The sequence below is a fragment of the Acinetobacter sp. UBA3461 genome (assembly GCF_002381195.1).
In the GTDB taxonomy this organism is placed as follows: domain Bacteria; phylum Pseudomonadota; class Gammaproteobacteria; order Pseudomonadales; family Moraxellaceae; genus Acinetobacter; species Acinetobacter schindleri.
In genome coordinates, this window is sequence record NZ_DFRO01000048.1 from 1 (window position 1) to 57,671 (window position 57,671).

49 protein-coding genes (1 of these 49 running past the window's edge) are annotated in these 57,671 nt (G+C 44.0%); 35 read left to right on the forward strand and 14 right to left on the reverse strand.

Annotation, left to right across the window (positions count from 1 at the left end; translation table 11 throughout):
* Both B3D47_RS13980 and B3D47_RS13985 read right to left on the reverse strand, forming a co-directional pair.
* A partial coding sequence (locus B3D47_RS13980) for an NAD(P)/FAD-dependent oxidoreductase (protein WP_286862595.1) occupies positions 1–282 on the reverse strand: 282 nt, incomplete at its 3' end.
* Positions 283–508: 226 nt separating this feature from the next.
* Positions 509–1,345 carry an IclR family transcriptional regulator gene (locus tag B3D47_RS13985; RefSeq protein WP_005222202.1) on the reverse strand — a complete coding sequence of 279 codons (837 nt, stop codon included), beginning with the start codon at positions 1,343–1,345 and terminating at the stop codon, positions 509–511.
* A 585-nt stretch (positions 1,346–1,930) separates the two neighbouring features.
* On the opposite strand from B3D47_RS13985, the gene B3D47_RS13990 reads away from it, so the two are divergent.
* The 5 genes from B3D47_RS13990 to B3D47_RS14010 all read left to right on the forward strand — a co-directional run bounded on the left by B3D47_RS13990 (position 1,931) and on the right by B3D47_RS14010 (position 7,247).
* Positions 1,931–3,085, forward strand: coding sequence for an acyl-CoA dehydrogenase family protein (locus B3D47_RS13990; RefSeq protein ID WP_076754902.1), 1,155 nt, complete (start codon positions 1,931–1,933; stop codon positions 3,083–3,085).
* 32 nt (positions 3,086–3,117) lie between these two features.
* On the forward strand, positions 3,118–4,317 hold the full coding sequence (locus B3D47_RS13995; RefSeq protein WP_286862598.1) for an acyl-CoA dehydrogenase: 1,200 nt from the start codon (positions 3,118–3,120) through the stop codon (positions 4,315–4,317).
* Positions 4,318–4,572: 255 nt separating this feature from the next.
* Positions 4,573–5,853 carry an MFS transporter gene (locus tag B3D47_RS14000; protein ID WP_286862600.1) on the forward strand — a complete coding sequence of 427 codons (1,281 nt, stop codon included), beginning with the start codon at positions 4,573–4,575 and terminating at the stop codon, positions 5,851–5,853.
* A gap of 51 nt (positions 5,854–5,904) precedes the next feature.
* The gene (locus tag B3D47_RS14005) at positions 5,905–6,573 is read left to right on the forward strand and encodes a 3-oxoacid CoA-transferase subunit A (RefSeq protein ID WP_005222181.1); all 669 of its coding nucleotides are present in this window, start codon (positions 5,905–5,907) and stop codon (positions 6,571–6,573) included.
* Positions 6,573–7,247 carry a 3-oxoacid CoA-transferase subunit B gene (locus B3D47_RS14010; protein ID WP_286862603.1) on the forward strand — a complete coding sequence of 225 codons (675 nt, stop codon included), beginning with the start codon at positions 6,573–6,575 and terminating at the stop codon, positions 7,245–7,247. Before B3D47_RS14005 ends, B3D47_RS14010 begins: the two co-directional genes overlap by 1 nt.
* Before the next feature lie 527 nt (positions 7,248–7,774).
* Here B3D47_RS14010 and B3D47_RS14015 read toward each other — a convergent pair.
* The 3 genes from B3D47_RS14015 to B3D47_RS14025 form a co-directional block, all read right to left on the reverse strand.
* Positions 7,775–8,971, reverse strand: coding sequence for an MFS transporter (locus tag B3D47_RS14015; RefSeq protein WP_286862605.1), 1,197 nt, complete (start codon positions 8,969–8,971; stop codon positions 7,775–7,777).
* 17 nt (positions 8,972–8,988) lie between these two features.
* Complete coding sequence (locus B3D47_RS14020; protein ID WP_278364729.1) at positions 8,989–10,254, reverse strand: DcaP family trimeric outer membrane transporter; 1,266 nt, start codon at positions 10,252–10,254, stop codon at positions 8,989–8,991.
* Positions 10,255–10,476: 222 nt separating this feature from the next.
* Entirely contained in the window at positions 10,477–11,775 is a 1,299-nt protein-coding gene (locus B3D47_RS14025) for an MFS transporter (RefSeq protein ID WP_005222173.1), read from the reverse strand.
* Between the two features lie 452 nt (positions 11,776–12,227).
* Between B3D47_RS14025 and B3D47_RS14030 the strand changes: the two genes are divergently transcribed.
* Genes B3D47_RS14030 through B3D47_RS14040 form a run of 3 tightly spaced genes read left to right on the forward strand, consistent with a single transcriptional unit; the run spans position 12,228 to position 15,761 of the window.
* Positions 12,228–13,001 (forward strand): enoyl-CoA hydratase, encoded by a 774-nt coding sequence (locus B3D47_RS14030; RefSeq protein ID WP_005222169.1) that lies wholly within the window; start codon positions 12,228–12,230, stop codon positions 12,999–13,001.
* Between the two features lie 2 nt (positions 13,002–13,003).
* Positions 13,004–14,524 carry a 3-hydroxyacyl-CoA dehydrogenase gene (locus tag B3D47_RS14035; protein WP_286862609.1) on the forward strand — a complete coding sequence of 507 codons (1,521 nt, stop codon included), beginning with the start codon at positions 13,004–13,006 and terminating at the stop codon, positions 14,522–14,524.
* A 25-nt stretch (positions 14,525–14,549) separates the two neighbouring features.
* Entirely contained in the window at positions 14,550–15,761 is a 1,212-nt protein-coding gene (locus tag B3D47_RS14040) for a 3-oxoadipyl-CoA thiolase (RefSeq protein ID WP_286862611.1), read from the forward strand.
* Between the two features lie 120 nt (positions 15,762–15,881).
* Here B3D47_RS14040 and B3D47_RS14045 read toward each other — a convergent pair whose 3' ends face one another.
* Positions 15,882–16,319, reverse strand: coding sequence for a PaaI family thioesterase (locus tag B3D47_RS14045; protein WP_180002010.1), 438 nt, complete (start codon positions 16,317–16,319; stop codon positions 15,882–15,884).
* A 110-nt stretch (positions 16,320–16,429) separates the two neighbouring features.
* Between B3D47_RS14045 and B3D47_RS14050 the strand changes: the two genes are divergently transcribed.
* From B3D47_RS14050 to B3D47_RS14085, 8 genes are all read left to right on the forward strand, one after another.
* A complete protein-coding gene (locus B3D47_RS14050) occupies positions 16,430–17,185 on the forward strand; it encodes a class II aldolase/adducin family protein (protein ID WP_286862615.1) in 756 nt (251 codons plus the stop codon).
* Positions 17,182–18,105: a 2-hydroxyacid dehydrogenase gene (locus B3D47_RS14055; RefSeq protein ID WP_286862617.1), complete on the forward strand. Its 924-nt coding sequence runs from the start codon at positions 17,182–17,184 to the stop codon at positions 18,103–18,105. Before B3D47_RS14050 ends, B3D47_RS14055 begins: the two co-directional genes overlap by 4 nt.
* A gap of 37 nt (positions 18,106–18,142) precedes the next feature.
* Positions 18,143–18,931 carry an enoyl-CoA hydratase-related protein gene (locus B3D47_RS14060; protein ID WP_286862705.1) on the forward strand — a complete coding sequence of 263 codons (789 nt, stop codon included), beginning with the start codon at positions 18,143–18,145 and terminating at the stop codon, positions 18,929–18,931.
* Between the two features lie 11 nt (positions 18,932–18,942).
* Entirely contained in the window at positions 18,943–19,932 is a 990-nt protein-coding gene (locus tag B3D47_RS14065) for an NAD(P)H-dependent flavin oxidoreductase (RefSeq protein ID WP_286862619.1), read from the forward strand.
* 200 nt (positions 19,933–20,132) lie between these two features.
* On the forward strand, positions 20,133–21,935 hold the full coding sequence (locus B3D47_RS14070) for an acyl-CoA dehydrogenase C-terminal domain-containing protein (RefSeq protein WP_286862621.1): 1,803 nt from the start codon (positions 20,133–20,135) through the stop codon (positions 21,933–21,935).
* Positions 21,936–22,063: 128 nt separating this feature from the next.
* Positions 22,064–22,903: an alpha/beta fold hydrolase gene (locus B3D47_RS14075; protein WP_286862623.1), complete on the forward strand. Its 840-nt coding sequence runs from the start codon at positions 22,064–22,066 to the stop codon at positions 22,901–22,903.
* A 15-nt stretch (positions 22,904–22,918) separates the two neighbouring features.
* Positions 22,919–24,415, forward strand: coding sequence for a flavin-containing monooxygenase (locus B3D47_RS14080; protein ID WP_286862625.1), 1,497 nt, complete (start codon positions 22,919–22,921; stop codon positions 24,413–24,415).
* 76 nt (positions 24,416–24,491) lie between these two features.
* Positions 24,492–26,153 (forward strand): AMP-binding protein, encoded by a 1,662-nt coding sequence (locus tag B3D47_RS14085; RefSeq protein ID WP_286862627.1) that lies wholly within the window; start codon positions 24,492–24,494, stop codon positions 26,151–26,153.
* Positions 26,154–26,251: 98 nt separating this feature from the next.
* Here the strand turns inward: B3D47_RS14085 and B3D47_RS14090 are convergent, their stop codons facing one another.
* Positions 26,252–27,475 carry a CaiB/BaiF CoA transferase family protein gene (locus B3D47_RS14090; RefSeq protein WP_286862629.1) on the reverse strand — a complete coding sequence of 408 codons (1,224 nt, stop codon included), beginning with the start codon at positions 27,473–27,475 and terminating at the stop codon, positions 26,252–26,254.
* A 356-nt stretch (positions 27,476–27,831) separates the two neighbouring features.
* Here B3D47_RS14090 and B3D47_RS14095 point away from each other — a divergent pair, with 356 nt between their 5' ends.
* The 5 genes from B3D47_RS14095 (at position 27,832) to B3D47_RS14110 (ending at position 33,582) form a co-directional block, all read left to right on the forward strand.
* On the forward strand, positions 27,832–29,103 hold the full coding sequence (locus B3D47_RS14095) for an MFS transporter (RefSeq protein ID WP_286862632.1): 1,272 nt from the start codon (positions 27,832–27,834) through the stop codon (positions 29,101–29,103).
* A 1,081-nt stretch (positions 29,104–30,184) separates the two neighbouring features.
* On the forward strand, positions 30,185–30,298 hold the full coding sequence (locus B3D47_RS14810) for a hypothetical protein (RefSeq protein ID WP_005222148.1): 114 nt from the start codon (positions 30,185–30,187) through the stop codon (positions 30,296–30,298).
* Between the two features lie 4 nt (positions 30,299–30,302).
* Positions 30,303–30,752 carry a CopG family ribbon-helix-helix protein gene (locus tag B3D47_RS14100; RefSeq protein WP_180185231.1) on the forward strand — a complete coding sequence of 150 codons (450 nt, stop codon included), beginning with the start codon at positions 30,303–30,305 and terminating at the stop codon, positions 30,750–30,752.
* A gap of 2 nt (positions 30,753–30,754) precedes the next feature.
* Positions 30,755–32,563, forward strand: a complete 1,809-nt coding sequence (gene atzF, locus B3D47_RS14105) for an allophanate hydrolase (protein WP_286862635.1) — start codon at positions 30,755–30,757, stop codon at positions 32,561–32,563.
* Positions 32,560–33,582, forward strand: coding sequence for an ABC transporter substrate-binding protein (locus B3D47_RS14110; RefSeq protein WP_286862638.1), 1,023 nt, complete (start codon positions 32,560–32,562; stop codon positions 33,580–33,582). Before atzF ends, B3D47_RS14110 begins: the two co-directional genes overlap by 4 nt.
* A 67-nt stretch (positions 33,583–33,649) precedes the next feature.
* Here the strand turns inward: B3D47_RS14110 and B3D47_RS14115 are convergent, their stop codons facing one another.
* From B3D47_RS14115 to B3D47_RS14135, 5 genes are all read right to left on the reverse strand, one after another.
* Positions 33,650–33,979: a DMT family transporter gene (locus B3D47_RS14115; protein ID WP_004280373.1), complete on the reverse strand. Its 330-nt coding sequence runs from the start codon at positions 33,977–33,979 to the stop codon at positions 33,650–33,652.
* 8 nt (positions 33,980–33,987) lie between these two features.
* Positions 33,988–34,869: a hypothetical protein gene (locus B3D47_RS14120; protein ID WP_286862639.1), complete on the reverse strand. Its 882-nt coding sequence runs from the start codon at positions 34,867–34,869 to the stop codon at positions 33,988–33,990.
* Positions 34,866–35,873 carry an isopenicillin N synthase family dioxygenase gene (locus B3D47_RS14125; protein WP_286862643.1) on the reverse strand — a complete coding sequence of 336 codons (1,008 nt, stop codon included), beginning with the start codon at positions 35,871–35,873 and terminating at the stop codon, positions 34,866–34,868. The genes B3D47_RS14120 and B3D47_RS14125 overlap by 4 nt, the downstream gene beginning before the upstream one ends.
* A 77-nt stretch (positions 35,874–35,950) precedes the next feature.
* Positions 35,951–36,832, reverse strand: coding sequence for an ABC transporter ATP-binding protein (locus tag B3D47_RS14130; RefSeq protein WP_034683069.1), 882 nt, complete (start codon positions 36,830–36,832; stop codon positions 35,951–35,953).
* The gene (locus B3D47_RS14135; protein ID WP_286862647.1) at positions 36,832–37,776 is read right to left on the reverse strand and encodes an ABC transporter permease; all 945 of its coding nucleotides are present in this window, start codon (positions 37,774–37,776) and stop codon (positions 36,832–36,834) included. Before B3D47_RS14135 ends, B3D47_RS14130 begins: the two co-directional genes overlap by 1 nt.
* A gap of 311 nt (positions 37,777–38,087) precedes the next feature.
* Here B3D47_RS14135 and mtlD point away from each other — a divergent pair, with 311 nt between their 5' ends.
* Complete coding sequence (gene mtlD, locus B3D47_RS14140) at positions 38,088–40,214, forward strand: bifunctional mannitol-1-phosphate dehydrogenase/phosphatase (RefSeq protein WP_286862649.1); 2,127 nt, start codon at positions 38,088–38,090, stop codon at positions 40,212–40,214.
* A 66-nt stretch (positions 40,215–40,280) separates the two neighbouring features.
* Here mtlD and B3D47_RS14145 read toward each other — a convergent pair whose 3' ends face one another.
* Positions 40,281–41,285 carry an ABC transporter substrate-binding protein gene (locus tag B3D47_RS14145; protein ID WP_286862651.1) on the reverse strand — a complete coding sequence of 335 codons (1,005 nt, stop codon included), beginning with the start codon at positions 41,283–41,285 and terminating at the stop codon, positions 40,281–40,283.
* A 10-nt stretch (positions 41,286–41,295) separates the two neighbouring features.
* On the reverse strand, positions 41,296–41,874 hold the full coding sequence (locus B3D47_RS14150; protein WP_071320262.1) for an ANTAR domain-containing response regulator: 579 nt from the start codon (positions 41,872–41,874) through the stop codon (positions 41,296–41,298).
* A 423-nt stretch (positions 41,875–42,297) separates the two neighbouring features.
* On the opposite strand from B3D47_RS14150, the gene B3D47_RS14155 reads away from it, so the two are divergent.
* The 13 genes from B3D47_RS14155 to B3D47_RS14215 all read left to right on the forward strand — a co-directional run.
* Positions 42,298–43,647: an MFS transporter gene (locus B3D47_RS14155; RefSeq protein ID WP_071320263.1), complete on the forward strand. Its 1,350-nt coding sequence runs from the start codon at positions 42,298–42,300 to the stop codon at positions 43,645–43,647.
* Positions 43,648–43,682: 35 nt separating this feature from the next.
* Positions 43,683–46,229, forward strand: coding sequence for a nitrite reductase large subunit NirB (nirB, locus tag B3D47_RS14160; protein WP_286862653.1), 2,547 nt, complete (start codon positions 43,683–43,685; stop codon positions 46,227–46,229).
* 24 nt (positions 46,230–46,253) lie between these two features.
* Positions 46,254–47,864, forward strand: a complete 1,611-nt coding sequence (gene nirD / locus B3D47_RS14165; RefSeq protein ID WP_286862655.1) for a nitrite reductase small subunit NirD — start codon at positions 46,254–46,256, stop codon at positions 47,862–47,864.
* A gap of 280 nt (positions 47,865–48,144) precedes the next feature.
* Positions 48,145–50,922 carry a nitrate reductase gene (locus tag B3D47_RS14170; protein ID WP_286862657.1) on the forward strand — a complete coding sequence of 926 codons (2,778 nt, stop codon included), beginning with the start codon at positions 48,145–48,147 and terminating at the stop codon, positions 50,920–50,922.
* Positions 50,922–51,545 (forward strand): NTP transferase domain-containing protein, encoded by a 624-nt coding sequence (locus tag B3D47_RS14175; protein ID WP_004894861.1) that lies wholly within the window; start codon positions 50,922–50,924, stop codon positions 51,543–51,545. Before B3D47_RS14170 ends, B3D47_RS14175 begins: the two co-directional genes overlap by 1 nt.
* A gap of 226 nt (positions 51,546–51,771) precedes the next feature.
* Entirely contained in the window at positions 51,772–52,833 is a 1,062-nt protein-coding gene (moaA, locus tag B3D47_RS14180) for a GTP 3',8-cyclase MoaA (RefSeq protein WP_286862659.1), read from the forward strand.
* 1 nt (position 52,834) lies between these two features.
* Positions 52,835–53,101 carry a MoaD/ThiS family protein gene (locus tag B3D47_RS14185; protein WP_004809395.1) on the forward strand — a complete coding sequence of 89 codons (267 nt, stop codon included), beginning with the start codon at positions 52,835–52,837 and terminating at the stop codon, positions 53,099–53,101.
* A 1-nt stretch (position 53,102) separates the two neighbouring features.
* Positions 53,103–53,669, forward strand: a complete 567-nt coding sequence (locus B3D47_RS14190) for a molybdenum cofactor biosynthesis protein MoaE (protein WP_286862661.1) — start codon at positions 53,103–53,105, stop codon at positions 53,667–53,669.
* Positions 53,670–53,714: 45 nt separating this feature from the next.
* Positions 53,715–54,638: a bifunctional molybdenum cofactor biosynthesis protein MoaC/MoaB gene (gene moaCB / locus B3D47_RS14195; RefSeq protein ID WP_286862663.1), complete on the forward strand. Its 924-nt coding sequence runs from the start codon at positions 53,715–53,717 to the stop codon at positions 54,636–54,638.
* Entirely contained in the window at positions 54,635–55,882 is a 1,248-nt protein-coding gene (locus tag B3D47_RS14200) for a molybdopterin molybdotransferase MoeA (RefSeq protein WP_286862665.1), read from the forward strand. The genes moaCB and B3D47_RS14200 overlap by 4 nt, the downstream gene beginning before the upstream one ends.
* Positions 55,883–55,896: 14 nt before the next feature.
* The gene (gene modA / locus B3D47_RS14205; RefSeq protein WP_286862667.1) at positions 55,897–56,652 is read left to right on the forward strand and encodes a molybdate ABC transporter substrate-binding protein; all 756 of its coding nucleotides are present in this window, start codon (positions 55,897–55,899) and stop codon (positions 56,650–56,652) included.
* 12 nt (positions 56,653–56,664) lie between these two features.
* On the forward strand, positions 56,665–57,351 hold the full coding sequence (gene modB, locus B3D47_RS14210) for a molybdate ABC transporter permease subunit (RefSeq protein WP_108675985.1): 687 nt from the start codon (positions 56,665–56,667) through the stop codon (positions 57,349–57,351).
* Positions 57,351–57,671, forward strand: partial view of an ATP-binding cassette domain-containing protein gene (locus B3D47_RS14215; protein ID WP_286862669.1) — the 5' end (the start) only. Its footprint extends 327 nt past the window's final position; only the first 321 of its 648 coding nucleotides appear in the window; the start codon lies at positions 57,351–57,353; its stop codon lies off the right edge, out of view. The genes modB and B3D47_RS14215 overlap by 1 nt, the downstream gene beginning before the upstream one ends.

Consider the following 57,671-nt stretch of genomic DNA (forward strand, 5'->3'; position numbering starts at 1 on the left):
GAGCAGGAAGAAGGTTTTGTCCTCGGTCACTGGTACATTTAAAGGTGCACCTTCTTCTTTCCAGTTAGGGAACAGCTCGTTCATGGCACGCGGTTCAAGTACAGCACCAGACAGAATATGAGCACCGACTTCGGAGCCTTTTTCCACGACACAAACGGACAGATCATTCAGGTTGTTTTCAATTGCAAGCTGACGGATTTTGATCGCAGCAGAAAGACCCGCAGGGCCTGCGCCTACGATAACTACGTCAAACTCCATCGATTCTCTTGTAATATCTTCCATAATATAAAATCCAATTTCGCTATGCGATATTTATAGCATTATATAAATCGGTTATGAAGCTTATTTTTGATCTTTTTATTTGAAATAGGACTTTATCTATTTTTTAAATCTTATCTATTTCATAGCATTAAAAAGGTTTGCTGCAAATTCTAGTTAAAGTAGGAAGATGTGTAGATTGAGTATTCAATAATAAGAGCGACTTAATGTCGCTCTAATAATCATTTTTTTATATGTTATTGAGATTCAGCGCAATATTATTCACCATGTGAATCAGACGCGGTCCAATTTCATTTTCCAGTTTTTCCTGATTGAGCAGATAACTTGGTGCACCGCAGTTAAATGTTAAAATTCCATGTTTGGGATGAATCAGTGGAACTGCCACGGAATTCACATCTTTTGCCCAGTCTCCCAAAGACAGACAGTAGCCATAATCCTGATAATCACGGATTGCACGTTCCAGATTACGCTTGATGGTTGGCCATTGATCTTCATTTCTTTTCTTGATCGCATCAAATAAATATTCACGTTCTTTAACTTCCATTGCAGCCAGGCAGGCACGACCCATGGCACTACTATGCAGTGGCAAGGTTGAACCAACTGGACGGCGCATAGTCAGCGTTGATTCTGTATGTACCACTTCCAGATAAATCATGCTTAAGCGGTCACGTGTTGCCATGGCTACAGGCGCTTGTGAATAACGTGACATTTCCTCCATGAAAGGATAGGCTTGGGTACGTGCAGAAATATTGCTTAAAGCAGCATATCCTAAGGCTAAAACACCAACGTCTAACAGATATTTAGTGGTATTCGGAAGCTGTTTTAAATATCCTAACGAAACCAATGTGCTGGTGATCCGGGCTACGGTTGGTTTTGGTAAATTGGTCAGTTGTGCAATTTCCTGGTTGCCCAGTAATTGATTGGTTGCTGAAAAACATCTCAGGATTTCCAATCCACGCGCAATAGATGCGATAAATTGAGGATTGTTTTCTCTATGAATATGAGAAATCGGATCTAAACGGATCTCATCAAAATTAGGAATTTCGCCAGTTTTATTTTTTGTCATGATCAGAGCAATTAAAGGTAAATTAATAAATATGATAGCAATTAAATTTCACGATACAAAATAAAACACTTCTATTAAAGATAAAAATAAATAAAAAATATCAGCTTTATCTGTATTTAGTTCAATTAGTGCTATTCAGCTAAAAAACGATACAACATTCTTCATCATTCTAAGTAAATAAGATTCTTAAGTATCTCTAGAAAATTTAAATTACTCTCTGAAAGAAAACAACACCTCAAATTTTCGAAATAAATATAAATACTGGCCTGTATTTATATTTATTTTATTTATTGAAGGAGAATTTTCTGAAATAGCTTTCTGCCTTATAAAGATCAGAATAATCTTTCCTAAGTGCAGTTTTAACTCTTATTTGATACAAAAACAACAAATAAATTTCGTATTGTGAAATAAAACATTAAATCCATTCTCATCTTAAAACTTGAAAAAGTTTATTTTTTAGAAAGAAACAAAATTTTTTGACGATTTTTCTTGCTCATTTTGTTTTTTTATGGTTATTTATTTCGCTATACGAAACTAAAAATTACGGTAAAGGAATTTACCGATATTAAATAAATGGAGATCCATATGATCCGTGACCCGGAAATGCTTGAACAGCTACTATCTACAATTCGTAATTTCGTAAAAAATGAACTAGTTCCTCTAGAACATGAAGTTGAAGAAAAAAATGCGATTCCTGAACATATTGTGGATCAGATGAAAGAATTAGGCTTGTTTGGCCTGACGATTCCAGAAGAATATGGTGGTTTAGGTATTACCATGGAAGAAGAAATTCTGGTCGCGATGGAACTAGGTCGTACATCTGCTGCGTTTCGTTCTTTGATTGGAACCAATAATGGAATTGGCTCAAGTGGTATCGTCATTGACGGTACAGAAGAACAAAAACAGAAATATTTACCGCGTTATGCGACTGGTGAAATCATAGGTTCTTTCTGCTTAACTGAGCCAGATTCAGGTTCGGATGCAGCATCTTTAAAAACCAATGCAGTCAAAGACGGCGATTACTATATTTTAAATGGCACCAAGCGTTTTATTACCAATGCACCTCGTGCAACAACATTCACCGTCATGGCACGTACCAATCCGGAGATTAAAGGTGCGAGTGGCATTTCAGCATTTTTAGTTGAAGCAGGCACACCAGGTTTAAGCTTGGGCAAAATTGATAAGAAAATGGGGCAGCATGGCTCTTATACTTGCGATGTGATTTTTGACAACTGCAAAGTGCATAAAGATCAGCTCATTGGCGGTGTTGAAGGGATTGGTTTTAAAACCGCGATGCGTGTACTTGATAAAGGTCGTTTACACATTGCCGGTTATAGCGTTGGCATGGCAGAGCGTATGCTGGAAGATGCTTTAAATTATGCAGTTGAGCGTAAACAGTTTGGCCAACCAATTGCAAATTTCCAGTTAATTCAAGGCATGCTAGCAGATTCCAAAGCTGAAATTTATGCAGCCAAATGTATGGTGCTAGATGCGGCTCGACTTCGTGATGCTGGCAAAAATGTGACGACTGAATCTTCATGCGCAAAAATGTTTGCCACTGAAATGTGTGGTCGTGTCGCGGATCGCTGTCTGCAAATTCATGGTGGAGCTGGCTATATCAGCGAATATTCCATTGAACGTTTTTACCGTGATGTGCGCTTGTTCCGTCTGTATGAAGGTACAACTCAAATTCAGCAAATCATTATTGCACGTGAAATGATTAAACAAGCTACAGCTTGATCGGCAGATTTTAGAAGATTGGAACTATTAAAATGAGTACAAAAATTAGATTTGATTGGCAAGACCCGTTTTTAATCGAACAGCAACTGACGTCAGAAGAGCGTATGATCCGCGATGCAGCGGCAGCGTACTGTCAAGACAAACTGATGCCACGTGTACTGGAACAATTCCGTCATGAACAGACTGATCCGACTATTTTCCGTGAGATGGGTGAGCTCGGCTTGCTAGGACCGACGATTCCTGAACAGTATGGTGGTGCCGGGTTGAACTATGTCAGCTATGGCCTGATTGCACGTGAAGTTGAACGTGTCGATTCAGGTTACCGTTCGATGGCCAGCGTACAAAGTTCACTGGTGATGGTACCGATTAATGAATTTGGTTCTGAAGAGCAAAAACAGAAGTATTTACCAAAATTAGCTACTGGTGAATATATTGGCTGTTTCGGTCTGACTGAGCCAGATCATGGTTCTGATCCGGGCAGCATGATTACCCGTGCTAAAAAGGTTGATGGTGGTTACCACTTAACTGGCGCAAAAATGTGGATTACCAACAGTCCCATCGCCGATGTATTTGTGGTCTGGGCGAAAGAAGTCTCTGCTGAAGGCAATGTCGGTGACATTCGTGGCTTTATTTTGGAAAAAGGCTGGGAAGGGCTATCTGCACCTGCGATTCACGGCAAAGTGGGTCTACGTGCCTCAATCACTGGTGAGATCGTAATGGATAACGTCTTTGTTCCTGAAGAAAATGCCTTCCCGGAAATTCGTGGCTTACGTGGTCCATTTACCTGTCTGAACAGTGCGCGTTACGGGATTGCCTGGGGCGCGATGGGTGCAGCAGAATTCTGCTGGCATACCGCACATCAATACACCATGGACCGTAAACAGTTTGGCCGTCCTTTGGCTGCGAATCAGTTAATTCAGAAAAAACTGGCGGACATGCAAACTGAAATTGCGCTTGGCTTACAGGTCGCATTACGTTTTGGCCGTATGAAAGACGAAGGCATTGCATCAGTTGAAGGAACATCCCTGATCAAGCGCAATAACTGTGGCAAGGCCCTGGATATTGCCCGTCTGGCCCGTGACATGATGGGTGGTAACGGGATTTCTGATGAGTTTGGCGTAGCCCGTCATCTGGTTAATCTGGAAGTAGTGAATACCTATGAAGGTACTCATGATGTGCATGCCTTGATTTTAGGACGTGCACAAACCGGAATTGCAGCCTTTTGCAACTAAACCTGAGATTTACCTCTAGCCAGCATTGCTGGCTAGATTGTTTTACGGGTTTAAGACTTGTACTTAATCGCATCTTTCAATGTATTGCTAGGTGATTTTTACAGAGAAAATTTATCAAGAACATTGAGAATCATCTTTATACCACCGTATTCAAGCGTGGTAATCATCAGTAAATATTCTATATTTCACCTAAATAATTAAGTGAAATATGCGTTTTGAAAAGGCACAGGAGTGCCGAAAAGTAGAAAGAGTATTATGGATACGATCAGTTCACAACAACACCCAGTGGAAGGTGGAAACGAACCCAAGCAGAAAGTCTGGATTCTGGCCTTTATTTTTTCGTTTTTGGCATTACTGGTTGATGGTGCTGATATTGCATTATTGGCCTACAGTCTGACCAGCCTGAAACAGGAATTTTCATTAAGTAATATGCAGGCCGGTGCCTTAGGAAGCTGGACACTTGCAGGTATGGCTATCGGTGGTTTTTTTGGCGGTTGGGCTTGTGACCGTTTTGGTCGGGTTCGTGTGATTGTCATTGCCATTGCCTTATTTTCATCATTAACTTTCTGGTTAGGATTTGCTGAAAGTTACGATCAATTTAAATGGCTGCGTTTTACCTCTGCGATTGGATTAGGGGCCTTATATATTGCCTGTAATACCCTGATGGCAGAGTATGTACCCACTAAATATCGTTCCACAGTATTGGCAACCCTGATGACTGGCTGGACCTTAGGCTCGGTGGTCGCCACTGTTCTAGCAGGCTGGTTATTGCCTGAATATGGCTGGCGCTATCTGTATTACATTGCCATTATTCCTATTGTTCTTGCAGTCGCAATGTACTTCTTGGTGCCTGAACCGAAAGCCTGGTTAGATGCGCGTCAAGCACGTCTGGATGCAAAGGCCAGTGGTATTGTCCAAGAAAAGCCAAAAAATACGTTTAAAATAATTTTTGAAGATGCACTCAGCCGTCGCATGTTTATCCTGTGGTCATTCAGTACCGCATTTTTACAGTTTGGTTATTACGGGGTCAGCAACTGGTTACCGGCTTATTTAGAGTCAGATCTTGGCATTAAATTTAAAGAAATGACCATGTATATGATCGGGACCTTCCTGATCATGATGTGTACCAAAGTCATTGCTGGTTTTATTGCTGACCGGATTGGCCGTCGTGCGGTATTTGCTTTCGGTACCATGGGTACTGCGATTTTCATCCCAGTGATTGTCTTTGGTAATACACCAGATAACATTCTTTGGTTGATGTTGTTCTTCGGTTTCCTGTATGGCATCCCATACGGTATTAATGCCACTTATATGACAGAAAGTTTCTCGACCAAAATCCGCGGAACAGCCGTGGGTGGTGCATATAACGTTGGCCGTTTAGGTGCTGTATTTGCTCCATTGACCATTGGTTACTTTGCTCAAGGTGGCTCCATTGGTACGGGCTTACTGATTATGGGAATTGCCTATTTTCTTTGTGGCCTGATTCCCGCGTTCTTTATTAAAGACCGTTTATTTGACCCACAAAAAGCCGATTAATTAATAGATCCAACATTTTATAAAGATAGGAAGATGCTAGGAAGCAATTGCATGAATAAAATCACACAGGACATCGAAACTATACTCAAGCAGATTCCAGACGGCGCACATATTATGACCAGCGGCTTCGGTCTGGCAGGACAGCCAATCGAGCTGATTGAAGCGCTGATTGATATTGGTCCGAAAGACTTAACCATCATTAATAATAATGCTGCTTCTGGTGACAGAGGCCTAACCAATCTGTTGTTATCTGGGCTGGTCAAGAAAATGATCTGTTCATTCCCGCGTGCCAATAATTCCAAAGTATTTGAAGAGCTGTATAAAGCTGGAAAAGTAGAGCTAGAACTGGTTCCACAAGGGAATTTAGCTTGTCGAATTCAGGCAGCGGGTGCAGGTCTGGGCGCTATTTTTACGCCTACAGGTTTTGGAACCAAGATTGCTGAAGGCAAAGAGACCCGTCATATTAATGGCAAGGACTATGTGCTGGAATATCCAATTTATGCGGATTATGCCTTGATTTATGGCAATCAGGCGGACCAATGGGGCAACTTGACCTACCGTAAAGCAGCGCGAAACTTTGGTCCTTTAATGGCAAAAGCAGCTAAAACCACCATTGCCCAAGTACACGAAATTGTTGAACTTGGCGATCTAGATCCTGAGATTATCGTGACACCGGGTATTTTTGTGCAGCATGTGGTGAAGGTAGGAGATATTAAATAATGGCTATTCAAAAACGTACACGTGAGCAGATTGTAGAAAAAGTTGCACAGGATATTCCGACCGGTTCTTTTGTCAATCTGGGTATTGGTTTGCCGACACGCGTTGCCGGTTATTTAAAGCCTGAACAAAATATTATTCTGCATTCTGAAAATGGTGTTCTGGGTTTTACCGCTTTAACAGATCCTGAGCTGGCAGATGATGATCTGATTAATGCCGGTAAAGAACTGGTGAGTATGCTAGATGGCGGCAGTTTTATGAACTCTGCGGATTCTTTCGATATTATGCGTGGTGGCCATTTGGATTTCTGTATTATGGGTGCATTTCAGGTCGCAGTGAATGGTGATCTGGCTAACTGGCACACCGGGTCACTAGATGCAGTACCTGCGGTTGGCGGGGCGATGGATCTAGCAGTGGGCGCACGTTGTGTCTATGTCTGTATGGAACATGTCACTAAAAATGGTGAGCCTAGAATTGTAGAAGAACTGACTTATCCAATTACTGGTAAAAACTGTGTAGACCGAATTTATACTGACTTATGTATCATTGAGCTAAAAGATAATCAGGCTTGGGTAGTGGAAATGGTCGATGGCCTAAGTTTTGAAGAGCTACAGCAAAACACCGGTTGTAAGTTACTTGATGGTCGCGCTACAGAGAGCTTAAAAGTATCAGTTTAATAATTTAAAGAAATGAAACCATTTTTACAAATCGCAGCTTAGGCTGCGATTTTTATTAGATATTTTTTATGCTAATAGTTAAAGAAATTAAAAAATAAGTAGTTTGTTATTCAACTGAGGGATTTAAAACTCTTAATTAAAAGAAAGTTTAAAAGGATTTATATAAATATTAAGATTTTAAATCAGGTTAAATTTTTAAATATCAAAAGATTAAATAAAATAATCGAAAAGGATTCTGGTAGAAGATAGTTCTTCTTATGCTGGATAATCCTGTCCTTTATTTCCCAGCATATAATTCTAAATAGAAACACAGGGCTAATATGTCAAATACTTTAAATATCTTTCATAAACCAAAAAATGATCGTAATCTTCATATTTAATGAATTTTGAAAGTTCCTTCTCCCTCTGGGAGAAGGTTAGGATGAGGGAATTTCTTTTTAATGATAAAAAAATGATTTATGAAAGCAGCCTTTGTAAACTCAAACTAATATTCTATGAGTTCACAGTATTAAATTTTAGATTATTTATTATTGGGACTGGATATTGACCAGACTGCGTTCACGGCTTAAGTCATAGCGGTTAATACCAAATATGAGCAGGGCAAAGATAAATCCCAATGCGACACAAGCTGACCAACCATACATTTTCCATAAATGTAGTGACAAAAACGCGCCCAGACCGGCCCCTGAAAAATAACAGGTCATATAGATGGCATTAATTCGCGAACGGGCCCGTATTGAAATTCGATAGACCAGATTCTGGTTCAAGACATGCAAACAGGAAATGCCAAAATAGGCTAGAATTAAGCCTAGGATATAAATCCATAAATAGTGCTGGGCAAAGAACAAGGGAATCCACGCCAAAATCAGTCCGCATGTGGCCAGGTGCGCAATCCATTTTTCCCGATGCCTACCAATCATTTTACCGGTCCATTGAGAAGACCAGATTCCGACTACACCGACAATGCCCATGAGTCCAATCTGAAAATCATTAAAATGATAGGGTGCTTCTGCCAGTATAAAGGTCATGGTCGTAAAAATAATACTCAGCATGCCGAAGCCCAGACCGCCAATCATACTACGTCGGATCAACATAGGTTCTGTCTTGGCAAAGGTAAATAATGAGCCATAAATTTGTAAAATACTCATCTGCAATTGGGTTTTAGCCTTTGGTAGCTGGAACCACATTGCGAGGCTGAGTAAAAGAATAGAACAGCCACTAAACAAGTACACTGCATGCCAGGACCATAAAGTTGAAATCAGTCCGGCCACGGTACGGGCAAACAGAATACCGACCAGGACACCGCTCATCAGCAGGCCAACGACTTCGGCACTTTTATCACGTTGCGACAGACTGGCGGCAAAAGGAATCAGAATCTGGGTGGTAATCGAACAAAAAGAGGCGAGCAGGGTAAAGCCATACAACATATGCAGATTGGTGCTGGCGGAAAGCCCAATAAGCGCCAATCCAGTACAGAACATCAAACTACAGATATACAGCCGTTTTTCGAACAAATCGCCTAGCGGTACAAAGAAAAACAACCCAGTGGCATAACCAATCTGGGTTAAAACGACAGTCCAGCCAGACTGGGCTACACTGATATGCAGATCTTTTGCAATGGAATAAATTAATGGCTGGTTAAAATAGTTACAACCTGCGCAAAGTGCACAGGTCATCGCCATCATAAACATAAATTTTCGTGAAATTTGCCCTTGGGCTGACATCCTTGTCTCCTGAGGCTTTAAAAACTATAGTTGGCAGAGAGGTTGATACGCGAAATATCTGCTTCCTTGTTGTCAAAGGTTTCACGCTTGCCATGATGATATTCTGCACCCAGATTAATCTTTGGAACTGGAGAATAAATCAGGTTAGCGACATAGTCAGTTAAACGTTTATTGGCTTCAGGATTCGCTCGTGCATAGTCACTTGAATCGTCAAAATCAACCACACTGGCATTAATACTACTACGTAGTTTTGGTGTAAATTTATGTGTGAAGCCTATATTTAAGCTATTGAACTCGTTGAGCAAAAGTTCATTATTGGCTGTATCAACTGAATAATCTCCACCCCAAGCAGCCCCATCGGATGTTGAGCCTTGAGTTAAAAAGGCTGCAATGCGCTGGTCACCGACCATATGGAAATAGTTGCCTTGGATCGAGTTTTGATCATCAAAGCGATAACGTCCACCAAGACCTACACCCCAACCGACTTTTTCAATATCACCTGTATCTGTCTGAGCTTGTTTTTGATTTACAAAACCTTGAGCTAATAGATGTACTGGGCCAGACTGATGAACATATTTAGTGGTTAAAGCAGGCAAGGCAGAAGAACGATCACCGCCGGCCATATATTCCACGCCGACATTCCAGGTATTTTCTGGGTCAAGTTTAAAAGCATAGCTCACTTGAGGGGTTCGTAATATTGAACCGCCCAAGAACAGACTATAATCTACAGCTTCGGTACTGATTTCCGGTGTGGACATCAATGACCATGCTTGACCAAAAGTCCAGTTATAATATTTCAAATGTGCATGACGAATACGTAATCCACCATCACCTTTGCCGTTATTGGTCCAGAAGTCGGCTTCTAAACGAGCGGAAACGTTTGGATTGCCACCGAGGTCTTTCGCTAGGAAACCAATTCGGCTGGCTGCCGCAGTAAAATCTGAACGGGTTGAATCAGGTTCAGTAAAAGGTACTTTATTGATCTGGTTAATGGTTCGGCCACGAGCTTCTGGCGTACTTTTGAAATCGATCGCACCATCCAGACGGATCATTCCATACACATCAACATTGTCCAGTACGCTACTTAAACTTTTGGAGTCCGCTGTTTTAGACTGTTCTTGCTGGTTCTTTAACGCAAGTTGTGCTGCTTTTTGTTGTTCAAGTTCAGCCTGAATTTGCTTTAATTGCGATTCTAGAAACTGCATCCGGTCTTCAGACGCTTCTGCCGAAAATGCCTGTACTGAAGCAAGACCATATAATGTCGCTAAAACTAATTTTTTCATTTCTTAATCCCTAAAGAAATTTTCTGATATCTAAGAAGGAAAGCTCTTTCCTTGTTGTCGATCTAATTTTTAAATGCAGAGATGCTAACTTTGGAAGAATAAGTATGAGACCAGTTCAACAGGAACCATCCAGTTCAGGTTAAATCCCATAGGTTCGATATCTAAAGTCATAAAAATTTGGATTGAGGAGGGCTGTTAATTACAGCCCTTACACAGGTTAAGTTATTCTGCTTTTTGCGGATCGTATAAACGGTCTTTAATGAACAGCGCAGGAATCAAACCACACAGGAAGTAAGCTGCACCCATCACCATCAAGCCTGTGCCGATCGAACCATGCATCGCCAGATAACCAATAGTAATTGGGGCGAAGATTGCACCGATACGACCAATGTTGAATGCACCACCGACTGCTGTTCCACGCACGGCGGTCGGGAAGCTTTCAGTTAAGTAGGTTGCATTAATGGCATATGGAATACCGTACAGGAAACCGAAGATCAGCATCAGTACACCAATATTGTCTGCGGTATGCATATAAACCACGACAGGAATAAACAGAGCCGTTCCCATGGTGCCGAAAGCAAAGACGATACGGCGGCCAATTTTGTCAGCAACATAGCCTGCGATAATTTTTGCAAAAATCATGGTGATGAATGTGCCCACCATATACAACGCCATTTCTTTAAACTTGATGCCTAATTCAGCTTCCAGATAGCTTGGTAACCAGTTACTTACACCGAAATAGCCAAATAACAGGAAACCAGAGCTGAAAGACCACAAGATAAACATTTTGCCATGGGTCTTGTCCTTAAGAATAGTGATATATGGATTGCCTTTTTTCGCGTTATTATCCACGATCTGGCCGGTTCTTTTCATTTCACGTACACGCTTCCATGATTCCGGCTCTGGCACCATAAAATGCATCAGAATACCCAAGGCTAATGGCGCAATCGTGATCCAGTACAGCATACGCCAGCCGAATTCAGGAATGATCCAGCCTGAAAGCATGGTGATGACCAAAGAACCCAAGGTAAAACCGGTCATTAATGTTGCTAATACCGTAGTACGATATTTGGTCGGTACGTATTCCGACATGAGGGTATTACAGGCAATATATAAACAGCCTAAACCCAAGCAGGACAGGGTACGTAAAATTGCGAACTCAGTATAAGACTGGGCAAAGCCTGAATAGGCAGACAAGATCGAGAAGGCAATGGTTGCTAATACGATGACTCGCACGCGACCAAACTTGTCACAGGCCCATCCACCGACAAAGCCACCAATTCCCATACCTAGAAGGGAATAACTTCCTAAAGCACCGGCCTGTACAGAAGTCAGTCCCCATTCAGCTTTCAGACTGGTCAGACTGAAAGCCAAAATGCCAATATCTGCACCGTCACAGAGTAAAATTAGAAAAGCAAAGACAAAGGCTGTCATCCACAGGCGTTTTGGTGCCTGTTTAATGGTGTCCTCGGAGGAGACAGGTGTTTTATTGTCTCCAGTTACGATGGTATCGCTTGTCATTCTTATATCCTCTATAAATTAAAAGTAGCATTTCCTCTGCTACCGCTAAATCCATTTTCCTTCCTCTCGGAAAAGTGTTTTTCCTGATTAAAGTGTCTGCTCCTGTTTTGGTTTAGCCACGTCAACAATCAGGTTAAATCTGATTTTTCAGCCCTATACTGGGTTAAAAATCACTGAACGACGAAGTATCTTTATTACGTAAATTAATTTTTAGTTTCGTTATAAGGCTAATAATTACTTAAATGAATAGCCAAAATTTACTTTAAATAATTAATTCCGTATTGCGAAATCAATTAATCATAAAATAACCAACTGAACAAGAGTTTTTACTCTATTTTTAGTAAAAAATAACTTTTTTGAATTTTTGAGTTAAAAATTCTTGATTTATAGACTTAGAAACCGTAGTTTTATATAAAATAAAATTTCGCTATACAAAATAAATGGAGATTTTAATGGAACAGGTGGTTCAAGTAGAGCAAATCTCAGCACATGTGGCGATGGTCAAGATCCATCGACCAGAAGCAAAAAATGCTTTGAATACAGAAGTGCGCCAGAAACTGGCTGCAGCTTTTCTACAACTCAATGATGACGAAAATATTCGGGCCATTATTCTTACGGGCGGTGAAACAGATTTTGCAGCAGGGGCCGATCTAAAGGAATTAGCTACCGCTGAAACCATCCAGATGATGCAACGTCGTACTGAACGTTACTGGCAAGCGATTGCGCAGTGTTCAAAACCGGTGATTGCAGCTGTAAATGGATATGCACTGGGGGGTGGATGTGAACTGGCGATGCATGCAGACATTATCATTGCTGGAAAAAGTGCCCAGTTCGGTCAACCTGAAGTGAAAGTTGGCGTGATGCCGGGTGCAGGTGGGACTCAACGTTTATTCCGTGCAGTAGGCAAATTCCATGCCATGCGTATCATCATGACCGGTTGTCTGGTACCTGCACCGGAAGCTTATCAAATTGGTCTGGTGTCCCAGGTGACTGAAGACAGTGAAACCCTTGCTACAGCAATCAAGATGGCAGAAGGGTTGGCAAAAATGCCGCCAATTGCCTTGGAGCAAATAAAGGAAGTGGCTTTATTGGCCGAAGATGTGCCGCTCAATGCCGGACTTACTCTGGAACGTAAGTCTTTCCAGATGCTGTTTTCTTCAGAAGATCAAAAAGAAGGTATGCAGGCCTTTATCGAAAAACGTAAACCGAATTATCAGGGACGATAGGCATGAGCATTCAAATTCAGAAAATCGGAATTATTGGCGTAGGCACGATGGGTGCAGGTATTGCCCAGATTGCGATTCAGTCTGGTCATGACGTGATACTGTTTGATGCCAAAGAAGGGGCAGCTGAAGAGGCACAGGACAAACTGGCCAAAACATTAAATACCTTGGCAGATAAAGGTAAATTCAGCCACGAAAAAGCAGCTGAAGATATTGCCCATTTATCAATCGCACAGCAATTAGAAGATTTGAAAGATTGTGATCTGATTGTTGAGGCGATTATTGAGAATCTGGAAATCAAACAAAAGCTGATGCAGCAACTAGAAGACATTGTTAAACCGGAAGCCATTTTGGCATCGAATACCTCTTCATTATCGATCAGTGCCATTGCTGCCAATTGTAGTCAGCCGGAACGTGTGGCCGGCTATCATTTCTTTAATCCGGTACCACTGATGAAAGTGGTCGAAGTAATTGAAGGCTTTAATACCCGCGCTGATATTGTGCAAGCCTTGACTCAATTATCTACCAAGATGGGTCATCGCCCGGTCAAAGCCAAAGATACCCCAGGATTTATTATTAACCATGCCGGCCGTGCCTTTGGTAGCGAAGCCTATGCCATTCTGAATGAAAATGTCACGCCATTTTATGAGATTGACCGGATTTACCGCGATGGGATCGGTTTTAAAATGGGACCTTTTGAGCTAGGTGATCTGACCGGTATGGATGTATCGCATCCGGTGAGTGAATCGATTTATCACCAGTATTATGAAGAAGCACGTTACCGTCCAAGTGTGATTACCCGCCAGCGTTTTATCGCTAAACAGTTAGGTCGTAAAACCGGTAAAGGTTTTTATGATTATACCTCGGGAACTAAAGAGGGTGATGTTGCTCCCACATTGGTTGAAAAACTGGCGCAATATCCAGCAGTTTGGCTAGGCACCGAATATGAGCAAGACCATCAGGCGCTTGAGCAGTATCTGCAACAGTTCAATATTCAGATCGAGCAAACTGAAACACCTTCGGCAGATGCCTTAATCTTAATTGCCACTTATGGTGAAGATGCAACTTCAGCCGCTGTTCGTTATCAGGTGGCACCTCAGCAAGTGGTGTGTATCGACCTACTGTATGGGCTGAATAAACACCGCACCTTAATGCCAACTTTTGTGACCAAGCCTGAACTGACCCAAGCGGCTCAATCGATTTTCAATCTGGATGGTGTGACTGCGAGTGTAATTCAGGAAAGCGTTGGCTTTGTGGCTCAACGTGCTTTGGCAATGATTGTGAATCTCGGCTGTGATATTGCCCAGCAAGGCGTCGCGACAGTTGAAGACATCAATGTTGCGGTAAAACTAGGCCTCGGTTATCCGCATGGCCCAATTGAATGGGGCGATGTGCTGGGTGCTGAAAAAATTCTGAAAATTCTGGATCGCATGACTGCGATTACCCGTGACCAGCGTTATCGTCCAAGTCCTTGGTTGCGTCGCCGCGTTCAGCTTGGTCTACCTCTTGTTCATACAACACATTAATTAGAAAGTTAAAGGAATAACACTCATGTTAAATGCCTATATTTATGATGGTTTACGTTCACCAATCGGTCGCCATGCAGGAAGTCTGGCAAGCGTACGTCCAGATGATCTGGCAGCTACAGTCATTAAAAACCTGCTGGAAAAAACCGGTATTCCGGCAGCAGATGTAGAAGATGTAATCTTTGGTAGCACCAACCAGGCCGGTGAAGACAGCCGTAATTTGGCACGTTTTGCAGCATTGTTAGCAGGTATGCCGGTAACAGTTCCGGGTCAGACGGTAAACCGCTTATGTGCTTCAGGTCTCGGTGCTGTGATTGATTCGGCACGTGCCATTACTGCAGGTGAAGGCGAGTTGTACATTGCTGGTGGCGTAGAAAGTATGACCCGCGCACCTTTTGTGATGGGTAAAGCAGAAAGCGCTTATTCACGTGATGCCAAAATTTATGACACCACGATTGGTACACGTTTCCCGAACCGTAAATTCACGGATCAGTTTGGCGCGCACAGCATGCCTGAAACAGGTGATAACGTGGCTGAAGAATTTGGCATTAGCCGTGAACAAGCTGATACATTTGCAGCTGCATCACAAGCCAAATATCAGGCTGCAAAAGAAGCGGGATTCTTTGAAGGTGAAATTACCCCAATTGAAGTATCACAAGGGCGTAAATTACCGCCTAAACAGGTGACTGAAGATGAACATCCACGTGCATCTTCAACATTTGAAGCATTATCCAAGCTAAAACCGCTTTTCGAAGGTGGTGTAGTGACTGCGGGTAATGCATCAGGTATCAATGACGGCGCTGCAGCACTGATTATCGGCAGTGAAAAAGTTCAGGAACAGTATGGCTTAAAACCTTTGGCTCGTATCCTGTCTTCTGCAGCCGCTGGCATTGAGCCACGCATCATGGGTGCAGGCCCAATTGAAGCGATTAAAAAGGCAGTACAACGTGCTGGTTTGACGCTGGACGATATGGATATCATCGAGATTAATGAAGCCTTTGCCAGTCAGGTATTATCTTGCCTGAAAGGTCTGGATGTGGCTTTTGATGATCCGCGTGTCAACCCAAATGGTGGTGGCATTGCGATTGGCCATCCACTAGGCTGTTCAGGTGCGCGTTTGGCTTTAACTGTTGCGCGTCAATTACAGCGTACTGGTAAAAAATATGCCGTGATCAGCCTGTGTATCGGTCTGGGTCAAGGCCTGGCGATGGTGATTGAAAACCCTGAAGCTGCATAACAGCTTTAGTTATCGTATTAATGCCATGTATAGATGATATGCATGGCATTTTTTATTGGGCTATTTATATAGAAATACAAATCCCTGCAAATGCAGGGAATGTTTAAATCAGCGTAAGGATTATTTACGGCCAGTAACCAATAAAGTTGCTGAACCGAAAGCATAAAGTTTACCGTCTTTATCTACAATTCGGCCTTCTGAAGTCAACACATTGCGTCCAATCCGGATCACTTCGCCAATCGCAGTATAAGTTTCGCTATTTTTCATGGCTTTGAGCATTTTGACATTCAGGTCAATAGTGGAAAAACTCACGCCCGCATCAACTGTAGTATGAACTGCTGCACCGGTTACGCTGTCTAGAACCGTGGCGCAGAATCCACCATGAATGCCGCCTTGCAGGTTGAAATGACGTTCATCTGGATAAACTTCATATTCCACATAGTTTTCACGGACTACACTGAGTTTCATGGGAATGAGTTGTCCCATCGCTGAGCCAGGTAATTCGCCATTTTTAATTGCAGTTAGATATTCAAGTCCATTCATTTGAGCTGTAGTCATATAGCTTCCCTTTAATAAAATATTTCGCCTTATGAAATAATATTCTGTTTTTCTAAAATTATGATATAACAGATAGTGATCGAAATGCTATATTTTTCCAGGATGGAACGATGACAATAAAAAATCTCGTCACAGATGCTGAATGGCAGGCACGTTGTGAACTCGCAGCGCTTTATCGCATTATTGCGCATTACCGGATGACAGATCTGATCGATACTCACATCAGTTTAAGAGTTCCCGATCAGCCTGACTGCTTTCTGATTAATCAGTATGGTGTCGCTTTTGAAAAAATGTGTGCCTCAACGCTGGTCAAGATTAATCATGAAGGGCATGTGGTAGAAAGCTATGAACAGGACAAGCCGGTGAATATGGCGGGCTTCGTCATCCACTCTGCAATTCATGAAGCACATGCTCATCTGAACTGCGTCATTCATACGCATACCGCGGATGGCATAGCAGTTTCTGCACAGAAACACGGACTTCTGCCAATTTCCCAGCATGCGCTGAAATTTTATCAGCAGGTGGCCTATCACGAATATGAAGGCGTGGCACTGTCAACAGATGAGCAGGAGCGCTTGATTGAGGATTTAGCTGGTCACCGTGCCATGATTTTACGTAATCATGGCCTATTAACGGCTGGCGAAACCATTGCACGAGCCTTTCATGAAATTTATTTCCTGGAGCGTGCCTGTCAGGCACAGATCAAGGCTTTAAGTGGCGGTGCTGAATTGCACTATCCAAGTGAAGACGTGCGGATTAAAACCGCCAAACAGTTCGCCAGTCCGTTGGTAGAACCGATTTTACAGCGTGCCTGGCAGGCTGCTTTATCCCTGATTGAGCATCAATATACGGAGTATGCATCATGATTGTGATTTCCAGCACTGTGCCGAACATTGAAGCCATTCTGGTCAAGTCTTTTCAGAAATATGCCCCTGAGGGCAGTTTTTGTACAGTGGACAGTCCGGAAGCAGAGCAGGCGACCACGGCCGCATGCTGGTTTCCAGATCTGGAGAAATTGCAGCAGCTCCCAAAACTTGGCCTGATTCATTCGATTGCGGCAGGAGTCGAGCATTTAAACTTGAATGAGATAAGACCTGATCAAGCCGTGTGCCGGGTACTCGATCCGCATCATCAAAAAGGCATGTTTGATTACCTGCTTTGGGGTGTGCTGTATTTTCAGCGTTATTTTGACCGCATGATTCAGCAACAAAAGCAGCAGCTATGGAAGCAGTATCGTCAGAGTTATAGCCATCATATCCAGATTGGGATTATGGGCCTTGGCCATATGGGTGGTTATGTGGCAAAACGTTTTGCCGACATGGGTTATCAAGTGTCTGGATGGTCCAATTCCCCAAAAGAGATTGATCAGGTTAAAAGCTATGTCGGTACAGAACAGCTTTCCGAGTTTTTGGCCCATAGCCAGATTTTGATTAATTTAATGCCTTTAACTATAGACAATACTGGCATCTTATCTGAACAGCTATTTAAAAAATTACCCGATCAGGCTGCTCTCATTCAGGTGGGTCGTGGGCAGCATTTAATCGAGCAGGATCTACTCAATGCACTGGATTCCGGCCAACTACGTGGCGCAATTGTCGACGTATTTGAACAGGAGCCATTAGCTGCTGAACATCCATTCTGGCAGCATGAAAAGATCGTTGTTACACCACATGTCGCCTCACATGCGCCCATGTCTGTGGTGGTGGAACAGATTCTGGAAAATGACCGCCGTTTTAATCAGGGCCTGGATTTGTGCCATCAGGTAGATGTTAATAAGGGCTATTAATTGTAGGGATACAGGCAAAAAAATAAGGAAATTGATGATGTGGGAAACGATTCAAACTCAGGTTCAGCAAGGCGTCGCAACTTTAAGTTTTAACCGCCCGGATTCACTCAACAGTTTTAACCGGCAAATGCATGAGGAAGTGCAGCAAGTGCTGAAAAACTGGAATACAGATCCGGATATTCGAGTGATTGTGATTCGCGGCAAAGGCCGGGCGTTTTCAGCGGGACAGGATTTAAAAGAACGTGCTGGACAGCTCGGCAATGTGCCTTTGCCACCGCAAGGCTCGCTGGCCAAATACTATAATCCCTTGATTAATCTGATCCGCCAGAGTCCCAAACCGGTAATCGCAGCAGTGAATGGTGTGGCTGCTGGTGCAGGTGCCAATATCGCGCTGGCCTGTGATCTGGTCATTGCCAAGGAAAGTGCCCGATTTATTCAGGCCTTTTCTAAAATTGGCTTGATTCCTGATGCCGGTGGCACCTGGATGTTGCCACGTTTAATCGGTTATGCACGTGCCATGGCACTTACTTTTCTGGGGGAACCGGTGCATGCCAAAGAGGCCGCTGAAATGGGCATGATCTGGAAAATGCTTCCAGATACAGAATTTGATGCTTATATCGATGAGCTTGCACAGCGACTGGCACGACAGCCGACTTATGCGCTGGCTTTAACCAAACAGGCCTTGCAACGCAGTGCTGAAAATAACATAGACCAGCAACTGGAGCTGGAACAAAACCTGCAATATCTGGCGCTGAACAGTCAGGACTATAAAGAAGGTGTCCAGGCTTTTGTCGAAAAACGCCCTGCACAATTTACCGGATGCTAAGGAGAGCATTTATGAAAATTCAGACCCGTATTACCGAGCTTTTAGGCATTCGCTATCCAATTATTCAGGGCGGCATGATGTGGGTCGGTACCGCAGAAATGGCCAGTGCTGTATCTAATGCTGGTGGCTTGGGAACATTAACGGCATTGACTCAACCGACGCCTGAAGCCTTGGTCAAGGAAATTGCACGCTGCCGAGAAATGACCGATCAGCCTTTTGCGGTCAATCTGACTTTATTGCCCGCTGTGAATCCGCCGCCATATGCAGAATACCGACAGGCAATCATTGAAAGCGGTATCAAGATCGTAGAAACAGCAGGCAACAAGCCTCATGAACATATTGAGGCGTTTAAGCAACACGGCATTATTGTCATTCATAAATGTACTTCCGTTCGTCATGCGCTTTCAGCACAAAGAATTGGCGCGGATGTTATTTCGATTGATGGTTTTGAATGTGCGGGCCATCCGGGTGAAGACGATATTCCTGGCCTGATTTTAATTCCTGCGGCAGCAGATCAGCTCACTGTGCCGATTGTGGCCAGTGGCGGTTTTGCTGATGGCCGTGGTCTGGTCGCAGCTTTGGCTTTGGGGGCTGAAGGCATCAATATGGGTACACGGTTTTGTGCCACTCAGGAAGCGCCGATCCATTCAAACATCAAACAGTTCTATGTCGATAATGATGAAAGGGCGACACATCTGCTGTATCGACAGTTCCGAAATACCGCCCGTGTTGCCAAAAATGCGATATCTCAGCTGGTGGTGAAGATGAGTGAAGACCCAAATCTGCAATTTGAACAAATTCGGCCTTATGTTAGTGGTTTAAAAGGCAAGCTCGCTTTAGAAAATGGAGATATTGATGCGGGAGTTCTAACTGCAGGCCAAGTGATGGGATTGATTCATGACATTCCGACTTGTCAGACGCTGATCGATAATATCATGCAGGAGGCAGAGCAAATTGTTCATCAACGTTTAGCTCAATTTTTCCACGTTAATCAACTTTAGGGCAGTCGCTGTATAGAAAAGCCATTCCACCATGAATGGCTTTTTTCATCCTGTATATTTTTTATTTTTAAACGGGAAATTTCATCGAATGACTAGATTTTATTCTTCAAATTATATTATAGTGGATTTAAAACATAATTTCGTATTATGAAATTAATTGTCATAAATATACAAATTAGAACTCATACAAGGGAATTACGATGAGAAATTATATTGCACCATTAAAAGACATGAAGTTTGTTCTGAAAGACCTGTTAGACGTTGAACAGAAATATCAGGGCTATGCAAAATTCGCTGACAAGGTCTCTATGGATATTATGGAGCAATATCTGGAAGTCGCTGCGGACTTTTGCCAAAACGAACTTCTACCGATTAATGCGACAGGCGACCAGCAGGGTTGCCGTTTGCAGGATGGTGTCGTAATTACTCCAGATGGGTTTAAAGCAGCTTATGACAAATATGTGGAACTCGGCTTTACCTCATTAACCGGTGATGAACAATATGGCGGTCAGGGTTTTCCGACTTTATACCGTATTGCCATTTCTGAAATTATTACTGCAACCAACTGGTCTTGGGGCATGTATCCAGGCCTGTCACATGGCGCCATGCGTACTTTAGAGCACCACGGAAGCGATGAGCAAAAACAGAAATTCCTGGTGCCTTTAATTGCAGGTCGCTGGACGGGTACTATGTGCTTGACTGAATCTCATGCCGGTTCTGACCTAGGTTTAATCCGTACCAAAGCAGTGCCAAATGAAGATGGCAGCTACAGCATCAGTGGTGAAAAAATCTTTATTTCTGCCGGTGAGCATGATCTGGCTGAAAATATTGTGCATATCGTACTGGCGCGTTTACCCGGTGCACCTGCGGGAACCAAAGGTATTTCGCTATTTATTGTGCCTAAATTTAATTTAGATGAAGCGGGCAATGTGGCTTCGCGTAATGGCGTGGTCTGCAGCGCGATTGAACACAAAATGGGGATTCACGGGAATGCGACCTGTGTACTGAATTTTGACAATGCCAAAGGTTTTCTGATCGGGCCTGAAAACCGCGGCCTGAACTGCATGTTTACCTTTATGAACTCGGCGCGTATTGGCACAGCTATTCAGGGTCTGGCAGCAGCAGAATCTTCTTATCAGGGGGCATTGGCGTATGCCAAAGACCGTCTGGCCATGCGTTCTTTGGAAGGTGCGAAAGCACCCAACCAGCCAGCAGATCCAATTATTGTGCATCCAGCAGTGCGTAACATGCTGCTGACTCAAAAGGTGTTTGCAGAAGGTTCACGTGCGCTGGCCTATTATCTGGCGACCTATGCCGATATTGCTGAAGCAACGGATAATCCCGATGAGAAGAAAGCAGCTGAAGACCGTCTGGCATTATTAACGCCAATTGCCAAAGCATTAATGACTGAAACCGGCATAGAAGCGGCGAAGCATGGTATGCAGATTTTCGGTGGTCACGGTTATATTGCTGAACATGGCATGGAACAGATTGCCCGTGATGCACGTATTGCCAGCCTCTATGAAGGAACCACTGAAATTCAGTCCATTGACTTGCTGGCGCGTAAAGTACTGGGTTCAAAACTGGATCTGCTGACCGCATTAACCGATGAAATTCAGGGCTTTGTAAAAGAACACCAGCAACATGCCCAGTTAAGCCAGCAAGTTGCACAAGTCAGCCAGCTAACTGAACAATGGCTGGAACTCACCAAAACCATTCAGACTCAAGCACAACAGTCTGCCAATGAAATTGGGGCAGCATCAGTTGACTACCTATATTTCTCTGGTTATGTGGTGTCGGCTTATTTGTGGCTGAAAATGGCAATTACTGCACAACAGAAAATTGAAGAAGGCCATACCGATCCGTTCTATGCAGCCAAGATCAAAACTGCACAATTCTTCTTTGCTCGGATTTTACCAAGAACCGCGACACATACTGCCAATATTCTAGTTGGTGGTGAAAGCCTGTTTTTACTTGAACCTGAAGAGTTCAAATTCGATTAAAGTTTTTGACCCACGATACTCGTGTCGTGGGTCTTTTTTAATAATTTTTGCATCCTAATCCCATTCAAATATTGAAAGTTATTCTTTGGTATTGAATAAACCATAAAACAACAAGATCAGGAGTCTATATGGATTTAGACATGATTACTCGACAGTTTCCTTATACTGATCGGGAGCTTACTTTTCATGAAGTCGGACAGCGCTCTGCATTTCCCACTATTATTCTGATTCATGGCACCGGTGGAAATACCGACAAGCATTTCAGCTATATTTTTCCGATGCTGAGTATTCATCAGCGGGTTTTATCCATTGATTTACATACCCCCGATAAAGCTGATCTGGCGGTGACCGATTTTAGCCAGCAGGTTGAAGCACTGATTCAGCATGCAGTTGCAGAAGATGAAATCATTACAGTGGTAGGCTATTCACTCGGTGCCGTGATTGCTGCACAAGTAGCAGCCAGTTTAAAACAGCGTGTGGCACGTTTGATTCTGTTGGCTGGTTGGACCAAAACCAGCTCGGTACAGCAACTACGGACGACTATCTGGCAACAGTTATTTAATGAACAATCCGCGGCCTTGCCTCATTTTGTCAATTATTGCCTGTATAGCGATGATTATCTGTCTGCACGAAGTGAACAGCAGGTGTTGGATCTGGCACGCTTTGTTAAGCCATCCCAAGATGCAGCCAAACAGCGCGAACTGAATTATCACATTGATATTACATCAGCTTTGTCTGACATCTGTGCAGAAACTCTAGTCGTTGCCTGTCGTGAAGACCGCATGGTGCCTGTAGCCCAAGCAAAACTGCTGTTTGCTTCAATTTCGAACAGTCGCTATATCGAAATTTCTTCAGGACATGCGCTCTATATCGAAGCACCGGCAGAAGTGGTGCAACTGGTGAATCAGTTTAGCCAGCATCCACAGCAATATCCGGTGAATCAAAAAATCCAGCCGTCGATGCCTTAAAACAGGAGAAAAATAATGCAAGCTCAAGGACAGCGCAGCAAGATTCTAATTGTAGGCAGTGGTTTTGGTGGATTAGGCATGGCAATCCGCCTTAAGCAGCAGGGCATCCACGATTTCAAAATCATTGAACGTGCAGCAGAAGTGGGCGGCACCTGGCGTGACAATACCTATCCCGGGGTCGCCTGTGATGTACCTTCCCATTTATATTCTTTCTCTTTTATTAAAAATCCCGACTGGTCACGCGTCTTTCCGCAAGGAGCAGAAATTCAGCGTTATTTAATTCAATGCTGTGATCAGGAAAATATCCGGCCCCATATTGATTTTCATACCCAACTGGAAAAAGCCAGCTGGAATGCACGAGAACGCATCTGGGAAATTCACACCTCTACAGGTCTGTATCAGGCTGAGATCTTAATTACTGCAACCGGGCATCTGGCAGATGAGCATCTCCCGCAAATTCCGGGGCTGGAAGAATTTGAAGGCCAAGTGATGCATTCTGCGCGCTGGAATCATCAGATAAATTTGGAGAATCAGCGTGTTGTTGTGGTCGGTTCTGGTGCTTCTGCCGTTCAGCTTGTACCGGAAATTGCAAAAACGGTCAAAAGCCTGACCGTATTGCAACGTAGTGCGCCCTATATTTTGCCCCGACCAGACCGACCTTATTCTGAATCAGAAAAACAGCTTTTCCGCAAAGATCCGGACAGTATATCAGCCCTCAGACATTCCTTGTTCTGGGGCAATGAATACAATTTTGCCCAGCGCCGTAATCTGCAAAGCCAGATTGAGCGGGTCAAGAAAAACTGCCTGAAATTCTTAAAACATCAGATTTCAGATCCTGAATTACAGCAGAAACTCACACCGAATTATGAACCTGGTTGTAAGCGTTTATTGCTGTCTAATGATTATTATCCAACCTTTTTAAAAGCGCATGTCACGCTTGAAGATTCAGCCTTGGCAGAAGTTACGAAAGACAGTGTATTAAGCCAGGCTGAAAATAAATTTTCTGCAGATATCATTGTATTTGCCACCGGATTTGAAGCAGCACGTCCACCCTATGCCGCAAAAGTGGTGGGTAAACAGGGTTTAAGCCTGGAACAGCAATGGTCCAGCGGTATGCAGGGTTATCAGTCAACGACCGTACACAACTTTCCAAACCTGTTCATCCTGAATGGTCCCAACACCGGAAGCGGGCATAATTCAGCGCTTTATTTTCTGGAAACCCAGTTTGATCTGGTGCTGGATGCCTTGCAATTTTTTGAGCAGGAACAGATTCAGGTTTTCGAAGCGGATCAGAGCGCTGAAAATAGCTATATGCAGGAGTTACAGCAGCTTTCGCAAGGTAGTGTCTGGTTATCGGAAAGCTGTAAAAGCTGGTATCTGGACCCGGTCAGTCGCAAGCTGACTTTGGTCTGGCCGGATTATGCTCATTCATTTAGAGATAAAAATCAGCATTTTATTCGTAGCGGTTATCACTATGAGTATGTTGAAACGAGGCAACAGAAAGTGGTTTAAAAATATGTAATTAAAATCAAAATCTTATAGTTTAAATAATACAAAATAAATGTAAATCCAGGACAGGAGTATAGTCATGAGCAGTCAGCCATGGATGGAAGAATATAAAAAATGGAATATCAATCCGGAGTTTAGCCGGCCAGATCCTGAGAAAACCCTGAGCACGACAATTGCTGAGAATTTGGTGAAATTTCAGGATAAAACTGCATTTATCTATCTGGATCGCAAATTCAGCTATCACGATATCGATGTGTATAGTCAGAAACTGGCAAGCTATTTACAGAGTCTTGGGCTGACTACTGGCAGCCGTATTGCCGTGATGTTACCCAATATTATTCAGTATCCAATTGCAACATTTGCCATTATTCGTGCTGGCTATGTGCTGGTCAATGTCAATCCGATGTACACCCAGCGTGAGCTGTATCATCAGCTACAGGATTCAGGTGCAGAAGCCTTGATTATCCTGGGACAGACTTTGGAGCAATTAACAGCACTAGATGAATGTCCTGAACTTAAATATGTCATTTCGACGCATCCACTGGATTTTATTCAAGAGCAGCCAAGTGCTATTTATAGTCAGGCAGCACAATATCCGGATAAACAGTTTTCTGACTTTAGGCAGGCAGTAAATCAGGTAGAGATGATTGATTTTAAAACACCTATACAACATCAGGAGGATACGGTCATTCTGCAATACACGGGAGGTACCACAGGTGTTTCTAAAGGCGCAGAACTGAGCCATCGCAATATTCTATTTAATATCGCCCAGAACAGTACCGTATTTATCAGCCATTTCGGTGACCGCTATGCCGCTGAAAATGAATATGTATTCTGTGCCTTGCCGCTGTATCACATTTATGGATTTACCATCTGCCTGTTCAGTTACGGTTTAAGTCGTGGTTTTGCCAATGTCCTGATTCCAAATCCGAGAGATCTGGATGCGTTGGTGGATCAATACCAGAAACATCCACCGACCGTTTTCCCCGGTGTGAATACCATGTTTAATGCCTTGGCGCATCATTCACGTTTTCGTGAACTGGATCATTCAAGCCTGAAAACTACAACAGGTGGTGGTGCATCTATTCTGAAAAATACGGCAGAGTTATGGCATGAGGTCACAGGCTGCCAGATTTATGAAGGCTACGGACTTTCTGAAACCTCACCGACTGCAACTTTTAACCCGCCTTTGAGCCGGCGATTTAGTGGCACGATTGGCTTGCCATTGGCAGGGACTGAAATTCTGATTCTGAATGATGAAGGAAAACCTGTAAAGCTTAATCAGGCTGGAGAAATCGCCATACGTGGTCCACAGGTGATGAAAGGGTACTGGCAGCAACCCGAAGCAACAGCACAGGTATTTACCGAAGATGGTTACTTCCTGACAGGTGATATCGGTTGTATGGACGAACAGGGCTATATCACCATTCTGGACCGCAAAAAAGACATGATTTTAGTGTCCGGATTTAATGTCTATCCAAATGAGCTGGAAGGCGTTTTATCCAAACATCCCAAAATACTGGAATGTGCAGTGATTGGCATTGATGATAAAAAATCCGGGCAGGTACCTAAGGGATTTATTGTGAAACAGGATGAAACTCTGACCCAAGATGAAGTAATGACTTATCTGAAGCAGCAACTGACCAGTTATAAACTGCCCAAATACATTGAGTTTGTGTCTGGATTGCCCAAGTCCGCAGTAGGCAAAATTCTACGTCGTGAACTGCCTCGTACTGTTTAGTCGAGTGCCAAAGCCTGCTAAGGAATAATAGAAAATCTGACTGATCACAGTCAAAATAAAAAAGGAATCGCAAGATTCCTTTTTTACTGCTTGCAGGCTTATCGCTGCTGGATGACTTTTTTGCTTTTCAGTTCTTCCATTTCAGCAGAACTTAAATATTGACTCAAAATGGCATCGGTATCTTCACCCAGACAAGGTGGGGCCTTTTTATATTCTACCGGTGTTTTGGAGAGTTTAATCGGTGAACCGATTGAGGTGTAATCTTCACGTAAGGTATGCGGCATCTGAATCACCATATCGCGTGCCAATACCTGTTCTTCTTGCAAAGTCTGTTTCAGGTCATTGATCATTCCTACTGGTACTTTAACCGCATGAATCAGATCCACCCAGGTTCTTGCCGGTCGAGTATAGAAATGAGCCTGTAGAACTGTGGTCAGTTCTTCACGATGTGTAACACGTCCTGAATTTTTCAAGAAGCGAGGATCTTCTGCCACCTTGGCCAGACCAACGGCCTGACACAAAGCTTGAAATTGCAGATCGTTGCCACAGGCAATAATAAATTCACCTTCCTGGGCTTTGAACACCTGATAGGGCACAATATTGGCATGCGCATTTCCGAAGCGACCGGGTACTTTGCCTGAGGTGAGATAATTCATGGCCAGAACAGAGAGGGAAGCCACCTGGGTGTCCAGCAGTGCCATATCGATATGCTGGCCTTCACCGGTTTTTTCCCGCGACAATAATGCCGCCTGAATGGCAATTGCGGCATATAAGCCGGTGGTCAAATCGGCAAAGGCCAGACCTGCTTTTTGCGGGCCACCACCGGGCAGATCGTCACGTTCGCCAGTGACACTCATCATGCCACCCATTCCCTGAACAATAAAATCATAGCCCGGCTCTTGCGCACGCGGACCATTCTGGCCAAAACCGGTAATAGAACAATATACCAGTCGCGGATTTAGCTGACTCAGACTTTCATAATCCAGCCCGTATCGTTTCAACGAACCGGCTTTATAGTTTTCAATGACTACATCACTCTGTTCAGCAAGTTTTTTGATAATACTTTGACCTTCAGGTGTAGATAAATCGATTGCAACCGAATGCTTGCCACGGTTGGCTGACAGGTAATAAGCCGATTCATGGGTATCTTGCTGGTGATTGTTTTTAAGCCAAGGTGGTCCCCAGATACGGGTATCATCCCCATGATCCGGTTTTTCAATCTTGATCACTTCTGCACCCAGATCAGCCAGAATCTGGCTACACCAGGGCCCAGCCAAAATCCGGCTTAAATCCAGTACACGAAATCCTGTTAAGGCACCCATTATTACGCTCCCTGTTCGATCATATTCAAATGACATATCGTTCTTATCCCTCTTTTTAAAGCTATATGAAAATGAAAGAACAATCAACTTTATGATAATAAATTTCGTATAACAAAATAAAACATCTAAAATGATGAATATTCATCTTATTTTCTTTAGCCTGATGCAAATATAAGTATGAACGAAGAACAAGAGGTCACTGATAAAAAGGAAAAAGCGATCTCCCAGACAGGATTACAAAAGGAGTCAATCAAGTGAATTAAAAACGGATTAGCCTTAAAGCATATTCATTAGCGGAATAGCTTTAAATATAAAAGATCATGAAAACCTAAGGATAGGAAAACAGAGATTTAAATATGACGGATTTAGCGAGAGAATTAGAAAAGATTAAACCTACGACCAAACGAACGCAGCAAATTGCTTTTATTTTCGCCTTTCTGGCTTTACTGGTAGATGGCGCGGACATGTTGCTGCTGTCTTTCAGTTTAAATAGCCTGAAAGCAGAGTTTGGTCTCAGTAATCTGCAGGCTGGTGCACTGGGCAGTTTTACCCTTGCGGGTATGGCGATTGGTGGTTTTATGGGCGGCTGGGCCTGTGACCGTCTGGGGCGCGTACGTACCGTAGTCATTTCGATTCTGGTATTTTCCATATTGACCGCAGCCTTAGGCTTTGCACAAAACTTTGAACAGTTCGCTATTTTACGCTTCCTTTCTGCCTTTGGCATAGGCTCTTTATATATTGCCGCCAATACGCTCATGGCTGAATATGTTTCAACTGAATATCGCACCACGGTTTTAGGTACCTTACAGGCAGGATGGACTGTCGGTTATATTGTGGCCACTGTACTGGCAGGCTGGATCATTCCAGAATATGGCTGGCGAACCCTGTTTTTTATTGCCATTATTCCCTCGGTTATGGCGATTTTTATCCAGAAAATGGTTCCTGAGCCAGAATCCTGGCAGCGTGCACGTTTGCAGCGTCTATATGCCCCAGCTGAAATCACAGCACAGCAGCCCGCTAAAAAAAGCACAGTCAAAGAAATTTTCGCGGATCCTGCAAATCGTAGAATGTTTATTTTGTGGATCTTTACGGCCGGTTTTCTGCAATTTGGCTACTATGGCGTAAACAACTGGATGCCGGCATATCTGGAATCTGAATTGCACATGAATTTTAAATCTATGGCCGGCTATATGATTGGTACTTATGTGGCGATGATTTTCGGGAAAATTCTGGCGGGCTTTGCCGCAGACCGTCTGGGTAGACGCGCTGTCTTTTCGTTTGGAGCAATTGGAACGGCGATTTTCCTGCCCGTGATTGTGCTATTCAATACGCTAGATAACATTGCCTATCTGCTGATTTTCTTTGGATTCCTGTATGGTATTCCATATGCGATTAATGCCACTTATATGACAGAAAGCTTCGCCACCTCGATTCGCGGTACTGCGGTAGGCGGTGCTTATAATGCAGGCCGTATTGGCGCCATGTTTGCACCTGCGATTATTGGTGCGGCAGCCAGCGGTGGTTCAATTGGCCTAGGCTTCCTGATTATGGGCGGTGCCTATTTCTTGTGTGGGGCAGTGTCCGGGATTTTCATTAAAGACCGTCAATACGATCCACAAAAAGCATAACCGGTGGCTTGATGAACTAGTAACAAAAAAGACCGTCGGTAAGGGCGGTTTTTTATGATTTTAAAACTTTTCCCCTATGAATTGTGTGTATAAAATTATTTAGAATCAATTTTTAATATAATTTATGATCTATTTAATAATAATTTTGGGTTGGGCTTTATGACAGCCCACAAGAAACTGACGAACAAATCCACCTCGAATAGGGTGTTGCAAAAACAATATACTGATTTAAAGATAGCTTTACATTCGAAAAATAAGGAAATTTCTCAATTAAATTTGCTTTATCATTATTGCAAGAAAGCATTCTTGGAGTTTGATGTAAAACGCCGTAAAAACAAAATTTTAATTCTTTTTAAATTTATGAAAAAATCAGGAGTGTAGCACCATTGCAGAAATTTCCTTAAATTCTAAAAAAGAAAAATATTGAGCTAAACATGGTGGAATTATTTTATTAAGATATAACGCCGTTTCTACAAAAAAACAATTACAAGAAGATTTTATGCATTTTAAGGTGACTTAGATACCCCATCTAAAAAGGTTAATTTTTTATATTTTAGAGTTAATCCTGTTTTTCACCTAACTAACTTAATCTGCTTTGCCTTAAACAACTCAGCCACCCTTTGATGCACTAATGAACCTGAATGGTGCAAAATGGTACATTTCTTAGGCATATTTAAGGTTAGTAAATCATCTTCATTTTTGCTACCTGTGCTTATGTAGCTCATTTCTCTTTTATTCTGACCTAATCAACTTAATTTTATCTTTTGGCACGCTTTCTGCTTTTATTTAGATACAACATAAATAGAGGAGAGCAATACACTTGATCACTCAATCACAAACATCGGTTAACCATGCATGTATAAAAACAATAGCAAGGACATGAGCAAGAAAAATGGAATAAACCGGTGAAATAATCAACTAACTCTGCTTTCAAACAAGCCCCATCTCAATGTTATGGGGCTTTTTTTTGCCATTGAATTCAAGTTTATTCGCCAAGTCGCAATAGCTAAAAATTGGCACGCATTCTGCATTTGTTTAAGTAATACAAAACATAATTTTCGTAATACTTAAGGAGATGCACATGAATACGGTTCAAGCTAAAAAAAACCTGCATCCGTTTAAAAAATTCCTGATCGAATTATTCAGCGTACGCGCTGGCTTATACATCAAACAAGACCTGACTTTTAAAGGATAAAACCGTGCCTAAACAAAAATTGGCACGGATCAGCGTGACTGTGCCGGAATCCACCCTAGCTGCTTTAGATCAGCGCATTGTTGAAGAACACTATGAAAACCGGTCTCAAGCGATTGTCGACATGATCAACAAACACCTGATTGAAGACCTGGAACAGCGCAATGAAGTGATGGTGGGGACTTTAACTTTATTATATGACATGAGTTTAAAAGCGCTTCGGACACAATTAATTGATTTACAACAACAGTTTTTAAGTCAGGTGATCAGTTCACTGCACATTCAACTTGATGATAACAAGGTGATGGAAGTCATGCTGATACAGGGCTTGAGTGCAGATCTCAAACACATTGGCCAGCAATTTACCGCATTAAAAGGGGTGATCAAAGGCCATCTGGAATTAATGGATGCCGTCATGCCTCCCATTCCACAAAATGAAAATAAAGCAGGAGTTTAGCCATGCAGAGCTTATGGACAATTCAAGATTGGCAGCAGGCTTATCAGCAGCAACAGATTCAAATTCAAGACTTGCTGAACTATGTGGCAGCTTTTGAAAATGAAGACCATGCCTGGATATCAATTGCGACAGCAGCACAATTACAGGCACAAATTGATGCATTGACTGGTGCAGATATTGAAAGCTTGCCACTTTATGGGGTGCCATTTGCGGTCAAGGACAATATTGATGTTGCGGGGTTCTATACCACAGCGGCTTGTAAAGAAGCAGCTTATCTGGCGACTTCCGATGCAACCGCAGTAGCCAAATTAAAAGCTGCTGGAGCGATTGTCGTGGGTAAAACCAATCTGGATCAGTTTGCGACAGGTCTGGTCGGTGTTCGCTCCCCATACGGCGCTGTGAAGAACAGTTTTAATCCTGAATATATCAGTGGCGGTTCGAGCTCAGGTTCCAGCGCGGTGGTAGCCAATGGATTAGTACCATTTTCACTGGGTACAGATACTGCAGGTTCAGGACGTGTACCAGCAGGGCACAATAATATTGTCGGACTCAAACCGACCAAAGGCTGGTTTTCAACTACAGGCCTGATTCCGGCTTGCCGCACCATCGATGTGATTTCGATTTTTGCCTTAACGGTGGATGATGCCTGGCAGGTGGCGCAAGTCATGCAGGGCTATGATGCCAGTGATGATTATTCCCGAGTACATCCTCAAAATGTACCGAGCCAATTTTCAAAAGGCAAAATTGCCATTCCGGATACACTGGAATTTTATGGAGATGCTGAAACTGAAAAAGCGTTTAATCTGGCGATCGCACGTGCACAAAGCTTGGGTTATACGGTTGAGCCGATTGATTTTGCTCCATTTCAGCAACTGGCAGCGGCCTTGTATAACCGCTCTTGGGTGGCTGAACGTACCAGTGCCGTAGAAAAAATGGTGCAACGCGAGCAGACCCATCCGGTAATTGGCCAGATTATTGCGCAGGCAGACCGGTTCAATGCGGTCGATGCCATGCAAGATGAATATGAACGCGCCCGCCTGAGCCGTATTATTCAAAATACACTGGCAGATTATGATGCCTTGATGGTGCCTACTGCACCCACTATTTATCGCATTGCAGAAGTAGAAGCCGATCCTCTGGTCAAAAACAGCCACATGGGCGCTTATACCAATTTTGTCAATTTTGCCGATCTGTCAGCTTTGGCGCTACCAAATAGCATTCGTGCTGATGATTTGCCAACGGGCGTGACCTTTATTGCGTCAGCCTGGATGGATGAAGCACTGGCCAAATTCGGGCAAAAATGGCAGCAGGCGAGCCAGGTAAAACTGGGCACCTCTGAACTTAGCTATGAAAAAACAACTGAAATCTCATCGGGTCACAGCGTCAAACTGGCTGTCGTCGGAGCACATCTGACCGGAATGCCGCTGAATTTTCAGCTGACCACACGTGGTGGCACCCTGATCAAGCAGACCCGGACTGCTTCGCATTACAAACTCTATGCTTTAAAAAATACCACACCGCCAAAACCCGGCCTGCAATACAGCGTGAAAGGTTGTTCAATTGAAGTCGAAGTCTGGGACATTCCGCGTGCACTGTTCGGGGACATTGTTGCAGAAGTGCCAGCACCTTTGGGGATCGGTAATGTTCAGCTGATCGATGGTACTTGGGTCAAAGGCTTTATCTGTGAAGGCTATGCACTTGAAGATGCAACAGATATCAGTCATTTCGGTGGCTGGCGCGAATTTATGAAATCTAAACAACTTTCAAATACCAAATTTAAATGTGAATGCATAGGGGAAGTCGCAAAATGATCAAAAAAGCACTGATGTCCGTTTCCGTACTGTCTGCAATCCTTTTTAGTGGCTGTGACAATACCGCTAAAGTACCTGAACCAAGTGCCAAGGCAGAAGGACGTGTGACTACTCAGCCCATCCGGATTGGTTATAGTGACTGGCCGGGCTTTGTGGCCTGGCAGGTGGCGATTGAAAAAGGCTGGCTGGAAGAAGCAGGGGTCAAAGCTGATTTTAAATGGTTCGACTATTCGGGTTCGTTGTCTGCCTTTGCTGCCAACCAGCTGGACGCCGTACTGGTCACCAATGGTGACAATCTGGTCACTGGCTCTGGCGGTACCAAGGGTGTGATGATCATGGCGACTGATTATTCAGCTGGAAATGACGTGATTATTGCCAAGAATGGCATTAATTCGATTCAGGATCTGCGCGGTAAAACAATCGCGACTGAAAAAGGCCTCGTTGATCACTTGTTACTGTCCACTGCACTGGATGATGCCAAGGTTAAACTGAATGAAGTTAAACTGGTCAATACCATGACCAATGAATTGCCACAGGTGTTTGCCACTCCCGATATTGATGCGATTGCGGTATGGCAGCCAGTGGCGAATCAGGCTTTATCCGCGGTGGCCGGTTCCAAGATTATTTTCACCTCTAAAGACAAGCCGGGATTAATTTACGATACCTTGACCGTGAATCCAGCCCATCTGGAAGCCAATAAAGAGCAATGGAAAAAGGTGATTCAGGTTTGGGATAAAACCGTCAAATACATCAATGACCCGGCGACTCGTAAAGATGCTGCACAGATCATGTCCAAGCGGGTTGGTGTCGATGCGAAAACCTATATGCAGTTCATTGATGGTACGCATTTACTGGATTTGGCCGCCAATAAGAAAGTCTTTACCAAGGGTGATGGCTTCGATTCGATCTATGGATCCAGCTACCATGTCAATAAATTCAATGTGGCCAACGGTATTTATACGACTGAAATGAATGTGGATGGCGTGATTGTTCCAACGCTGGTACAAGAGCTGCAATAAAGCCTGATCTCGTGCATAAAAAATCCCCAGATTGGGGATTTTTTATTATCAGATAAATATCAAAAAATTAAAGCTGCGTACTTTTGGAAAAGACATTGATAAAAATAATGCCAATGATCATAAACGCCAGACCGATCAGCGCGGGAAGATCCAGTTGCTGTTTAAACACCAAGAGGCCAACCGTTGAAATCAGGATAATGCCGGCACCAGACCAGATTGCATAGGCAATGCCCATCGGAATAGTTTTCATGGTCAGTGACAGGAAAAACAGGGCAACGGCATAACCGGCAATGGTGGCAAGTGAAGGCCAGAGCACGCTAAAACCATTGGAGGCTTTCAATGCAGAAGTTGCAATGACTTCTGCAATAATGGCAATCGATAGATATAAAAAAGACATATTTCTCCCTATAACACCCGTTCTGCATGCTGCATCAGGTGATCCTGTTCTGACTTCAGCCAGCTTTCAGCTTGTATAGTCGTGGGGGTTGCATATTGAAATTGGTAATCCGGCTGGTATATATCCAGCTCAAAAATCAGGTCAATGTCGCGACCATCTAAAATGACATGCTGAACCAGACTGCTTCCATTGAGAACTTCAAAATTTTCCAGGTTAAAAGCTTTACCTGTCTCACTGCTGCAGGTGCTGTAAGTTTTAGCTTGACCATCAGTCCCGATAGAAACCTCAAAACTTTCCAACAAGGCAAACACGGTCGGATCAACAGCTTTCAAGTCCATTTGAGCGACTGTACTTTGCACTTCAGGCAAACGCGTCAGGGCATAAGCAATATGATCAGCGCAAATAATCAGGCCGCCATCCATTTCCAGTGTCTGACCAGATTGAACATCAAGCGCAGACTGAAGACGTAGGCCTAAAAATAAACCGTGCTGTACCTGCTGGCGCCAGTCTTCGACATAGACATTACTTGGAGAAAATTCCAGAATGCAGTTGCCAATCGCATGCAACTTGGCTGGTTCCGGCCACTGCACATGATTCTGGTAATTGGCGTAGTCTTTCACTTCCCAGGACAATAGCTGGCTAGCGCTATCCCAAAGCGTATTGCCAATCCAGCCTTGGCGTTCCTGGACAGCAGTTCCCGTCTGGCTTTTTAGACGAAGATCAATGGTAAAACTGCGCGACTGAAACCAGTACACAATGGTATTTTCATCAGTCAGGCCATTATAAAAACTGATACTTTTACGCCGGAAAGCACCGAATAAAAAGCCCGGAATAATCTCTGGCTGAGGGATAGTGGGCTTTAAAGTCTTAATCACTTCAAACAGATTCATGATGCTGTCTCCGCCTGTTCTTCAAGTCCAAAAGAAGAAAGTGGTACAGCATTTTTTAAGACCAGTTCACCGCTAGCAATGCGCTGTTTTAAATATTGAAAGGTCTGGGCGGTCTGATTAAACAGATGCTCACCCCCGATCAGGGCAGAGTATTTGGAATTTTCAGTGTGAATAACCGGTTCAATCACGGTGTCATAATTGCAGGCGCAAAACAGTGGGAATGAATAACGTTCTTCCGAGACCTTTTTCACGCGGTGCTTGGTGGCGAGATATTTACCATTTGACAAAATTTCCATCATGTCACCGATATTCATTACCAGAGTATTTTCAATCAGTGGAATGTCGATCCATTCACCGGCTTTATTTAAAACCTGTAAGCCGGGTGCGGTGGGTAACAGCAGGGTAAAGCATTCGTAATCGGTATGTGCGCCAATGCCTTCGGCATCTAGCACTTCCGGATTATAGGGATAATGAATCAAGCGTAGCTGACTTGGTGCATCAGTAATCTTGCTTTCAAAAAAGTCCTCACGAACGCCCAACGCTAGTGCAAAGGCAGAAAAAATCTGCCGGCTGATCTCACGCAGATGGCTGTAGTATTGGCTGACAATAGACTTGAAATCCGGATGGTCTGGCCATAAGGTGGGGCCAAGTAAAGGACAGTTTTTTTGTGTACCCTGATAATCATAATTGACATCATAGGCTTCTTTTAAATCATAACTGTTGCCGGCAAACTGTTCTTCGCCAATCGGCACATAGCCACTATGGTTTTTTGATTTGCCAATATAGTGCTGCATTTTGGTGTCCAGATCCTGAGAAAAATAGGACTGGGCCATTTCAATCAGGGCTATGGCGTAGTCAAAATTAAACTGGTCGCCTTGCAGATAAAGAAATCCGACTTCTTTACAGGCATGATCCAGAGCATGAGCAACTTCAATACGATCGGCTAAATCCGGACTTTGCAATTTTGAAATATCAACCAGTGGGAGTACATATTGCGCTTGCATGACAATCACCTCTAATGTTGGTCGTCCAACACAGCGATTAAAACCTTCGGGTCGTCCCAAAGGCATTTTGAATAAGATTATTTATTGCTACTGACCTTGGTCATACGCGGAATGACTGGCAGCTCTGCCAGTGCCGGATCCAGTTCATCTTCTTCGGCGTGCACCAGATAATCGACACGTTGTCTTAACTGTTTAAATTCAGGTGTGAGCATCACATCAGGATGACGTGGGCGAGGTAAATCGACTTCGATGATTTCCTTGATTTCACCCGGATTGGCTTTCAGCGCCACGATACGGTCAGCCAGTAAAATGGCTTCATCCATATCGTGGGTCACAAAAATGATGGTGATGTCGATATTTTGCCAAAGATCCATCAGATGACGCTGCATTTTTTGCCGGGTATGCGGATCGAGTGCCCCAAAGGGTTCATCCATTAACAGGATTTTTGGTTCATTGACCAAAGCCCGGGCAATCGCGACACGCTGTTTCATCCCGCCAGACAGCTCATGCGGATACTGGTTTTCATACTTTTCCAGACCAATAATATTGATCCATTCACGTGCCTGTGCTTCGGCCGCTGCACTACTTTGGCCTTTCATGCGCGGACCAAACATGACATTTTCCTTGACGGTTTTCCATGGAAACAGGGTATAGCCCTGAAACACCATGCCACGCTCCGGACTTGGGCCGGTAATGGGCTGGCCATCCACCAGAATCTCACCACTACTATAAGGATCCAGACCGGCGACGACACGGCTAAAGGTTGACTTGCCGCAACCGGAAGGCCCAATCACACAGATAAATTCACGCTTATGAATTTTGAGATCAAGGGCATTTAAAACTGTACGCTCGGTTTTGCCATGACTGAATTTTTGCGTCAGTTGCTTCGCTTCCAGAATCACCGGACGGCTATAAATCTTGTCAAAGTATTCGCGGGTATTAAATTCAGTGTTTTGCATCAGTTGGCTCCCGGTTTCCATTTAAATAAGCGTTGTCCCAGTTTCATTAAAATCACATCACAAAGCAGACCAATCACCCCGATAATCAGGATCGCGGCAAAGACATTATCAAAGTTCTGATAGCGGGCTTGCTGGGTAATAAACCAGGTGATTCCTGAGGTACTGCCAATCAGTTCTGCCACGATCAAGTAAGTCCATGCCCAACCCAGCAGCACCCGCAGATTGCGGTAAATTTCCGGAAGGGCTGCTGGAATCACCACATGCAGCAGGCTTTTCAGTTTATTGGTGCCCAGAGTAAAACCGGCTTCAATCAGGCTGCGATCGACCAGACGTGTGGTATTGGCAATAATCAGGATTTGCTGGAATAAAGTTCCAATCACAATGATGGCAATTTTTGGTGCATCATTAATGCCCAGAATGGCGACAGCCAGTGCACCAAAGGCCGGAGCAGGTAAATAGCGGAAGAATTCAACAAAGGGCTCAGTCAGCTGGGAAATTTTATTGGAGAATCCACATAAAATACCGAGTGGAATACCGACCAAGGAAGAGATAAAGAACGCAGTAAACACCAGCTTGATACTGTGCCACAGGCTTTCATGAAACCAGGGCGCATTGGCCTGAGCAGGCTCTGTGGTAAAAGCTGTGATCAGTGCAATGGCAACTTCATGGGGTGCAGGCAGATAAATCGGATTCACCAGAATACCTTGCGGCGGAGCCAGACCCTGATCTACTGCTGACTGGGCAGCAGAAAAAAACAGGTTTTTATCAATACGACTATCCACCTGTAAATAGGCAACACTACCTGAATCCGTAATCTGGACTTGTGGATGCCAGATAAATGGCAAATAGCTGACTGCACACCAGATGAGAATTGGTATTAAAAACGACCCCAAGCCAAACAGCAATTTATTTCTTTGACTGAGTTCACGTGCAACGTAACTCATAGTGTTGCCCCTCAATATTACAAATTTTATAAAACGTAATACTGACTAAGCAAAATGGATGCCATGATGGGCTGAAATCATCAGGATGATGAAAGAATCTGATTTACAAAGAAGAATTGAAAAGATGGAATAGGCTACTTACCTAACTTAACATTCTGATTACGTATAAAAACATAAAACCTAGCATTTTAGCCTTTATTGATTATTTTTTAACCCAAACTATTTCATATTTTTACATCAGTTTAATTCGGCTTTGTTTTTCCTTAAGGTATTGTCCACTTCTTAACTCATTGAATTATAAAAGGGGAGCAATGCTAGAATTTAAAAATCAAATCGTACACGGCGCAATTTTCGATATGGATGGAACCATGTTTGATACAGAACGTTTGCGCTTTCAAACCTTGCAACAAGCTTCACGTGAGCTGATCGGCGTCGAATTTTCTGAAAACTATTTAATGCAGTGCTTGGGCTTAAGTGCCCGTAGTGCCGAGCAGTTGGCCAAAGAGCGTTATGGACAAGATGTTCCTTATGCCGAGATCCGCCAGCGCGCCGATGTACTGGAACTAGAACATGTACGCAATTATGGTGTTCCAATTAAAAAAGGTTTATTACAGGTACTGGAACGCCTACGCAAGGCAGGTCTAAAAATGGCTGTGGCGACTTCGAGTCGACGTGCGATCGCAGAAGAATATCTGATCAATGCCAATGTCTATAAATTTTTTGATGTGCTGGTGTGTGGCGATGAGATTAAACAAGGGAAACCTCATCCAGAAATTTTTATCAGCGCAGCCGAAAAAATCAATTTAAGTCCGGCTCAATGCCTGATGTTTGAAGATTCTGAAAATGGTTTGCGTTCTGCCTATGATGCAGGTGGTATGACGGTGCTGTTCAAGGATATCAAAATACCGAACGAGTCCATGCTGGCACAAGCCCAGTATTATTATGAAACGGTCGAAGATTTTTTGACGGAACTGAACCAGTTTGTTCCGGTTCTGGACATGCCGGAACTGGAGACTGCTTTTCCGCAAACGCTGAATCAGTTGACGGTCGGGATACACGGTTTTGGTGCAATTGGCGGCGGTTATCTGGCTCAGGTGTTATCGCATTGGGATGGATACACACGTCCACGCAAAATAATTGCTTCGACACGCAATCCACTGTATCAATCCAGCGTCAATGCTTTTGGTACTTACTGTATTCGCTATGGCCAGAATTCTTTTGATCAGCGTATTGAAAATATGAGCGTGATTGATGCGCATGATCTGCAACAAATGCAGAACATGTATATTGAATCCAGTCTGGTCGCCATTTGCGTACCAGAGGAAGCACTGGTTTCTGAAGCGGAGGTCATTGCACAAGGTTTATACGCACGTTATCTGGCTTATGAGCAGCAGGATCAACCACTGACAGTGCTCATTATCCTGAATAAAATTGGTGCTAAACAACAGGTGATGCAGCAGATTCTGAATCGTCTGCAACGAATTACCGATGAACAGACCGCACAGAACATTATGGATCAGCATTACTTCTGTGACACTGTGGTCAACCGCATGGTTTCCAAGCTATCAGACCAGAAACTGTATCGTCAGTTGCGCATTAAATACAACATGTTCAAGCAGTACCAGCTGGATGAAGATTTATCCACCGTTGATCTGGATGATTCAACCGCATTGAATAGCGAGCAGGAACATCAGGCGGGTCTATATATAGAAGACTTGCGCCGTAATTTCCAGCCGAGTCATATCCTGCAGTCTATGGATTTGATTCTGTTTAATGCTGAAACAGATATGCCAATTTATGTGGAAAATAACAGTCCCTTACTGGCGAAAATGCGGCAGATGATTCTGGTGGATGATATTGCCAATATCCAGCTGATTAAAAACCGCTTATGGAATGGCGTACATGCGATGATGGCCTGGTATGCCAGCCTGCGTGGACATCCGACTATTGGGATTGCCATGTCAGATCAGGCAGTCAGAAAATTTATGCACCAGTCCTTAGCTCAGGTGAAGCATAGTCTATGTTACCAGATTCCAAAACATGCCTCAGATCTGGAACGTCTGGCTCAAAGCTTTAGTGAATCTTGTGCCCATGCTTATCAGGACCCATGCGCACGTGTAGGTCGTGAACCCCTCAGAAAACTTGAGCATAATGAGCGGGTGATGGGCTCATTGGCCACCTTGCTCAAATATAGCTTGCCTTTTGATGTGGTTTTAAAAGGAGCAGTACTTGGTTATGTCTATGCTCTGGAGCAGGGCGAATGCGAACAGCAGGAACTGTTGATGCATTTGCAGATCCAGTTAAGACATATGGCATTAGAACCGCAGCTCTATGAGATGTTGTATGACGAAATGTCACAATTCATCAATCAGATCATTGCTGGAAAACTGTCCTTGCAGAAATTCATGCAACTGAATTTACAACAGGCATTCAGCTGAATAAAACGTTAAATCTAAAAGACCCAAAATTTTTCTGGGTCTTTTTTTATGGAAATAAGCAATGTTTTAAACAGCGGTCGCTTCTTGCTGATAAATACAGGATTGCGCAATCTGTTTTTTCTCGGCTGCGGTCATTTCAATATTTTCCCATTTTTCCATTTGCTGCAAGAGCCAGCTAAAATCTTCCAATTTGGGTTGGGCACTTTCACCATGCATATTACGGATAATTGTCTGAATCTTATGGAAGTCATAAACATGCTGATGATCAGAACATTCAAACTGGATAATCTTATAATCGACCAGCATCTCCCAGACTTCAGACAGGTCAGTTCTCTGTTGCAAATCGGCCTGGGCTTTCTGAATCGCAGTCACTAAAGCTTTTAAGGTCAGTGGATGTTGTTCTGCCCACTCCTGACAGACTGCTAATACTTTGTCTGCCACTGCAGGAATAATATTTGGGCTGGAAGCCACAATAAAACTATGACCTTCAATCTGTGCCTGAATATTCCACGGCTCGCCTACACAAAAGCCATCAAAGACATGTTGGGCAATACCTTTCACCATCGAGGGCGGTGGCGAGGTTAGCATATGAAAGTTTTTAGCCAAATCTGGATCGGTCAATGCCAGCCATTCACGTAAACAGAAATGATGGATTGAATATTTATATACATGCGCCAGATTCACGCGTTTATTTTCTTTCAGGGCTTGCACGACTTTTTGCGAACTGGTTTTTTCATCGACATCCGGATGTAAATCCAGCGCATAGCAAAGATCCTGGCGCAGACTGATAAAGGCCTGATTAATGCTGAGTACCAAAGGCGTTTGCAGATTGGCTTTCAGTTGATCCTGACCAAGTGCTGCGGCTGGCAACATTGCAGACAGGCAGTGCGCGACATCAAGGAAGCCATAAGCCAGACGGTCACGTAGACTGGCCCATGAGGCTTCCCGGATCAAGTTCACCTTTAAACCTTGTTCCTGAAAATAACCCTGTTTTTCCGCCCATAAGATCGCGACACAATCGAGCAAAGGAATAAAGCCGATATTAATTTCATGCTGTTCCAGTTCAGACATTTTCTTCTCCTTATTCGCCCGATAACAGTTTTTGTGCATCCAGCAGACGTCTTGCCATTTCGCCCAAAGTTATGCGGTGACTCATGGCATTTTTGCGCAGCAGAGCAAAAGCCTGTTCTTCGCTCATGGAATGCAGTTGAATCAGCAAGGATTTAGCTTTGTCGATGTCACGGCGGTCTGCCAGCTTATCTTGGGTTTCCTTGAGATCATTCAGCAGTTTTTTATGCTTATGGAATTGCTCAATGGAAATCTCCATGATGCTATTCAGCTTGCTCGGATCAATACCATCAACAATATACGCCGTTACACCGGCATCAATCGCGCTTTTGATGGTGTCCTTGTTGGAGTTCTGGGTAAAAAGAACCGTAGGTAATTCATACTGGCTCACGCAACTTTCGATAATGTCTCGATGCGGGTGATCCATATTCAAGAGAATGACATCTGCCTGCAGATTCTTGACATGCGCCATACTCAGATCGTGGACGATCAGGCAGGCAACGACGATAAAATCATGCGCAGTTAATGAATCCTGAATAAATTCAGCACGCTCGGCATTGTCATCAATGAGTGCAATTTTAAGTTTTGGCATATTACAGCTTTATTTTTGATCCAATGATCGGTACATCTTGAACGCATTTATATGCAATTTTTGCGCCATTTTTATGCAATTTTTGCGCCATTTTTATGCAATGTTAAGCAGGGTTTTCTGTATTTTTATGATTCCTTTTTGTGCAAAAGCTTTGAAACAGTGCAATTCCATCAATGTCGTAGGGGATTGCAATGCTTATAAATAAGTTGGACTAGCGCTTTATCCTTAAAAAATAAGTAAAAAAGCCTTTTTTATAAAATTGGCACAGATCCTGCTAAGTATTTAACAAGATAAGAGTATTGAGTCAAAGGCGACTTATACCTGAAAATTTAGACGGCCAATGACGTCCGTTCTGTTCGATTCTGACCTGCCAAAGCCACAGGCCAGGATATTTATAACGTTCAGTTCTGGAGGAAGATGGTCATGTCTTCAAATTTACAAGCTCAAAAAGCAACAAAAATAAGTCTATTCAGTTTTTCCAGCGCAGCGATGCGTGCCTTCCACATGAGCTGGCTGGCATTCTTTGTCTGTTTCTTCGCCTGGTTTGCCTGTGCGCCGCTGATGCCGGTCATTGCAGGTGAATTCAATCTGACCAAAGCACAAATCGCCAATATCAACATTGCTGCGGTTGCTATCACTATTCTGGTTCGTCTGATTGTGGGGCCTTTATGTGACAAATACGGTCCACGTAAAACCTATTCTGCATTACTGATCATCGGCAGTATTCCTGTCTTTGGTGTTGCAGCTTCTAATAGCTACGAATCCTTCCTGTTCTTCCGCTTATTGATTGGCGCCATTGGTGCCAGCTTCGTGATTACCCAATATCACACCAGCATCATGTTTGCGCCAAATGTCGTAGGTACGGCAAATGCGGCAACTGCAGGCTGGGGCAATGCAGGTGGTGGCGCCACGCAGGTATTGATGCCATTAATGCTGGCTGCCCTGGTGATGTTCGGTGTTGAACAGGCAATGGGCTGGAGAATTGCACTGATTGTGCCAGGTGTGATGATGGTGATAGTAGGCTTCCTGTACTGGAAACTGACTCAAGACTGTCCGCAAGGCAACTTTAGTGAATTACGTGCCCAAGGCGTCAGTGTCGGCAGCGATAAAAAAGGCGGCATGGCGATTCTGATGCATGCAGCGAAAAACTACCGCGTCTGGATCCTGTTTGGTGCCTATGCTGCCTGTTTCGGTATCGAAATCTTCATTCATAACATCGTGGCAATGTACTACGTAGAAAACTTCGAGTTTGGCCTGAAAGAAGCGGGTATGGCTGCGGGGATCTTTGGTTTGCTGGCGTTATTTGCACGCGCCCTGGGCGGCATCGTATCTGACAGAGTCGCACTAAGCAAAGGTCTGGATGGCCGTACCAAAGTATTGTTTCTGATGATCCTGCTGGAAGGTGTGTTCCTGGTGGTGTTCTCACAAATGAACAGTGCAATGCTGGCAATCCTGACCATGACGGTATTTGCCCTGTTTACCCACATGGCCTGCGGTGCGACCTATGCGCTGGTGCCATTTATTGATCGTGATGCACTGGGTGGCGTGGCGGGCATTATCGGTGCAGGCGGTAACGTAGGCGCAGTTGCAGCGGGCTTCTTATTAAAAGGCATGCTGGATATCCAGACCACATTAATGGTGCTGGGTGGGCTGGTAGTGATTGCTGCGAGCTGTGTATTGATGATCCGTTTCTCGGTTGAGCATAAGGAAAAAGAACAGCGTCTGTTTGAACAGGCGATCCAGGATCGCAACCTTGTTGAAGCGCAAAATTAAGACCAGATATTTTAAAATTAGTAGGAAGTAAACATATGAAAATTATCATGATTGGTCATGGCATGGTGGGCCACAAATTTATCGAATCTGTACTTGAACAGGCGGGCGATGAGGTTGAAATCACTATTCTGGCTGAAGAACCACGTTTGGCATATGACCGTGTTCATTTAACTGAATATTTCAGTGGAAAATCAGCAAAAGACTTGACCCTTTGCCGTAGCGACTTTGCGGATGCATATGGGATCGACCTGCGCTTGGGCACTAAAGCAGTTTCTATCAATCAGCACACTCGTACTGTGACTACCCAGCATGGTGAAGAGTTAACTTATGACAAGCTGATTCTGGCAACAGGTTCCTATGCTTTTGTTCCGCCAATCCCGGGGAATGACCGTGAAAATTGTTTTGTTTACCGTACGATTGAAGACCTGGATGCCATTCGTGCAGCGAGTTTAAATGCAAAAACTGGTGTGGTAATCGGTGGTGGTCTGTTGGGTCTGGAAGCAGCTAAAGCCCTGCGTGATCTAAATCTGGAAACACATGTGGTTGAATTTGCGCCACGTCTGATGGCAGTCCAGATTGATGATCTTGGCGGAAAAGTTTTACGCTCAAAAATTGAAAATCTGGGTGTTAAAGTTCATACCCAAAAAGCAACCTCATCTATTGAAGACGGTGCCAATGCCAAACATGTGATGAAGTTTGGTGATGGTGCGGAACTGGAAACCGATATTATCCTGTTCTCTGCAGGGATTCGTCCACGTGATGAATTGGCACGTCAAAGCGGGCTGGCCATTGGTGAACGTGGCGGAATCATGATCAATGATTATTGTCAGACTTCTCATCCAGATATTTACGCGATTGGTGAATGTGCACTCTGGAATAACAAGATTTTTGGTCTGGTGGCTCCAGGCTATGACATGGCACGTATCGCTGCAAAGCATGTACTGCAAGAAGAATGTGCAGCATTTGCTGGTGCAGACATGAGCACCAAGCTGAAACTGATGGGTGTAGATGTTGCTTCGGTAGGCGATGCACATGCCATGACACCAGGTTCACTGAGCTACTTCTACGCCGATGAAGCGGCTCAAGTCTATAAGAAAATCGTGGTCAATGCCGAAAAGACCAAACTGTTGGGTGCAGTACTGGTCGGTTGTGCCAAAGAATATAACGACCTGCTGCAAATGATGCTGAATGGACTGGCTGTACCTGAGAATCCTGAAAGCCTGATTATGCCGGGCTTTGATCAGGCGACTGCTAAAGCAGGTGGTAGTGGTGTGGATCTACTTCCAGATAGTGCAACCATCTGTTCATGTAATAACGTGTCTAAAGCAGATATATGCTCTGCAATTGCTGATGGCTCAACTTCACTCGGCGCTCTGAAAAAATGCACCAAAGCAGCAACCGCCTGTGGTGGCTGTGCGCCACTCGTCACTCAAGTATTGAAGTCTGAGTTGCAACGCCAAGGCGTAACGGTGAATAACCATTTGTGTGAACATTTTGCTTACTCACGTCAAGAGCTGTATCACCTGGTTCGTATTAATGAAATCAAGACGTTCGATGACCTGGTTCATCAACATGGACATGGGCTGGGCTGTGACATCTGTAAACCGACGGTAGCGAACATTCTCGCATCTTGCTGGAATGATTTCGTCTTAAAACCAAGCCATGCTGGCTTGCAAGACAGTAATGACTACTACCTAGGCAATATCCAGAAAGATGGTTCTTACTCAGTCGTGCCACGTATGGCGGGTGGTGAAGTTACACCGGATGGCCTGATTGCGATTGGTCAGATTGCTAAAGAATATGGCCTATATACCAAACTGACAGGCGGTCAACGTGTCGATATGTTTGGTGCACAAGTGCATCAATTGCCGGAAATCTGGGAAAAACTGATCAATGCCGGTTTTGAATCAGGTCATGCTTACGGTAAATCCTTACGTACCGTGAAATCTTGTGTCGGTAGCACCTGGTGCCGTTATGGCGTAGATGATTCGGTTGGCTTGGCGATCTTCCTGGAAAACCGTTACAAAGGCCTGCGTTCTCCACATAAACTGAAAATGGCCGTGTCTGGCTGTACCCGTGAATGTGCCGAAGCACAAAGCAAAGACGTGGGGGTGATTGCCACTGAAAAAGGCTGGAACCTGTATGTTTGCGGTAACGGCGGTATGAAACCACGCCACGCGGAACTGCTGGCATCTGATCTGGATACTCAAACCCTGATCCGCTATATCGACCGTTTCTTCATGTTCTATATCCAGACTGCAGATCGTTTGCAACGTACTTCGGTATGGCGTGACAACCTCGAAGGTGGCCTGGATTATCTGAAAGATGTCATCGTGAATGACTCGCTTGGTCTGGCCGCTGAACTGGAACAGCGTATGCAGCATGTGGTGGGTACTTATCAAGACGAATGGCGTACTGCGATTGAAGATCCTGAAGTACGTAAACGCTTTAAAACCTTTATTAATGCCAAAGCTGAATTGCAGAATGATCCTCATGTTCAATTTACTGAAGTACGCGGCCAGATCCGTCCGAAAACTGAAGCTGAACGTGATATCACACGTATTCCAGTAGTTGAAGCCTGATTCAAAGCATAAGGAAGAAAGAAGATGACCATTTTAAAAGATATGAATGAACTGAATTGGGTGGAAGTGTGTGCACTGGATGACATTACCCCGAATACCGGTGTAGGTGCATTAATTGAAAATCAGCAAATTGCTTTGTTCCGTGTAGGTCATGAAAAGCGTGTGTATGCCTTAAGTAACCAGGATCCATTTAGTAAAGCATTTGTAATGTCACGCGGGATTCTGGGTGATCTGCAAGGTGAACGCGTCGTCGCTTCACCGATTTACAAGCAGCATTTCAGTCTGGCAACCGGACGCTGTCTGGAAGATAAAGACCAAAAGCTGCTGGTATTTCCAAGCAAGATTGAAAATGGCAAAGTATTCATTAGCCCAGTGCCACAAAAAACTTATATCACCAACAACGGCATTTCACCGGAAAAAATGAAATTGGTATTGGTGGGGAATGGTTTAGCCGGCATGCGCTGTCTGGAAGACCTGCTGGATATGGCACCAGACCGTTATGAAATTACTGTGATTGGTGAAGAGCCGTGGGGTAACTACAACCGCATCATGCTGTCGCCAGTGCTTTCTGGCGAGAAAACCATTGATGACATCATGCTACATCCGCATGCATGGTATGCCGACAAAGGTATCCGTCTGGTTGCAGGTGATCCAGCGGTTCGTATCGATCGTCCGCGTAAGCAGGTTTATACCGAAAAAGGCGAAGTGATCAGTTATGACCGTTTAATTCTGGCGACGGGTTCCAAACCATTCGTTCCGCCAATTCCAGGTAGCGACTTAAAAGGTGTACTCAGCTTCCGCGACATTTATGACGTGAACAACATGCTGGACTACTGCAAAACCAAGAAAAATGCGGTGGTGATTGGTGGTGGTCTACTGGGTCTGGAAGCAGCTTACGGTCTGAAACAGCAAGGCATGAATGTCACAGTATTGCATCTGATGGATCGTATCATGGATCGTCAGCTGGACAGCAAAGCCAGTCAGATGCTGAAAACAGCGATTGAGCAGAAAGGTATCACCATCCTGACTGAAGCCAATACCGAATGCTTAATTGGTGAAGAAGGTCATGTGACCCAAGTGAAACTAAAAGATGGGACTGTACTGGAAGCTGATTTGGTGGTCTTTGCAGTTGGTATTCGTCCAAATATCGCATTGGCGCAAAGTGCTGGTCTGCGTTGTAATCGCGGTGTGCTGGTAAATGACACCATGCAGACTTTTGACCCAAGTATTTATGCGGTGGGTGAATGTATCGAGCACCGTGGTCAAACCTTTGGTCTGGTTGAACCACTTTGGGGCCAGGCGTTCATTTGTGCATCACATCTGGCCGAGCATGGCAGCTTGACCTTTAAAGCGCCGACGGTTCCGACTCAGCTGAAAGTGAGTGGTTGTGATGTGTTCTCTGCAGGTGACTTCGAACCAAAAGATGATTTTGAAGATATCGTACTGAATGATGAAAAGCGTCAGATCTATAAACGCATTATTATTCAAAAGGATAAAGTCATTGGTGCGGTGCTGTTTGGTGATACGGAAGACGGTACCTGGTATGCCGAACTGATTGCAGATCAAACCCCAATTGCAACGATTCGTAACAAGCTGCTTTTTGGTCGGGATTTTGCATTAAAGAAAGCAGGGTAAAAAATCAATTTGTCATGGTGAAACCAAGATCCGCGGAAACGTCATCCGCAACTGTTTGAGCCAAGACAAAATATGAAAATGAATGTTTCTGCGACCTTTTTGATACATGCCGGATGAGGGCGAGTTTTGCGGATGACAATGGTTTTGCCTACTTTTCCCGAAAGAAAAGTAGGTCGAACCGAAGGTTGATCCAAATAAATGAGTTGCATTGAAAAGACACCGTTGTAATGAACCTTTTTTGAAAAGAATTAAATTGTGTTTCAACTCCTAAGGAGCATCCATGAACAGTATTCCCGTTGTGGAAATTGAAAGCTCCACAGAATTAAAAACTAAAACCACACAGACCACATGCCCATATTGCGGCGTGGGTTGTGGTGTGACTGCACATGTAACGCCGACGACCTCAGGTCCGAAAGTGACTGTTGAAGGTGATGTCAAACATCCTTCGAATTACGGAAAATTGTGCATCAAAGGCAGTAATCTGGCTGATACCTTAGGATTGGAAACCCGTTTATTGCATCCAATGTTAGGTCGTAAAGACCAGCGTGAAGTTACTGATTGGGATACTGCAACTTCAACGATTGCCCATAAATTCCAGCAATATATTGAGCAGTATGGCCGTGACAGCATTGCCTTTTATGTCTCGGGTCAGCTGCTGACTGAAGACTATTATGTGGTGAATAAGTTCGTCAAAGGCTATCTCGGCACGGCAAATATTGATACTAATTCACGTCTATGTATGTCTTCCGCTGTAGCTGCACATAAGCGTGCCTTTGGTGAAGATCTGGTTCCAGCCAGTTATGAAGATTTTGAACATACTGACATGGTCGTGCTGGTGGGTTCCAATACTGCTTGGTGTCATCCGGTGCTCTACCAGCGCATCATGAAAACCAAGGAACAGCGTGACCTGTTCGTGGTCGTGGTTGATCCACGTTTTACCAGTACCTGTGAAGCAGCAGATTTGCATCTACCTATTCTGCCAGGGCAAGACGTTGCACTATTTAATGGCCTATTACAGTACTTATATCAGCATGGTGATGTAGATCAGGAATTTGTTGCTGCACATACCCAAGGGCTGAAACAGGCCTTGGCCAGCAGTACTGCGGAAGCTTCGATTGAAAATGTTGCGGCACGCACCGGTATTTCAGCTGCTAAGCTGAGTCAATTCTTTGAAAAATTTGCCCAGATTGACAAAGTCATGACGTTGTTCTCCATGGGTGTAAACCAATCCTCCCGTGGCGTAGATAAAGCCAATAGTATTATTAACTGCCATTTGCTCACGGGTAAAATTGGTAAGCTCGGTGCAGCCCCATTCTCTATGACCGGCCAGCCAAATGCGATGGGCGGACGTGAAGTCGGTGGCTTGGCCAATATGCTGGCAGCCCATATGGATTTAGAAAATCTGGAGCATCAACAGCTGGTGCAAAACTTCTGGCAAAGTCCATATATTGCCAAGCAAGCGGGTTTTAAGGCAGTTGATCTATTCCAGGCAGTCGAAAGCGGCAAGATCAAAGCCATCTGGATCATGGCAACCAATCCGGTCGTCAGCTTGCCCGATGCCGATCAAGTGAAGCGTGCTCTGGATAAATGTGAATTCGTAGTGGTCTCTGATATCTGTCAGGATACGGATACTACTCAATATGCTGATGTATTACTTCCAGCTTTAGGCTGGGGCGAAAAAGATGGAACCGTCACCAATTCGGAACGCCGTATTTCAAGGCAACATGCCTTTTTAGATGCGCCGGGTGAAGCCAAATCCGACTGGTGGGCGATTGCACAGGTGGCGAAGCAAATGGGCTTCAGAGGGTTTGATTTTCACAATAGCCATGAAATTTTTAAAGAACATGCCGGACTCTCTGCCTATCAGAATGTAGAAATTTCCCAACGTCTAGAAACCCCATATTTCCGTTATTTTAATCTGCAAGGCTTGAGTAATTTAACCATAGAAGAATACGACAAACTGGAACCAGTGCAATGGCCGGTTTGGGGTAAACAGCAACCTGCTCAATCTGTAGGAAGATTATTTGCCCAAGGCCAGTTCAGTCATGCGGATGGTAAAGCCAAGTTTATTGCTACAACTGCGATTGATCCGGTCAATCAGGTTTCCAGTGAATATCCTTTAATTCTGAATACCGGCCGGATTCGTGACCAATGGCATACTATGAGCCGTACTGGATTATCTGCCAATCTCAGTACACATCGTGCCGAACCGTATTGTGAAATTCACCCGAATGATGCACTGAAATACGGGATTCAGGATGGTGAACTGGTCGAAGTTCGTTCTGAATGGGGACAATGTATTTTACGTGCTCAGGTCAGTGACAATATCCGTCGTGGTCAGGTCTTTGCACCAATCCACTGGAATGATCAGGTGGCATCCGATGCACGTATCGGCAAGCTGGTGAATCCGGTGGTCGATGCCATTTCTGGCGAGCCTGAGTTTAAGCATACGCCAGTGTTGATTCAGCCATTCCATACTCAGTGGCAGGGTGTGCTGTATGTACGTGAAGGTTATGAAAGTTATGTGCAACCCTTTATTGATAAAACCATCTGGTGGACCAAGGTCAAAGCGGTCCGAGCAACGCGTTATGAAATTGCGGATCGTCAGAAATTTAGCACCACGACCGAGCAGCTGAAAAGCCTATTGCCATTTACTGAAGAAGATTTTGAATGGCTGAATCTGGATGACCAGACTGCACATATCAGTCATAGCGTGGTATTACAGGATGGCAAGCTGATTGCCAGCCTGTATATCGCACCAAAAGAGCTGTTGCCAGATCGCGACTGGTTATCGGGGCTATTTCAGCGTGAACGACTCAGTGCCATGCACCGTAAAGCGTTGCTGGCCGGTCAGGCGATCTCAATGAGCAAGAGTGAAGGTGCGCTAGTGTGCAGCTGTTTTAAAGTCGGTAAAAATCGCATCATCCAAACCATAAAAGAAAAAAATATCACCAATGAAAAACAGGTGACCGCATGTCTAAAAGCCGGCGGCAACTGCGGTTCCTGCTTACCTGAAATTCGTGGCCTGATTAAAGCTTGCCAAACGGAGTCCGTATAATGAAAAGAATCCATAAGAATATGAATTATCCACCCACCGATTTAGTCATCCTGGCCGGTGGTCAGGCGCGTCGGATGAATGGCATTAACAAGCTGCTGCAAAAGTTTGATGATGAAATTCAACTGATCAAGATTCACCAACAGCTTAGATCGCGTGTTGGTCAAGTCTGGATCAACAGCCACCGTGATCACTCCATTTATGAACGCCTTATTCCATCAATCCGTTATTTTCAGGATGATGAACCGGGCTTTCACGGACCCTTGATGGGCATGAAAAGTGCCTGGTCTCATGTGCAGTCTGACTACGTGCTGTTTGTACCATGCGATGTGACTTACATTCCCAAAAAGGTTATTTCTGGATTACATCGGGCCATGCAGCGAGATCCTCTTTGTGAAGTGGCTGTAGTGGAAATAAATGATATAGCGTTGTATCCATTCTGCTTACTTAAACGAAGCAGTTTGCCGACACTGGTTCAGCATCTCGAACAAAATCAGCGCAGCTTAAGACATTGTTTTGCGAAAATGCACATGCAAATGGCGCGATTTAAAAATCATGCACTGTTTTTTCACAGCATTAACTCCTTTGATGAATTGCAGCAACATCAGCAACTGCATTTTCTCTAAGTGCTGATTGAGTAGTGCTTAAAAGTAGGGCAATACACCTGTTTCAAACCCTTATTATTCTTAAATTCCAATAAATCGCACTCAAATATTAAAAAGCCGCAATTTCTGCGCAAAGTTGGAACACTTATTGCAATTTAACCCTAGAGCAATAGCAATTTAATAGGGCATCGGTCAGCAAAAATTTGGCTAGAAACAAAGTTGATGATCGACCCTGATGGAATAAGCAATGAACCACATCAATCCTTTACAGCAGGCTGAACCAGTCCCGGTATTTCAGGATCAGTTTGGACGCAATAAGCGTAAGCTCCGTATCTCTGTGACGGATCGCTGTAATTTTAAATGTGTTTATTGCATGCCAGAACATCCAGAATGGATGAAAAAACACGATTTACTCAGCTTTGAAGAACTCTATTATTTTTGTGAATTCATGGTTCGCCGTGGTATTGAACAGATCCGGATTACCGGTGGTGAACCTCTGATGCGCCAAGGTGTAGTGCATTTTATTGCCGAACTACAGCAACTGAAAAAAATCGGCCTGAAACGTATTTCAATGACTACGAATGGTCATTATCTCAAACAATATGCAGCAGAATTAAAGCAGGCCGGGCTAGATGACCTGAATATCAGTCTGGACAGCCTGGATGCAGAGCAGTTTGAACAGTTAACTGCAAAAAAACTGCAACCCGTATTAGAAGGCATTCAAGCAGCCCAGCAGGCTGGCTTTCAAATCAAAATTAATACAGTACTCATCAAAGGCATCAATGATGACCAGATTCTGTCTTTGGCACACTGGGCCAAACGCGAACAAGTTGAATTGCGTTTTATCGAGTTTATGCCACTCGATGGCGACCAGAACTGGTCACGTGATCATGTGGTTAGCGAGCAGGACATTCTGGATCAACTGGCACAAGTATTTGAAGTAAAGATCAGACAAGGTCAGGGGGCTAATCCAGCACGAAGCTATTACATTGACGGTATGTCGATCGGCATTATTTCAACGATTACCAATTCATTCTGTGGTAACTGTGACCGTTTACGACTGAATGCTCAAGGTGAATTATTTAACTGCTTATTCTCAACTCAAGGTCTAAAACTCAAAAACAGTATTCAACAGTTAAGACAGCACCTAGCATCAGCTGAACAAACCCTGCAACAACAGCTGCAACCCTATATCTGGAATAAAGCTGCTGGCTTTCAGGCCATTCAGGCTCAGCAAAGACTGTTCAATCCCTCCCATAAAACCCATTCAAATTTCCGAAAAATCAGCATGCATATGATAGGAGGCTAAGATGACTACAAAACTTCAATCATCGATTACCGTCAAAATCGAATCTTTCGGTGCGATCGAACGTCAGTTACCTCAAGATTTAACTGTGCAATGTCAGATAGACAGTCTGGTCGCCGATGTACTCAATAAAGTCATTCAGTCCTTTCCAGAAGCTTTCAACCTGTTAGAGCGTTGTGCCTGTGCCATCGGTGAAGACATTATTTCTCGTCAGACTCGATTAAATCAGGACAGTACTCTAGTGTTGCTGTCACCGGTCGCAGGAGGTTGAGATGGAACTGAAACAATTTGCCCGTATTCAAGACACACCGCTGCAACAGGACGTATTTGATGGGATTCAATATTTTCCTGAATGTGGGGGAATCGGTATTTTTATTGGAACAGTACGAAATCATCATGAAGGTAAAGCGGTTAAAGCACTGAAATATACCGCTTATGCACCTGTTGCTGAAAAGATGATTCGCCAGATCGAGCAGGAAATTCAGGCTGAATATGACGTGTCCTATGTCCGAGTTGTACATCGTATCGGTTCACTGGATATTGGTGATATCGCCATTATTGCCATGGCCTATGCATCACATCGTCGGGAAGCTTTTCAAGCCTGCGAAGAAGCCGTGGAACGGGTCAAGCATGAAGTACCGGTCTGGAAAGAAGAATTCTATATGGATGGCAGTAGCCAATATGTCGAAGGTTGCTGCATTCGTCGTGACCAGGGTTCAGATCATCACACTCATAGAAAGCATGTGCATACGCATAACTGTACTGATGCACATAAATCGGAAAAATTGCCTTTTAACCTGATCCAGCCAGATGTTCCTGTTTATCAATGGCCGCTATAAATTCAAGTTTGAGTAAAAAATGAAAAGATTCAAGAAGGATAAGCCATGAAAGATGTCGGAATGAAACCGGAGAGTTACCGCACTGCTATTGCCACCGGGATTCTGCATGCGCCGCCACACTGCATTGAATTACTGCGTAATGGTAATACCGACAAAGGTGATGCGCTAAAAACCGCCCGGATCGCAGGGATTTTAGGCGCAAAACGTACTGATGAACTCATTCCTCTATGTCATCCACTGCCAATTTATCGGACCGATGTGGAATATGAGCTTGAAGAAGCCCATGTAGTGATTACTGCGGTAGTGGAAACGATTGGTCCAACGGGTGTGGAAATGGAAGCACTGACAGCAGTCAGTCTGGCAGGTTTGACCCTTTACGATATGCTGAAACCACATTGTGAGCCGGAAGAATTATGTCTGGATCAGGTTAAACTGGGGCAAAAAAAGGGTGGAAAATCACATTTCACTCGTGTTTTGAAAGAACATTTACCAGCCTCTGTCATTGTACTTTCTGATACCGTGGTATCTGGCAAGAAAGCCGACACAGCCGGGCAGAATGTGATGGAAATTCTGGAAGAAGCTAATTTTGGCTATATCCAGTATCAGGTGATTCCGGACAGTCCTGAACAGCTAAAAGCTTTAATTGAACAGCAAAAAAATGATTATCCATTAATTCTGACAGTGGGTGGTACGGGACTTGGCCCTAAAGATCTGACGGTGGAAACTATTCAACCCTTACTAACCCGTGAAATTCCGGGACTGATGGAAGCTGCACGCAGTTTTGGTCAACGTCGTACACCTTACGCAGCACTGAGCCGTGGTGTCGCAGGTTATATTGAAAACAGCCTGATCCTTACCTTACCGGGTAGCCGTCAAGGGGCCCAAGAATCTTTAGTGGCGATTTTACCTGCACTCGTACATCTGTTTGATGTACAGAAAAATATTCCTCATGCAGGAGGCTATGAATGAACTCTGCTGTAACGACAGAATATTCCGCCTGTGGCAGTGAACCCGGCCTAATTTCTGTCGATCAGGCTCTGCAGATGATTCTAGATCATACTGATCATTTAGCCATTGAAACACTGCCCTTAAGTCAGGCACTGAACCGTTTCGTAGCCGAAGATATTTATTCAAAAACTCAGCTGCCGATATTTTCGCAAAGTGCTGTAGACGGTTATGCCATCTGTATGGATATCGACATGCCAGCAGAAAGCAGTTTTGAACTGATCGGTGAAATTCGTGCTGGACAGGGAGCTGATCTGATACTTGAGCCAGGTCAGGCAGTACGCATCTTTACTGGTGCGAAAATTCCGTTGCAGACCACGACGGTGGCAAGACAGGAAATTGTACAGCTCAGGGACTCGATCATTATCTTGACTGAAGCCTTGCGACTGGATGCTGATATCCGTCAAGTGGGTGAAGAAATTTGCATGGGCCAATGCCTGGCTGTTCAGGGGCAGCAGCTCAGTATTGGAACAATTGCAGCCTTAAGCATGGCAGGGATCCGGGAAGTTTCAGTTTATCGCTATCCTAAAATTGCAGTGGTGATTACTGGGGATGAAGTGGCTGACACTGTGGAAGACCTGAATTCCGGCAAAATTTTTGATGCCAATGCTCCTTTAATTCAAGCCTGGTTCCAGTCCAGAAACCAGCAGGTTGAGATCATGCATGTTGCCGATACCGAACAGGCGGTCAGCGCGCTATTTCAAAGGCTGAGAACCCAGTATGATCTGATTCTGACCACCGGTGGTGTATCGGTAGGAGATTATGATTTTGTCCGTCCGGTCGCACTGAAAATTGGTTTTGAACAGTTATTCTGGAAAGTCAAACAGAAACCTGGCAAGCCAATGTTCTTCGCCAAATCTGAGCGACCCGATCAAAGTCCATGTTATTTACTCGGTCTGCCGGGTAATCCGGCTGCAGTCTATATAGGCATGCAGGTCTATGTATCAACCTTAATCAGTACGTTGCAAGGTCAAAAGCAATTACCACAATGGTTTAGTGCAGTAATGAGTCATGACTTGAAAGCCGATAGCCGGGAACGTTTTTTGCGTATGGCAGTAAGTTTTGAATCGGGAATGCTAAAGCTTTCCAGCTTGCCGAAGCAACAGTCGCATATGCTGAGTAATCTGATGCAGGCCAATTGTATTGTCCGTATTCCGGCAGCGCAAAGCATCCAGACCGGTCAGATCCTGCAAGGTCTGTTTATTTAAGGAATATGTCACCGATGAAAAAGGGATTGATCTTATTCAGTGCAGTTTTCCTGTCCTGTTCAGTCCAGGCTGGCAGTACCGTCCGAGTTTATGCGGCCGCCAGTCTGAGCAATGCGGTGACGGATATTGCCAGACGTTATGAAAAACAGTATTCCTCAATCAAAGTAGTGCTGGTCTTTGCAGCATCTTCATCGCTTGCCCGGCAAATTGAAACTGGCGCACCGGCTGATATTTTTTTCTCTGCCGATCAGGACTGGATGAATTATCTGGTAAAAAAACAAAAAATAGCTAGATCTCAAGTAAAGCCCTTATTAAGCAATGAACTGGTATTAATCAGTCCTTTACAGCGTCAGCAAAGCTTTCAGGCCAGTTCTCAATTTAATTTTGCCCAGCCCTTTCAGGGGTATGTATGTACCGGACAAATGGAATCTGTGCCTGTCGGTAAATATGCCAAACAGAGTCTAACCAATCTGAAATGGTTAAAGGGTCTGCAAGGCCGCATTATCGGAACAGATAGTGTTCGTTCGGCCTTGGCTTTTGTGGAACGTGGTGAATGTCAGGCCGGGATTGTGTATAAGACCGATGCGTTACAGAGTAAAAAAGTGAAAATTGCTGGGGTCTTTCCAGCTCATACGCATAGCCCGATTGTCTATCCAATTGCCTTGACTCAGCAGGGCAGTAAAAATGCCGATGCAGTCAAATTCATACGTTTTATGAGTCGGCATACCGAGGCGAAAAAGATTTATCAGCACTATGGTTTTAAACTCTAGGATGGTTCCAGTATGCTGACACCAGAGGAACTCAGTGCATTGTATCTGTCAGCAAAAGTTGCAGGTTTTGCCACAGCGATCAGTTTGCCGTTTGCCATTTTATTGGCGTGGATTCTAGCACGTCATGAGTTTCGCTTGAAATATGTGGTGGAAACACTGTTACACCTACCGATGGTTTTGCCACCTGTGGTATTGGGCTATTTATTATTGATTGTCTTTGGTGGCAATGGCTGGATTGGACAATGGTTGCAGCAGTGGGGCATTCAGCTGGCTTTTAACTGGAAAGGTGCAGTGCTGGCCGCCATGATTGTGGCTTTCCCCTTAATGGTGCAACCGATCCGGTTGTCCTTTCAGATGATTAATCCGCAACTGGAACAGGTAGCAAATTCTTTGGGTGTTCAGCCCTATAAAGTCTTTTGCAGTATCAGCCTACCGCTGGCGTTGCCCGGTATTCTGATTGGCAGTATTCTCTGTTTTAGCCGCAGTCTGGGCGAGTTTGGTGCCACCATCACCTTTGTTGGCAATATTCCTGACGAAACCCGTACTATTCCGATTGCGATCTATTCCCTATTACAGCAACCTGATGGCGAACAGATGGCTTTACGACTGGTGCTTTTATCTCTAGGTCTGGCTTTTGCAGCATTATTGGCGAATTACTGGATTATGCAAAAATATCAGCAGAAAATTCAGGAGCGCTAATGCTGCAATGTGAGTTTCATTATCAAAAGGATACTTTTAGTTTAGATGCAGCAGTCCAGATGCAGAATTCTGTCTTGGGAATTGTTGGACCTTCGGGAGCAGGCAAAACTACTTTTCTTAAATTACTCCTTGGACTCTATCAACCACAATCTGGCTATATTCATTTAAATAAACAGATCCTGACTGATGCAAACCAGAAAATTCATATTTCAATCCATCAACGCAAAATCGCCTTGGTATTTCAGCAGGCGATGCTGTTTCCACATATGAATGTTGAACAGAACCTGCTTTACGCCAAAAAATGGGGCAAATTGGAACAG

Bases quoted from the DNA above. Each gene is read 5' to 3' on its own strand.
- B3D47_RS13985 (WP_005222202.1), bottom strand. From the start codon at position 1,345: ATGACAAAAAATAAAACTGGCGAAATTCCTAATTTTGATGAGATCCGT.
- B3D47_RS13990 (WP_076754902.1), top strand. From the start codon at position 1,931: ATGATCCGTGACCCGGAAATGCTTGAACAGCTACTATCTACAATTCGT.
- B3D47_RS13995 (WP_286862598.1), top strand. From the start codon at position 3,118: ATGAGTACAAAAATTAGATTTGATTGGCAAGACCCGTTTTTAATCGAA.
- B3D47_RS14000 (WP_286862600.1), top strand. From the start codon at position 4,573: ATGGATACGATCAGTTCACAACAACACCCAGTGGAAGGTGGAAACGAA.
- B3D47_RS14005 (WP_005222181.1), top strand. From the start codon at position 5,905: ATGAATAAAATCACACAGGACATCGAAACTATACTCAAGCAGATTCCA.
- B3D47_RS14010 (WP_286862603.1), top strand. From the start codon at position 6,573: ATGGCTATTCAAAAACGTACACGTGAGCAGATTGTAGAAAAAGTTGCA.
- B3D47_RS14015 (WP_286862605.1), bottom strand. From the start codon at position 8,971: ATGTCAGCCCAAGGGCAAATTTCACGAAAATTTATGTTTATGATGGCG.
- B3D47_RS14020 (WP_278364729.1), bottom strand. From the start codon at position 10,254: ATGAAAAAATTAGTTTTAGCGACATTATATGGTCTTGCTTCAGTACAG.
- B3D47_RS14025 (WP_005222173.1), bottom strand. From the start codon at position 11,775: ATGACAAGCGATACCATCGTAACTGGAGACAATAAAACACCTGTCTCC.
- B3D47_RS14030 (WP_005222169.1), top strand. From the start codon at position 12,228: ATGGAACAGGTGGTTCAAGTAGAGCAAATCTCAGCACATGTGGCGATG.
- B3D47_RS14035 (WP_286862609.1), top strand. From the start codon at position 13,004: ATGAGCATTCAAATTCAGAAAATCGGAATTATTGGCGTAGGCACGATG.
- B3D47_RS14040 (WP_286862611.1), top strand. From the start codon at position 14,550: ATGTTAAATGCCTATATTTATGATGGTTTACGTTCACCAATCGGTCGC.
- B3D47_RS14045 (WP_180002010.1), bottom strand. From the start codon at position 16,319: ATGACTACAGCTCAAATGAATGGACTTGAATATCTAACTGCAATTAAA.
- B3D47_RS14050 (WP_286862615.1), top strand. From the start codon at position 16,430: ATGACAATAAAAAATCTCGTCACAGATGCTGAATGGCAGGCACGTTGT.
- B3D47_RS14055 (WP_286862617.1), top strand. From the start codon at position 17,182: ATGATTGTGATTTCCAGCACTGTGCCGAACATTGAAGCCATTCTGGTC.
- B3D47_RS14060 (WP_286862705.1), top strand. From the start codon at position 18,143: ATGTGGGAAACGATTCAAACTCAGGTTCAGCAAGGCGTCGCAACTTTA.
- B3D47_RS14065 (WP_286862619.1), top strand. From the start codon at position 18,943: ATGAAAATTCAGACCCGTATTACCGAGCTTTTAGGCATTCGCTATCCA.
- B3D47_RS14070 (WP_286862621.1), top strand. From the start codon at position 20,133: ATGAGAAATTATATTGCACCATTAAAAGACATGAAGTTTGTTCTGAAA.
- B3D47_RS14075 (WP_286862623.1), top strand. From the start codon at position 22,064: ATGGATTTAGACATGATTACTCGACAGTTTCCTTATACTGATCGGGAG.
- B3D47_RS14080 (WP_286862625.1), top strand. From the start codon at position 22,919: ATGCAAGCTCAAGGACAGCGCAGCAAGATTCTAATTGTAGGCAGTGGT.
- B3D47_RS14085 (WP_286862627.1), top strand. From the start codon at position 24,492: ATGAGCAGTCAGCCATGGATGGAAGAATATAAAAAATGGAATATCAAT.
- B3D47_RS14090 (WP_286862629.1), bottom strand. From the start codon at position 27,475: ATGGGTGCCTTAACAGGATTTCGTGTACTGGATTTAAGCCGGATTTTG.
- B3D47_RS14095 (WP_286862632.1), top strand. From the start codon at position 27,832: ATGACGGATTTAGCGAGAGAATTAGAAAAGATTAAACCTACGACCAAA.
- B3D47_RS14810 (WP_005222148.1), top strand. From the start codon at position 30,185: ATGAATACGGTTCAAGCTAAAAAAAACCTGCATCCGTTTAAAAAATTC.
- atzF (WP_286862635.1), top strand. From the start codon at position 30,755: ATGCAGAGCTTATGGACAATTCAAGATTGGCAGCAGGCTTATCAGCAG.
- B3D47_RS14110 (WP_286862638.1), top strand. From the start codon at position 32,560: ATGATCAAAAAAGCACTGATGTCCGTTTCCGTACTGTCTGCAATCCTT.
- B3D47_RS14115 (WP_004280373.1), bottom strand. From the start codon at position 33,979: ATGTCTTTTTTATATCTATCGATTGCCATTATTGCAGAAGTCATTGCA.
- B3D47_RS14120 (WP_286862639.1), bottom strand. From the start codon at position 34,869: ATGAATCTGTTTGAAGTGATTAAGACTTTAAAGCCCACTATCCCTCAG.
- B3D47_RS14125 (WP_286862643.1), bottom strand. From the start codon at position 35,873: ATGCAAGCGCAATATGTACTCCCACTGGTTGATATTTCAAAATTGCAA.
- B3D47_RS14130 (WP_034683069.1), bottom strand. From the start codon at position 36,832: ATGCAAAACACTGAATTTAATACCCGCGAATACTTTGACAAGATTTAT.
- B3D47_RS14135 (WP_286862647.1), bottom strand. From the start codon at position 37,776: ATGAGTTACGTTGCACGTGAACTCAGTCAAAGAAATAAATTGCTGTTT.
- mtlD (WP_286862649.1), top strand. From the start codon at position 38,088: ATGCTAGAATTTAAAAATCAAATCGTACACGGCGCAATTTTCGATATG.
- B3D47_RS14145 (WP_286862651.1), bottom strand. From the start codon at position 41,285: ATGTCTGAACTGGAACAGCATGAAATTAATATCGGCTTTATTCCTTTG.
- B3D47_RS14150 (WP_071320262.1), bottom strand. From the start codon at position 41,874: ATGCCAAAACTTAAAATTGCACTCATTGATGACAATGCCGAGCGTGCT.
- B3D47_RS14155 (WP_071320263.1), top strand. From the start codon at position 42,298: ATGTCTTCAAATTTACAAGCTCAAAAAGCAACAAAAATAAGTCTATTC.
- nirB (WP_286862653.1), top strand. From the start codon at position 43,683: ATGAAAATTATCATGATTGGTCATGGCATGGTGGGCCACAAATTTATC.
- nirD (WP_286862655.1), top strand. From the start codon at position 46,254: ATGACCATTTTAAAAGATATGAATGAACTGAATTGGGTGGAAGTGTGT.
- B3D47_RS14170 (WP_286862657.1), top strand. From the start codon at position 48,145: ATGAACAGTATTCCCGTTGTGGAAATTGAAAGCTCCACAGAATTAAAA.
- B3D47_RS14175 (WP_004894861.1), top strand. From the start codon at position 50,922: ATGAAAAGAATCCATAAGAATATGAATTATCCACCCACCGATTTAGTC.
- moaA (WP_286862659.1), top strand. From the start codon at position 51,772: ATGAACCACATCAATCCTTTACAGCAGGCTGAACCAGTCCCGGTATTT.
- B3D47_RS14185 (WP_004809395.1), top strand. From the start codon at position 52,835: ATGACTACAAAACTTCAATCATCGATTACCGTCAAAATCGAATCTTTC.
- B3D47_RS14190 (WP_286862661.1), top strand. From the start codon at position 53,103: ATGGAACTGAAACAATTTGCCCGTATTCAAGACACACCGCTGCAACAG.
- moaCB (WP_286862663.1), top strand. From the start codon at position 53,715: ATGAAAGATGTCGGAATGAAACCGGAGAGTTACCGCACTGCTATTGCC.
- B3D47_RS14200 (WP_286862665.1), top strand. From the start codon at position 54,635: ATGAACTCTGCTGTAACGACAGAATATTCCGCCTGTGGCAGTGAACCC.
- modA (WP_286862667.1), top strand. From the start codon at position 55,897: ATGAAAAAGGGATTGATCTTATTCAGTGCAGTTTTCCTGTCCTGTTCA.
- modB (WP_108675985.1), top strand. From the start codon at position 56,665: ATGCTGACACCAGAGGAACTCAGTGCATTGTATCTGTCAGCAAAAGTT.